The sequence below is a fragment of the Geodermatophilus sp. SYSU D00758 genome (assembly GCF_054049955.1).
This window is the reverse complement of record NZ_JBJGYK010000024.1, coordinates 1-56,515: the sequence shown is the minus strand read 5'-3', so window position 1 is coordinate 56,515 and position 56,515 is coordinate 1. Positions and strand designations below refer to the sequence as shown.

The 56,515-nt window shown below is 75.0% G+C and carries 51 protein-coding genes, 1 tRNA gene, 1 other RNA gene, 1 pseudogene and 1 riboswitch (1 of these 55 cut by a window edge); of the genes and pseudogenes, 30 read left to right on the top strand and 24 right to left on the bottom strand.

Annotation, left to right across the window (positions count from 1 at the left end; genetic code table 11):
- On the bottom strand, window positions 1-921 hold the 5' portion of the coding sequence (locus ACI8AC_RS17340) for an acyltransferase domain-containing protein (protein WP_456899071.1). Its footprint begins 282 nt before the window's first position; only the first 921 of its 1,203 coding nucleotides appear in the window; the start codon lies at window positions 919-921; its stop codon lies beyond the left edge, outside the window.
- Window positions 922-1,089: 168 nt separating this feature from the next.
- Window positions 1,090-2,268 carry a PucR family transcriptional regulator gene (locus ACI8AC_RS17335; protein WP_456899070.1) on the bottom strand — a complete coding sequence of 393 codons (1,179 nt, stop codon included), beginning with the start codon at window positions 2,266-2,268 and terminating at the stop codon, window positions 1,090-1,092.
- A 60-nt stretch (window positions 2,269-2,328) separates the two neighbouring features.
- Between ACI8AC_RS17335 and ACI8AC_RS17330 the strand changes: the two genes are divergently transcribed.
- From ACI8AC_RS17330 to ACI8AC_RS17320, 3 genes are all read left to right on the top strand, one after another.
- Window positions 2,329-3,018, top strand: a complete 690-nt coding sequence (locus ACI8AC_RS17330; RefSeq protein ID WP_456899069.1) for a phosphatase PAP2 family protein — start codon at window positions 2,329-2,331, stop codon at window positions 3,016-3,018.
- The gene (locus ACI8AC_RS17325; RefSeq protein WP_456899068.1) at window positions 3,015-3,563 is read left to right on the top strand and encodes a pirin family protein; all 549 of its coding nucleotides are present in this window, start codon (window positions 3,015-3,017) and stop codon (window positions 3,561-3,563) included. Before ACI8AC_RS17330 ends, ACI8AC_RS17325 begins: the two co-directional genes overlap by 4 nt.
- Window positions 3,564-3,677: 114 nt before the next feature.
- Window positions 3,678-4,886, top strand: coding sequence for a M20 metallopeptidase family protein (locus tag ACI8AC_RS17320; RefSeq protein WP_456899067.1), 1,209 nt, complete (start codon window positions 3,678-3,680; stop codon window positions 4,884-4,886).
- Between the two features lie 10 nt (window positions 4,887-4,896).
- On the opposite strand, the gene ACI8AC_RS17315 is transcribed toward ACI8AC_RS17320, so the two are convergent.
- Window positions 4,897-5,916 (bottom strand): LacI family DNA-binding transcriptional regulator, encoded by a 1,020-nt coding sequence (locus ACI8AC_RS17315; RefSeq protein WP_456899066.1) that lies wholly within the window; start codon window positions 5,914-5,916, stop codon window positions 4,897-4,899.
- Window positions 5,917-6,069: 153 nt separating this feature from the next.
- On the opposite strand from ACI8AC_RS17315, the gene ACI8AC_RS17310 reads away from it, so the two are divergent.
- A complete protein-coding gene (locus ACI8AC_RS17310; protein WP_456899065.1) occupies window positions 6,070-7,470 on the top strand; it encodes a GH1 family beta-glucosidase in 1,401 nt (466 codons plus the stop codon).
- A 52-nt stretch (window positions 7,471-7,522) separates the two neighbouring features.
- Here ACI8AC_RS17310 and ACI8AC_RS17305 read toward each other — a convergent pair whose 3' ends face one another.
- Window positions 7,523-8,443 (bottom strand): FAD-dependent oxidoreductase, encoded by a 921-nt coding sequence (locus ACI8AC_RS17305; protein ID WP_456899064.1) that lies wholly within the window; start codon window positions 8,441-8,443, stop codon window positions 7,523-7,525.
- A gap of 149 nt (window positions 8,444-8,592) precedes the next feature.
- Entirely contained in the window at window positions 8,593-11,400 is a 2,808-nt protein-coding gene (gene aceE / locus ACI8AC_RS17300) for a pyruvate dehydrogenase (acetyl-transferring), homodimeric type (protein ID WP_456899063.1), read from the bottom strand.
- A gap of 317 nt (window positions 11,401-11,717) precedes the next feature.
- Between aceE and ACI8AC_RS17295 the strand changes: the two genes are divergently transcribed.
- The 3 genes from ACI8AC_RS17295 to ACI8AC_RS17285 all read left to right on the top strand — a co-directional run bounded on the left by ACI8AC_RS17295 (window position 11,718) and on the right by ACI8AC_RS17285 (window position 12,816).
- Window positions 11,718-12,143, top strand: a complete 426-nt coding sequence (locus ACI8AC_RS17295) for a DUF3052 domain-containing protein (protein ID WP_456899062.1) — start codon at window positions 11,718-11,720, stop codon at window positions 12,141-12,143.
- Between the two features lie 50 nt (window positions 12,144-12,193).
- Window positions 12,194-12,655 (top strand): peroxiredoxin, encoded by a 462-nt coding sequence (locus tag ACI8AC_RS17290; protein ID WP_456899061.1) that lies wholly within the window; start codon window positions 12,194-12,196, stop codon window positions 12,653-12,655.
- Window positions 12,656-12,744: 89 nt separating this feature from the next.
- Window positions 12,745-12,816: transfer RNA gene (locus ACI8AC_RS17285), tRNA-Val, on the top strand.
- A gap of 86 nt (window positions 12,817-12,902) precedes the next feature.
- Here the strand turns inward: ACI8AC_RS17285 and ACI8AC_RS17280 are convergent.
- The gene (locus tag ACI8AC_RS17280; RefSeq protein WP_456899060.1) at window positions 12,903-13,694 is read right to left on the bottom strand and encodes a lipase family alpha/beta hydrolase; all 792 of its coding nucleotides are present in this window, start codon (window positions 13,692-13,694) and stop codon (window positions 12,903-12,905) included.
- A 173-nt stretch (window positions 13,695-13,867) separates the two neighbouring features.
- Here ACI8AC_RS17280 and ACI8AC_RS17275 point away from each other — a divergent pair, with 173 nt between their 5' ends.
- Window positions 13,868-14,782 (top strand): alpha/beta fold hydrolase, encoded by a 915-nt coding sequence (locus tag ACI8AC_RS17275; protein ID WP_456899059.1) that lies wholly within the window; start codon window positions 13,868-13,870, stop codon window positions 14,780-14,782.
- A 7-nt stretch (window positions 14,783-14,789) separates the two neighbouring features.
- Here the strand turns inward: ACI8AC_RS17275 and ACI8AC_RS17270 are convergent, their stop codons facing one another.
- The 4 genes from ACI8AC_RS17270 to ACI8AC_RS17255 all read right to left on the bottom strand — a co-directional run bounded on the left by ACI8AC_RS17270 (window position 14,790) and on the right by ACI8AC_RS17255 (window position 20,254).
- Window positions 14,790-15,794 (bottom strand): NAD-dependent epimerase/dehydratase family protein, encoded by a 1,005-nt coding sequence (locus ACI8AC_RS17270; protein ID WP_456899058.1) that lies wholly within the window; start codon window positions 15,792-15,794, stop codon window positions 14,790-14,792.
- A 37-nt stretch (window positions 15,795-15,831) separates the two neighbouring features.
- Window positions 15,832-17,232 (bottom strand): WS/DGAT/MGAT family O-acyltransferase, encoded by a 1,401-nt coding sequence (locus ACI8AC_RS17265; RefSeq protein ID WP_456899057.1) that lies wholly within the window; start codon window positions 17,230-17,232, stop codon window positions 15,832-15,834.
- A 115-nt stretch (window positions 17,233-17,347) separates the two neighbouring features.
- Entirely contained in the window at window positions 17,348-18,265 is a 918-nt protein-coding gene (locus ACI8AC_RS17260; RefSeq protein WP_456899056.1) for an alpha/beta fold hydrolase, read from the bottom strand.
- A 33-nt stretch (window positions 18,266-18,298) separates the two neighbouring features.
- The gene (locus ACI8AC_RS17255; protein WP_456899055.1) at window positions 18,299-20,254 is read right to left on the bottom strand and encodes an FUSC family protein; all 1,956 of its coding nucleotides are present in this window, start codon (window positions 20,252-20,254) and stop codon (window positions 18,299-18,301) included.
- 186 nt (window positions 20,255-20,440) lie between these two features.
- Here ACI8AC_RS17255 and ACI8AC_RS17250 point away from each other — a divergent pair, with 186 nt between their 5' ends.
- The 4 genes from ACI8AC_RS17250 (at window position 20,441) to nadA (ending at window position 24,307) form a co-directional block, all read left to right on the top strand.
- Window positions 20,441-21,313: a Nif3-like dinuclear metal center hexameric protein gene (locus ACI8AC_RS17250; RefSeq protein WP_456899054.1), complete on the top strand. Its 873-nt coding sequence runs from the start codon at window positions 20,441-20,443 to the stop codon at window positions 21,311-21,313.
- 9 nt (window positions 21,314-21,322) lie between these two features.
- Complete coding sequence (locus ACI8AC_RS17245) at window positions 21,323-22,063, top strand: zinc ribbon domain-containing protein (protein WP_456899053.1); 741 nt, start codon at window positions 21,323-21,325, stop codon at window positions 22,061-22,063.
- Complete coding sequence (locus tag ACI8AC_RS17240; RefSeq protein ID WP_456899052.1) at window positions 22,060-23,154, top strand: bifunctional RNase H/acid phosphatase; 1,095 nt, start codon at window positions 22,060-22,062, stop codon at window positions 23,152-23,154. The genes ACI8AC_RS17245 and ACI8AC_RS17240 overlap by 4 nt, the downstream gene beginning before the upstream one ends.
- A gap of 121 nt (window positions 23,155-23,275) precedes the next feature.
- Window positions 23,276-24,307, top strand: coding sequence for a quinolinate synthase NadA (nadA, locus tag ACI8AC_RS17235; protein WP_456899051.1), 1,032 nt, complete (start codon window positions 23,276-23,278; stop codon window positions 24,305-24,307).
- A 52-nt stretch (window positions 24,308-24,359) separates the two neighbouring features.
- On the opposite strand, the gene ACI8AC_RS17230 is transcribed toward nadA, so the two are convergent.
- From ACI8AC_RS17230 to ACI8AC_RS17210, 5 genes are all read right to left on the bottom strand, one after another.
- Entirely contained in the window at window positions 24,360-25,100 is a 741-nt protein-coding gene (locus tag ACI8AC_RS17230; protein ID WP_456899050.1) for a DivIVA domain-containing protein, read from the bottom strand.
- Window positions 25,097-26,236, bottom strand: coding sequence for a globin domain-containing protein (locus ACI8AC_RS17225; RefSeq protein ID WP_456899049.1), 1,140 nt, complete (start codon window positions 26,234-26,236; stop codon window positions 25,097-25,099). The genes ACI8AC_RS17230 and ACI8AC_RS17225 overlap by 4 nt, the downstream gene beginning before the upstream one ends.
- A 40-nt stretch (window positions 26,237-26,276) precedes the next feature.
- The gene (locus tag ACI8AC_RS17220) at window positions 26,277-26,648 is read right to left on the bottom strand and encodes a group I truncated hemoglobin (RefSeq protein ID WP_456899048.1); all 372 of its coding nucleotides are present in this window, start codon (window positions 26,646-26,648) and stop codon (window positions 26,277-26,279) included.
- Window positions 26,649-27,386: 738 nt separating this feature from the next.
- A complete protein-coding gene (locus ACI8AC_RS17215; RefSeq protein WP_456899047.1) occupies window positions 27,387-27,602 on the bottom strand; it encodes a hypothetical protein in 216 nt (71 codons plus the stop codon).
- Between the two features lie 110 nt (window positions 27,603-27,712).
- Window positions 27,713-28,468 carry a sulfite exporter TauE/SafE family protein gene (locus tag ACI8AC_RS17210; protein WP_456899046.1) on the bottom strand — a complete coding sequence of 252 codons (756 nt, stop codon included), beginning with the start codon at window positions 28,466-28,468 and terminating at the stop codon, window positions 27,713-27,715.
- A 24-nt stretch (window positions 28,469-28,492) separates the two neighbouring features.
- Between ACI8AC_RS17210 and ACI8AC_RS17205 the strand changes: the two genes are divergently transcribed.
- Window positions 28,493-28,852 carry a DoxX family protein gene (locus ACI8AC_RS17205; protein ID WP_456899045.1) on the top strand — a complete coding sequence of 120 codons (360 nt, stop codon included), beginning with the start codon at window positions 28,493-28,495 and terminating at the stop codon, window positions 28,850-28,852.
- A 2-nt stretch (window positions 28,853-28,854) separates the two neighbouring features.
- Entirely contained in the window at window positions 28,855-29,559 is a 705-nt protein-coding gene (locus tag ACI8AC_RS17200; RefSeq protein WP_456899044.1) for an alpha/beta fold hydrolase, read from the top strand.
- A 104-nt stretch (window positions 29,560-29,663) separates the two neighbouring features.
- Here ACI8AC_RS17200 and ACI8AC_RS17195 read toward each other — a convergent pair whose 3' ends face one another.
- Window positions 29,664-30,143, bottom strand: coding sequence for a nucleoside deaminase (locus tag ACI8AC_RS17195; RefSeq protein WP_456899043.1), 480 nt, complete (start codon window positions 30,141-30,143; stop codon window positions 29,664-29,666).
- Window positions 30,144-30,176: 33 nt separating this feature from the next.
- Between ACI8AC_RS17195 and ACI8AC_RS17190 the strand changes: the two genes are divergently transcribed.
- The 3 genes from ACI8AC_RS17190 (at window position 30,177) to rnpB (ending at window position 31,954) form a co-directional block, all read left to right on the top strand.
- Window positions 30,177-30,743 carry a nucleotidyltransferase family protein gene (locus ACI8AC_RS17190; protein WP_456899042.1) on the top strand — a complete coding sequence of 189 codons (567 nt, stop codon included), beginning with the start codon at window positions 30,177-30,179 and terminating at the stop codon, window positions 30,741-30,743.
- Window positions 30,744-30,785: 42 nt separating this feature from the next.
- Window positions 30,786-31,505, top strand: a complete 720-nt coding sequence (locus ACI8AC_RS17185) for a PIG-L deacetylase family protein (RefSeq protein WP_456899041.1) — start codon at window positions 30,786-30,788, stop codon at window positions 31,503-31,505.
- 37 nt (window positions 31,506-31,542) lie between these two features.
- Window positions 31,543-31,954, top strand: an RNA gene (gene rnpB, locus ACI8AC_RS17180) — RNase P RNA component class A.
- A gap of 79 nt (window positions 31,955-32,033) precedes the next feature.
- On the opposite strand, the gene ACI8AC_RS17175 is transcribed toward rnpB, so the two are convergent.
- Window positions 32,034-32,780 carry a maleylpyruvate isomerase family mycothiol-dependent enzyme gene (locus ACI8AC_RS17175; RefSeq protein WP_456899040.1) on the bottom strand — a complete coding sequence of 249 codons (747 nt, stop codon included), beginning with the start codon at window positions 32,778-32,780 and terminating at the stop codon, window positions 32,034-32,036.
- A gap of 126 nt (window positions 32,781-32,906) precedes the next feature.
- On the bottom strand, window positions 32,907-33,536 hold the full coding sequence (locus ACI8AC_RS17170) for a TetR/AcrR family transcriptional regulator (RefSeq protein WP_456899039.1): 630 nt from the start codon (window positions 33,534-33,536) through the stop codon (window positions 32,907-32,909).
- 976 nt (window positions 33,537-34,512) lie between these two features.
- On the opposite strand from ACI8AC_RS17170, the gene ACI8AC_RS17165 reads away from it, so the two are divergent.
- From ACI8AC_RS17165 to ACI8AC_RS17140, 6 genes and pseudogenes are all read left to right on the top strand, one after another.
- A complete protein-coding gene (locus ACI8AC_RS17165) occupies window positions 34,513-34,746 on the top strand; it encodes a hypothetical protein (protein WP_456899038.1) in 234 nt (77 codons plus the stop codon).
- A 66-nt stretch (window positions 34,747-34,812) separates the two neighbouring features.
- Window positions 34,813-36,570, top strand: a complete 1,758-nt coding sequence (locus ACI8AC_RS17160) for a hypothetical protein (protein WP_456899037.1) — start codon at window positions 34,813-34,815, stop codon at window positions 36,568-36,570.
- A gap of 8 nt (window positions 36,571-36,578) precedes the next feature.
- Window positions 36,579-37,763, top strand: a complete 1,185-nt coding sequence (locus tag ACI8AC_RS17155) for a hypothetical protein (RefSeq protein ID WP_456899036.1) — start codon at window positions 36,579-36,581, stop codon at window positions 37,761-37,763.
- A gap of 52 nt (window positions 37,764-37,815) precedes the next feature.
- Window positions 37,816-39,945, top strand: coding sequence for a hypothetical protein (locus ACI8AC_RS17150; protein ID WP_456899035.1), 2,130 nt, complete (start codon window positions 37,816-37,818; stop codon window positions 39,943-39,945).
- A 224-nt stretch (window positions 39,946-40,169) separates the two neighbouring features.
- Window positions 40,170-40,412, top strand: a pseudogene (locus tag ACI8AC_RS17145) (GPP34 family phosphoprotein); the annotation flags it as partial.
- A gap of 31 nt (window positions 40,413-40,443) precedes the next feature.
- Complete coding sequence (locus tag ACI8AC_RS17140) at window positions 40,444-40,782, top strand: GPP34 family phosphoprotein (protein ID WP_456899034.1); 339 nt, start codon at window positions 40,444-40,446, stop codon at window positions 40,780-40,782.
- A 27-nt stretch (window positions 40,783-40,809) separates the two neighbouring features.
- Here the strand turns inward: ACI8AC_RS17140 and ACI8AC_RS17135 are convergent, their stop codons facing one another.
- From ACI8AC_RS17135 to ACI8AC_RS17125, 3 genes are all read right to left on the bottom strand, one after another.
- Window positions 40,810-41,076, bottom strand: a complete 267-nt coding sequence (locus ACI8AC_RS17135; protein WP_456899033.1) for a DUF1905 domain-containing protein — start codon at window positions 41,074-41,076, stop codon at window positions 40,810-40,812.
- Between the two features lie 55 nt (window positions 41,077-41,131).
- Entirely contained in the window at window positions 41,132-43,348 is a 2,217-nt protein-coding gene (gene helR / locus ACI8AC_RS17130) for an RNA polymerase recycling motor ATPase HelR (protein WP_456899032.1), read from the bottom strand.
- A gap of 267 nt (window positions 43,349-43,615) precedes the next feature.
- A complete protein-coding gene (locus tag ACI8AC_RS17125; protein WP_456899031.1) occupies window positions 43,616-44,263 on the bottom strand; it encodes a hypothetical protein in 648 nt (215 codons plus the stop codon).
- A 328-nt stretch (window positions 44,264-44,591) separates the two neighbouring features.
- Window positions 44,592-44,741: riboswitch (cyclic di-AMP (ydaO/yuaA leader) on the bottom strand.
- Between the two features lie 204 nt (window positions 44,742-44,945).
- On the opposite strand from ACI8AC_RS17125, the gene ACI8AC_RS17120 reads away from it, so the two are divergent.
- Both ACI8AC_RS17120 and ACI8AC_RS17115 read left to right on the top strand, forming a co-directional pair.
- Window positions 44,946-46,409 (top strand): protein adenylyltransferase SelO, encoded by a 1,464-nt coding sequence (locus tag ACI8AC_RS17120; protein ID WP_456899030.1) that lies wholly within the window; start codon window positions 44,946-44,948, stop codon window positions 46,407-46,409.
- A 67-nt stretch (window positions 46,410-46,476) separates the two neighbouring features.
- Entirely contained in the window at window positions 46,477-47,067 is a 591-nt protein-coding gene (locus ACI8AC_RS17115; protein ID WP_456899029.1) for a hypothetical protein, read from the top strand.
- Between the two features lie 256 nt (window positions 47,068-47,323).
- Here ACI8AC_RS17115 and ACI8AC_RS17110 read toward each other — a convergent pair whose 3' ends face one another.
- The gene (locus ACI8AC_RS17110) at window positions 47,324-49,846 is read right to left on the bottom strand and encodes an ExeM/NucH family extracellular endonuclease (protein WP_456899028.1); all 2,523 of its coding nucleotides are present in this window, start codon (window positions 49,844-49,846) and stop codon (window positions 47,324-47,326) included.
- Between the two features lie 471 nt (window positions 49,847-50,317).
- Complete coding sequence (locus ACI8AC_RS17105) at window positions 50,318-50,488, bottom strand: DUF1059 domain-containing protein (protein WP_456899027.1); 171 nt, start codon at window positions 50,486-50,488, stop codon at window positions 50,318-50,320.
- 118 nt (window positions 50,489-50,606) lie between these two features.
- Here ACI8AC_RS17105 and ACI8AC_RS17100 point away from each other — a divergent pair, with 118 nt between their 5' ends.
- Window positions 50,607-51,221 carry a hypothetical protein gene (locus ACI8AC_RS17100; RefSeq protein WP_456899026.1) on the top strand — a complete coding sequence of 205 codons (615 nt, stop codon included), beginning with the start codon at window positions 50,607-50,609 and terminating at the stop codon, window positions 51,219-51,221.
- A gap of 185 nt (window positions 51,222-51,406) precedes the next feature.
- Here the strand turns inward: ACI8AC_RS17100 and ACI8AC_RS17095 are convergent, their stop codons facing one another.
- The gene (locus tag ACI8AC_RS17095) at window positions 51,407-52,861 is read right to left on the bottom strand and encodes an AAA-type ATPase lid domain-containing protein (RefSeq protein ID WP_456899025.1); all 1,455 of its coding nucleotides are present in this window, start codon (window positions 52,859-52,861) and stop codon (window positions 51,407-51,409) included.
- Window positions 52,862-53,070: 209 nt separating this feature from the next.
- On the opposite strand from ACI8AC_RS17095, the gene ACI8AC_RS17090 reads away from it, so the two are divergent.
- The 4 genes from ACI8AC_RS17090 to ACI8AC_RS17075 all read left to right on the top strand — a co-directional run bounded on the left by ACI8AC_RS17090 (window position 53,071) and on the right by ACI8AC_RS17075 (window position 56,338).
- A complete protein-coding gene (locus tag ACI8AC_RS17090; RefSeq protein ID WP_456899024.1) occupies window positions 53,071-54,117 on the top strand; it encodes an amidohydrolase family protein in 1,047 nt (348 codons plus the stop codon).
- 12 nt (window positions 54,118-54,129) lie between these two features.
- On the top strand, window positions 54,130-54,903 hold the full coding sequence (locus ACI8AC_RS17085; protein WP_456899023.1) for an iron-sulfur cluster assembly protein: 774 nt from the start codon (window positions 54,130-54,132) through the stop codon (window positions 54,901-54,903).
- On the top strand, window positions 54,900-55,925 hold the full coding sequence (locus tag ACI8AC_RS17080; RefSeq protein ID WP_456899022.1) for an NAD(P)-dependent alcohol dehydrogenase: 1,026 nt from the start codon (window positions 54,900-54,902) through the stop codon (window positions 55,923-55,925). Before ACI8AC_RS17085 ends, ACI8AC_RS17080 begins: the two co-directional genes overlap by 4 nt.
- A gap of 86 nt (window positions 55,926-56,011) precedes the next feature.
- Window positions 56,012-56,338: a putative quinol monooxygenase gene (locus ACI8AC_RS17075; protein ID WP_456899021.1), complete on the top strand. Its 327-nt coding sequence runs from the start codon at window positions 56,012-56,014 to the stop codon at window positions 56,336-56,338.
- Window positions 56,339-56,515 lie beyond the last annotated feature (177 nt).

The window sequence follows — 56,515 nt, the reverse complement described above, 5'->3', positions numbered from 1 at the left end:
GGCGCGGTCGAGGTCGGCCGGGCTGCCCACCGCGAGGACGTCGATGCCCGCCCCCTTCCACTCCCGCTTGGCCAGGCCGGCCAGCGCGCCGGCCGGCGGCAGCTCGATGGCGGCGGTGACGCCGAGCTCGCGCAGCGTGGCCAGGCAGGCGTCGAACCGCACCGGGCTGGTGACCTGGCTGACCAGCCGGGAGACCACCTCGGCCCCCGAGGGGACGGCGGCGCCGTCGGCGTTGGAGAGCAGCAGCCGGCTGGGCTCGGCCGGGCGCAGCCCGCCGACCAGCGCCTCGAGCTGCTCGCGGGCCGGGGCCATGTACGCGGTGTGGAAGGCGCCGGCGACCGAGAGCGGGACGACGCGGGCCTTGGCGGGCGGGTCGTCCTTGAGCGCGGCCAGCCCGTCGACCGGGCCCGCGGCCACGACCTGCCCGCCGCCGTTGACGTTGGCGGGGGTGAGCCCGTGCTCGGCCAGCTTCGCGGCGACCTCGTCGGGGTCCCCGCCCATGACGGCGGACATCCCGGTGGGGGTCTGCGCGCAGGCCGCGGCCATCGCCCGGCCCCGGACGGCGGTCAGCGCGATGGCCGCCTCGACCGACAGCACGCCGGCCAGCGCGGCCGCGGTCAGCTCGCCGACGCTGTGCCCGGTGATGACGACGTCGCGGCCGGTGGAGGGGGTGTGCGCCACCGGGCCGGGGAGGCCGCCGAGCTCCCGGGCGACGAAGAGGCTCATCGCGACGACCAGCGGCTGGGTGACCGCGGTGTCGCGGATCGCCTCGGCGTCTCCGGTGGTCCCGAGGGTCAGCAGGTCGGCACCGGCGATGGCACCGGCCCACCGGAAGAACGGCTCGGCGCCGGGGAGCTCGAGCCAGTCGGTGAGCATCCCGGGCTTCTGGGCACCCTGTCCGGGGGCGAGAACGGCCAGCACCTCCTCACCGTGCCAGGCGTCGCGCCCGCGCGTCGGTGGGGAGCGCGACGAAGTCCCACCGGTCGAACTTGGAGGGTTCCTACAAAAGAACGGCCCGCAGGGGTCCTGGGAGCGCGTTCCTGTGGTGGGAACCGCACTGACGCGGGCACGCGCGTGCGCCCCCGCGCATCAGTGCCAGAGGGAGCTGTCGTCGCCGAGCGCGCCGAGGGCGAGGGCGACCTGGAGGGTCCAGCTACCCCGGGGGTCGGCCGCGGACACCCCGGTCAGCTCGGCGGCGCGGCGCAGCCGGTAGCGGACCGTGTTGGGGTGCACGAACAGCGCGCGGGCACTGGCCTCCAGGTTCCCGCCGCTGGCCAGCACCGCGCGGACGGTCTCGAGCACCTCGCCGCCGGCGCCCTGCAGCGGCCGGGTGACCTGCTCCTGGAGGGCCGCCCGCGCGACGGGGTCGCCGTCCAGGGCGCGTTCGGGGAGCAGGGCCTCGGCGGCCACCGGTCGCGGCGCGGCCGGCCACGCGGGCGCGGCGTGCAGGCCGGCCAGCGCCGCGGCGGCCGACTCGCCGGCGCGGCCCAGGCCGTCGACGACCGGTCCGACGACCACCGGGCCGGGACCGAACTCGTCGCTGACCCGCTCGGCGACCGCGTCGAGGTCCTCACTGCCCCCGAGCACGACCACCAGCTGGTCGGCGTGCACGCCCACGAGCACCTCGCTGCGCATCTGCCGCGCGGCCCGCCGGGCGGAGGTGTGGGCGTCGCGGTCGGCCGGGGCGGCGCCGACGACGACCGCGACCGGGCTGGTGGCCGCCCAGCCCAGCGCCGAGGCCCGCCCGGAGAGCTCCTCGGAGCGCTCGCCGCGGACCAGCGCGTCGACGACCAGGGCCTCCAGCCGGGCGTCCCAGGCCCCGCGGCTCTCGGCGAAGGTGGCGTAGACGTGCGCGGTGGCGAAGGCGACCTCCCGGCTGAACTGGAGCACCGCCACCCGCAGCGCGCCGGCGTCCCCGGGCTCGGCGACCGTGTCGACGAAGTCGTCCATGACCTCGACGGTGACCTGGACCAGGACGACGGTGTGCTTGAGCGGCACGACCCGGGCCAGCTCGCGCGGGGCGGCACCGAACACCTCGCCGGTCAGCCGCGGCGGGCGGTCGGGGGAGCGGCACCACTCGACCAGGGAGGCGATCCCGGCCTGCGCGACGAGCATGACCCAGGAGCGCTGGTCGGCCGGCATGGTGCGGAACCACGGCAGCTGGTCGTCCATCCGCGCGACCGCCCGGGTGGCCAGCGCCCCGGAGGCGCGCTCGAGCCGGCGCAGGGTCGCCTCGGAGGGCGGGCGGCGGCTTCCCCGGTCGGGCACGGCGTCAGCGTGTCACGGGCCGGCTCGCCCGCGCAGCGGAGCGTCGGGGAGAGTGGGCCGGTGGCCGTGCTGTCCCGGGGGACCCCGCCGTCGGTTCGGCACCGCGCGCTGGCCGGCGTCGCGGCCGGCCTCGGCGTCCTCACCGCGCTCGGCGCGGGCGTGCTCGCCGGGTTCGCGCCCCAGGTGCGGCTGGACGCGGCGGTCAGCGACGCGCTCTACGTCGGCGACGACCGCCCGGCCGCCCTCGGGGCGCTGCTCGAGGTGCTGACCACTCCCGGGGTCACCTGGTTCCGGGTGCTGGTGTCCCTGCCGGTGCTCTTCTGGCTGGGCGCCCGGCGGGCCTACCGGACGGCGGCGTGGCTGACCGCGGCCCTGGTCGGCGTGGCGCCCCTGACCGAGCTGCTCAAGGAGGCGGTGGGCCGGGTGCGGCCGGCGTTCGAGGGCGGCGGCCTGCACTACGAGGGGCTGAGCTGGCCCAGCGGCCACTCCTCGGGGATCGCGACCCTGGTGACCGCGGCGCTGGTGCTGGCCTGGCCGCGGCTGGGCAGCCGCGGGCGGCGGGCCGCGCTCGCTGCCGGGGCGGCCCTCGTGCTCCTCGTCGGGCTGACCCGGGTGTGGCTCGGGGTGCACTTCCCCTCGGACGTCCTCGGCGGCTGGTCGCTGGGGGTGGTCTGGACGCTCCTCACGGCCCTGGCGTTCGGCGCGCTGCCGGGCGGGCCGGCCGCCCTGCCGCCCCGGGAGCCGGCGTGACGGGGCTGCGCTCGGCCGTGCTGGCCGACCCCGACGACGGCTCCCTCGGCCCGCTGCTGCGGCTGGCCGACGACGTCCTGGCGCCCGGGGCCGGCTACGGCCGGCACGCCCACCGGGCGGTGGACGTGGTGGCGGTGGTGCTGGCCGGTGCGGTCCGGCACGCGTGGGGTGACCGCGCCGAGGTCGGGGCGGGGGACGTCGCGGTGCTGCGCGCGGGCACCGGCCTGGAGCACGACGAGGTGGCGGGGGACGCCGGCGCCCGCGTGCTGCAGACCTACCTGCGCAGCGCCGACCCCGCCGCGGCGCCCGCGCACCGGGTGCACCGCGCCGCCCGGGGCTGGGTGGACCTCGGCCGGCCCGACGCCCGGCTGTGGGTGGCGGCGCTCGCCCCGGGCGAGCGGGTCGCGGCGCCCGCCGGGTTGCTCGTGCTGGCGCGGGCGGAGGGCACCACCCTGACCCGGCAGGACGGGGGGCCGGTCGAGGGGCCGGCCACGGCGCTGGTGTGGGCGCTCGACACCGGCCGCCCCGACTGGGCCCGCGGCTGAAGGACCCCGGGAGGACTCCCTGCCCCCGACCCCTCGCACGCTCGCGGCGGGGCCCTGCAGGGCTGATCGTGGTGGTCCCGGCGGGGTCGGGGGCGGGCATGTGAGAGTGGCGGCATGCCGACGCCCGTCCCGGACCTGCTCGCCGCCGCCCGTGCCGACGCCGACCGCACCGTCGGCCTGCGCCGCAGGCTGCACCGGCACCCCGAGGTGGGCCTGCACCTGCCGCGCACGCTCGAGACGGTCCTGGGCGAGCTCGGCGAGCTGCCGGTCGAGGTGACCACCGGGCGCAGCACCACGTCGGCGGTCGCCGTCCTGCGCGGTGCCCGGCCGGGGCCGAGCTACCTGCTGCGCGCCGACATGGACGGGTTGCCGGTGCACGAGGACACCGGGCTGCCGTTCGCCTCGGAGGTCCCCGGCGCCATGCACGCCTGCGGCCACGACCTGCACACCGCGATGCTGCTCGGCGCCGCGCGGCTGCTGGCCGAGCGGCGCGACGAGCTCGCCGGCCAGGTCGTGCTCATGCTCCAGCCGGGGGAGGAGGGCTTCCACGGCGCCCGGTACATGCTCGAGGAGGGCGTGCTGGACGCCGTGCCCGGAGCGCCGGTCTCCGGAGCCTTCGCCCTGCACGTGTTCACCTCGCTGCCCAGCGGCACGGTGAGCGTGCGGCCCGGCCCGATGATGGCCGCCGCCGACCACTGGTCGGTGACCGTCCGCGGCCGCGGGGGCCACGCCTCGATGCCGCACTGCGCGGCCGACCCGGTGCCGGTCGCGGCGGAGATCGTGCTCGCGCTGCAGGCCATGGTGACCCGGCGGGTGGACGTGTTCGACCCCGCCGTGGTGACCGTCGCCCAGCTGACCGCCGGCTCCACCGACAACGTCATCGCGGACACCGCGTTCCTCCAGGGCACCATCCGCTCGCTGTCCCCCCGGCGGCGCGCCGACACGGTGGCCTCGGTGCGCCGGGTGGCCACGCACGTGGCGGCCGCGCACGACCTCGAGGTGGAGTTCGACCACCAGGAGGGCTACCCGGTGACGGTCAACGACCTGGGCGCCGCGGACCGGGTGCGGACGGCGGCGGCCGCGCTGCTGGGCGCCGACCGGAGCGTGCCGACGCCCGACCCGCTCATGGGTGCCGAGGACTTCTCCTACGTCCTGCAGCGCGTCCCCGGTGCGATGGCGTTCCTCGGCGCCTGCCCGCCCGGCGAGGAGCCGGGGACCGCACCCGGCAACCACTCCAACCTGGTGGTCTTCGACGAGGACGCGCTGCCGGTCGGGGCGGCCCTGTACGCCACCATGGCGCGGGAGGCCCTGGCGCGCGGCTGACCGCCGGCCGTCAGGCCGAGGCCCGCCGCACCAGCCGGGTGGCGCAGACCCGCGCCTCCACCTGCTCGTCGCCGTCGATGCGGCGCCGCAGCAGCTCGACCATGAGCCGGCACATCTCGTCCAGCGGCTGCGCGACGGTGCTGAGGGGCGGGTCGGCGGTGGCCGCCACCGGTGCGTCGTCGAACCCGACCACGGCCACGTCGCCGGGCACCGAGCGCCCGGCCCGCCGCAGCGCGCGCAGGGCGCCCACGGCCATCGGGTCGGAGGCGACGAAGACGGCGTCGAGGTCGGGCGCCCGGGCCAGCAGCTCGTCCATCGCCCGGCTGCCGCCGGCCTCGGTGAAGTCGCCCTCGGCCACCAGCAGCGGGTCGACCGGCCGGCCTGCCGCGACGAGGGCGGTGCGGTAGCCGGCGAGCCGGTCCAGGCCGGCGATCATGTCCCCGGGCCCGGTGACCGTGGCGATCCGGCGCCGTCCCCCGGTGAGCAGCAGCTCGGTGGCCGCCCGGGCGCCGCCGACGTTGTCGGCGTCGACGTAGCAGACCGCGCGCCCGTCCAGCGGTCGGCCGGAGAGGACGAGCGGCACGCCGGCCGCGGCGAGCGTGCCCGGCAGCGAGTCGTCGCGGTGCAGCGACATGAGGATCACGCCGTCGACGTGGCCCTGGCGGGCGTAGCGGCCGACCTTCTCCTGCTCCCGCTCGTCGCGGGCGGTGAGCAGCACGAGGTTGAGCTCGGTGTCGGCCAGCGCGGCCGACAGCTCCCGGACCGTGCGGGCGAAGAACGGGTCGCTGAACACCTGGGTGTCGGACTCCGACAGCACCAGGGCGATCGTGTCGGTCCGCCGGGTGACGAGGCTGCGGGCCGCGCGGTTGGGGACGTAGCGCAGCTGCTCGATCGCCGCGAGGACCGCCGCCCGCGCCTCGGGGCTGACCCGCGGCGAGTCGTTGACCACGCGGGACACGGTGGCGCGGGACACCCCGGCCAGCCCGGCGACCTCCTCGAGCGTGGCGGGTCGCGCTCCTCCTCCGGCCACCGGCGCCCACCTCCCGCCGGGGTCGCCCCGACCCCTGCGCTCCTGACCCGCCTCGACCCCGCACCGACCTCCGACGGCGTTCGGGACCGGCACGTGAGAGCGTTGCCACAGATCGTATCCCGGCCCGCCCCTCGATCCTGGAGAGCCGCTGACATGGCCACCCCCGTCGTCCCTGCGGACGCCCTCGCCGACCGGGCCTTCCCGCCCGGCTTCGTCTTCGGCGCGGCCACCGCCGCCTACCAGATCGAGGGGTCGGTCGACGCCGACGGCCGCGGGCCCTCCATCTGGGACACCTTCAGCCACACCCCGGGCCGCACCTTCCGCGGCGACACCGGGGACGTGGCCACCGACCACTACCGCCGCTACCGCGAGGACGTCGCGCTGATGGCCGACCTCGGCCTGTCGGCCTACCGGTTCTCGGTGGCCTGGCCGCGGGTGCTGCCCTCCGGCGCCGGGCGGGTCGAGCAGCGCGGCCTGGACTTCTACCGGCGCCTGGTCGACGAGCTGCTCGGCGCGGGCGTCGAGCCGTGGCTGACGCTCTACCACTGGGACCTGCCGCAGGGGCTGCAGGACCGCGGCGGCTGGGCCGACCGGGACACCGCGCAGCGCTTCGCCGACTACGCGGCGGTGGTCGTCGAGGCCCTCGGTGACCGCGTGCGGCACTGGTCCACGCTCAACGAGCCGATGGTCAGCGCGCTGCTCGGGCACCGGTCAGGGCAGCACGCACCCGGCCTGCAGGACCCGGTCGCGGCGTCCCGCGCCATCCACCACCTGATGCTCGGGCACGGCCTGGCGGCGGGCAGGCTGCGCGAGGCCGGGGTCGGGTCGCTGGGGATCACGCTGAACTTCACCCCGACGCACCCGGCCACCGACGCCCCGGCCGACCGCGAGGCCGCCCGGCTCCTGGACGGCCAGCAGAACCGGGTCTTCCTCGACGCCGTGGTGCGCGGCGCCTACCCCGAGGACGTCGTCGCCGACCTCGCCGCCGCCGGTGCGCCGCTGCCCGTGCAGGACGGCGACCTCGAGGTCATCGCCGCCCCGCTGGACTGGCTGGGCGTCAACTACTACTTCGAGCAGACGGTGCGGGCCGGCACCCGGCCGCCGGAGAAGGGGGAGACCTCCTTCATCGGCGGGGAGGGGGTCGTCGAGCTCGACCCCGAGGGGCCGACCACGACCATGGGCTGGGGGATCAGCCCGGGGGCCTTCACCCGGCTGCTGGAGTGGCTGGGGGAGCGGGCCCCCGGCCTGCCGCTGGTGATCACCGAGAACGGGTCGGCCTGGCCGGACGAGGTGGACGGCGAGGGGCACGTGCACGACCCCGAGCGCGTCGACTTCCTGGTCCGCCACCTCGCGGCCGTGGCCGACGCGATCGACGCCGGTGTCGACGTGCGCGGCTACTTCGCCTGGTCGTTCATGGACAACTACGAGTGGGCCCGCGGCTACGCCCAGCGCTTCGGCCTGGTGCACGTGGACTACCCCACCCAGCGCCGCACGGTGAAGGACAGCGGGCACACCTACGCCGCGATCCTGCGGCAGCACCGCGAGCGCGGCTGAGCAGCGGTGAGCGGGGCGGGCGGGCGCGGGAGCCGCGTCCCTCCCGCCCCGCTCACCGCAGCAGCGCGGCGACGTCGGCGGCGCAGCCCCAGGAGAGGGTGACCCCGGCGCCGCCGTGCCCGTAGCAGGCGACCACCGGCCGGCCGCCGCCGTCGACCCGCTCGAGGCGGACGGCCGGCCGGCCCGGCCGCAGGCCCACGGCCCGGGACAGCACGGGGGCGTCCCGCAGCGCCGGCACCAGCGCCCGGGCCCGGGCCAGGACGGCGGCCTCGACCTCCGGGTCGGGCTCGGTGCCGGTGGCGCCCTCGACCGCGGTGCCGCCGCACACCACGTCCGACCCGCGGGGGACGACGTAGGTCAGCCCGTCGGGGTGGTCCTCGTCGAGCAGCCACTCGGTGAGCCCCGGGTCGGCCACCCGCACCACCTGGCCCTGGATCGGCACCCCGCTGGCGTCCCCGAGCAGGGGCCCGGAGGCCAGGCCGGCGGTGACGACCACGGCGTCCCCGGTCACCTCGTCGAGCCGGCCGACCCGGCCCCGCTCGACGCGCACGCCGTCGGCCCGGCAGGTGGCGAGCAGCCACGGCAGGTAGCGGCCCATGGCCACGACCGGCAGCGTGCAGCGCGTGCCCGCCGGCGCCCCGGGCGGCAGCTCCGCCGCGCCGGCCGGCCGGCGTCCGGGGACGGCGTCCCACCGGTCGTCGGGCCCGTCCCCGCGGTGGACGACGGTGCCCGGGCGCCGGGTGACGCCGGTGCCCTGGTGCCCGGCGAGGCCGGCGAGCACCTGCAGGGACACCGCGGCCCAGCGCTGCACGGCCTGTGCCGGGAAGGCCCGGTAGGGCGACCAGATCGCGGCGGCCACCGCGGAGGTGGTCCGCTCGGGCGGGTCGGCGGCGAGCACCCGCACCCGGTGCCCGGCCCGGGCCAGCTCCAGGGCGCAGGTCAGCCCGACCACCCCGCCCCCGACGACGGTCACCTCGCGGTGACCGCCACCGGCGGTCGGCCCCCCTGCCGGCCCCGTCCCGGGCCCCGCCCCGAGCGTCGACCGGCCCTCCTGCGGGGTCCCGCCGCGAGCCTGCCAGTGACGGGGGGCAGGAGGGTCCTCCCCGGGGAGGACGGGGTCTGTCATGCCTCGGGCTGCTGCTCCGGGTCGGTGGTGGTGTCCTCGGGCGCGGCCTGCACGTCGCGCACCTGGTACTTCTCCACCGCCTGGCGGACGACGTCGCGGTCGACCTCGCCGCGCTGGGCCAGCGAGGCCAGCACGCGGACGACGACCGACTCGGCGTCGACGTGGAAGTGCCGCCGCAGCGCCGGCCGGGTGTCGGACAGGCCGAACCCGTCGGTGCCCAGGGTGGCCATGCCGCCCGGGACGTAGGGCGCGATGAGGTCGGGCACCGACTTCATCCAGTCCGACACGGCCACGACCGGGCCGGGCGCGTCGCCCAGGCGCTGGGTGACGTACGGGACCTGCGGCTCCTCCTCCGGGTGCAGGAGGTTGTGCTCCTCGGCCTGGTCGGCCTGCCGGCGCAGCTCGCTCCACGAGGTCACCGACCACACGTCGGCCGACACGCCCCAGTCGTTCGCCAGCAGCTCCTGCGCGCGCAGCGCCCAGGGCACCGCGACGCCGGAGGCCAGCACCTGCGCCTTCGGCCCGTCCCCGGACCCCGGCTGGTACAGGTACATGCCGGCCAGCAGACCCCGGACGTCGAGGTCCTCCGGCTCGGCCGGCTGGTGGAACGGCTCGTTGTAGACCGTCAGGTAGTACATGACGTCGGGGGAGCGGGAACCGCCGAGCGGGGCGCCGGGGTCCTCGCCGTACATCCGGCGCAGCGCGTCCCCGGTGATGTGCCCGACCTCGAAGGCGAAGGCCGGGTCGTAGGACACGACCGCCGGGTTGGTGTGCGCCAGCAGCAGCGAGTGGCCGTCCTCGTGCTGCAGGCCCTCGCCGTTGAGCGTCGTCCGCCCCGCGGTGGCGCCGAGCAGGAAGCCGCGGCTCATCTGGTCGGCCGCCGCCCAGAAGGCGTCGCCGGTCCGCTGGAACCCGAACATCGAGTAGAAGATGTAGATCGGGATCATCGCCTCGCCGTGCGTGGCGTAGGAGCTCCCGACGGCGGTGAACGACGCCGCGGACCCGGCCTCGTTGATGCCCTCGTGCAGGATCTGGCCCTGCTCGGACTCCTTGTAGGCCAGCATCAGCTCGCGGTCGACCGAGGTGTAGCGCTGACCGTGCGGCGAGTAGATCTTCTGCGTCGGGAACAGGGAGTCCATCCCGAAGGTGCGGGCCTCGTCCGGGATGATCGGCACGAACCGCGGGCCGAGCTCCTTGTCCTTGAGCATCTCCTTGAGCAGCCGGACGAAGGCCATCGTGGTGGCCACCTCCTGCTTGCCCGAGCCCCGGCGCAGGACGTCGAAGGCCTTGTCCTCGGGTGCCTTGAGGGCCTTGAACTCCGTCCGCCGCCGCGGGACCGCCCCGCCCAGGGCCCGGCGCCGCTCGAGCATGTACTGCATCTCGTCGGAGTCGGGGTCGGGCTTGTAGTAGGGCGGCAGCGTCTTGTCCAGCGCCTCGTCGGGGATGTCGAGGTAGAGCCGGTCGCGGAAGGCGGCGAGGTCCTCGGCGGTCAGCTTCTTCATCTGGTGGGTGGAGTTGCGGCCCTCGAAGTGGCTGCCCAGCGTCCAGCCCTTGATGGTCTTGGCGAGGATGACCGTCGGCTGGCCCTTGTGCTCGACCGCGGCCTTGAACGCCGCGTAGACCTTGCGGTAGTCGTGCCCGCCGCGGGAGAGGTTCCAGACCTCCTGGTCGCTCATCTTCTCGACCAGCTTGCGGGTGCGCGGGTCGCGGCCGAAGAAGTGCTCGCGGACGAAGGCGCCGTCCTCGGCCTTGTAGGTCTGGTAGTCGCCGTCCGGCGTGTCGTTCATGAGGTTGACCAGCGCGCCGTCGCGGTCGGCGGCCAGCAGCGGGTCCCACTCCCGGCCCCAGATCACCTTGACGACGTTCCAGCCGGCGCCGCGGAAGAACGACTCGAGCTCCTGGATCACCTTGCCGTTGCCGCGCACCGGGCCGTCGAGCCGCTGCAGGTTGCAGTTGACGACGAACGTGAGGTTGTCCAGCTCCTCGCGGGCGGCCAGGTGGATGGCGCCGAGGGACTCGGGCTCGTCCATCTCGCCGTCGCCGAGGAAGGCCCACACGTGCTGGTCGGAGGTGTCCTTGATGCCGCGGGAGTGCAGGTAGCGGTTGAACCGCGCCTGGTAGATCGCGCTGATCGGGCCGAGGCCCATCGAGACGGTCGGGAACTCCCAGAAGTCGGGCATGAGCCGCGGGTGCGGGTAGGAGGACAGCCCGCCGCCGGGGTGGCTGACCTCCTGCCGGAAGCCGTCGAGCTGCGCCTCGGTGAGCCGGCCCTCGAGGAAGGCGCGGGCGTAGATGCCGGGGGAGGCGTGCCCCTGGAACCAGATCTGGTCGCCGCCGCCGGGGTGGTCCTTGCCGCGGAAGAAGTGGTTGAAGCCCACCTCGTACAGCGAGGCGGAGCTCGCGTAGGAGGAGATGTGCCCGCCGACGGCGATCCCCGGGCGCTGGGCCCGGTGCACCATGATCGCGGCGTTCCAGCGGATGTAGGCGCGGATCCGCCGCTCGACGTGCTCGTCGCCGGGGAACCAGGGCTCGCGCTCCGGCGGGATGGTGTTGATGTAGTCGGTGCTGCGCAGCGCCGGGACGCCGACCTGCTGCTCCCGGCTGCGCTGCAGCATGCGGAGCATGAGGTACCGGGCCCGGCCGCGCCCGGCGTGGTCGACGACCGCGTCGAGCGACTCCAGCCACTCCTGGGTCTCGTCGGGGTCGGTGTCGACCAGTTGGCTGGGGAGCCCGTCGGTGATGACCGCGCGGGTGGTACCTGCATCGCGGGCGGGGTCGCCGCCCGACTGCTGCGGTGCGCTCATGGCCCCATCGTCCCCCGCCGGTCATCCCGGCGTCACCCCACGCCCACGTGTCGGGACGGCGGCGTCCCGGGCGACCTGTCTTCGAGCGCTTGCACCTGACCAGGCATGCCCTACGCTTCCGCCCAAGCCGGGCCGCGGGAGCGGGCCGGCGCGCCGCCGGTCGGAGTCGCCGGGCGCGGCGCGGACGAGAGGGGTGGCATGGCCAGGCTGCGGGGACCTCGCCCGCCGGTCGTGTCCGGGCCCCTCGCCCCCACCCACCCCCGGAGCCGGCCCCGCCGCGCCCGGGCCGCAGACGGACCCACGGAGGACGAGCAGGGATGAGCGTCGACTCGGGCAGCGCCGGCATGGCGGCCCGGCTGGGCATCAAGCCGGGCATGGTCGTGCAGGAGCTCGGCTGGGACGAGGACGCCGACGAGGACCTGCGCGACTCGATCGTCGAGGTCTCCGGCAGCGAGATGGTCGACGAGGACACCGACGAGGTGGCCGACGTGGTCCTGCTCTGGTGGCGGGAGGACGACGGCGACCTGTTCGACGCGCTGACCGACGCGCTGACCTCGCTGGCCGACGACGGCGTCGTGTGGCTGCTGGTGCCCAAGTCCGGGCGTCCGGGCCACGTCGAGCCCAGCGACGTCACCGAGGTGGCCCCCACCGCCGGGCTGTCCCAGACCAGCAGCGTCTCGGCGGCCAAGGACTGGTCGGGCATCCGGCTGGTCACCCCGAAGGCCGCCCGCTCCCGGCGCTGAACGCCGACCCGGCGTACGGACCCGGGGGCAGGTGGGCCACGATGCGCGCCATGACCCTCTCCGTCGGCGACGCCGCGCCCGAGTTCAGCCTCCCCGACCAGGACCGGCAGGTCGTCTCCCTGGCCGACCTGCGCGGGACCCCCGTCCTGCTGGTCTTCTACCCCTTCGCGTTCTCCGGCATCTGCACCGGCGAGCTGTGCCAGCTGCGCGACGAGCTGGCCACCTACACCGGCGCCGGCGTGCGGGTGCTCGCGATCAGCACCGACCCGGTCTTCGCCCTCAAGGCCTGGCGGGAGCAGCAGGGCTTCGACTTCCCGCTGCTGTCGGACTTCTGGCCGCACGGCACCGTCGCGCAGGCCTACGGCGTCTTCAACGAGAAGGCCGGCATGGCGGTGCGGGGCACGTTCCTGGTCGACGCCGAGGGCCGGATCGCCTTCGCCGAGGTCAACGGGCCCGGTGACGCCCGCGAGCAGAGCGGCTGGAAGGACGCCGTCGCCGAGCTCGCCGCCTGAGGGGTGACCGCCGGAGTGCCAGGGCGCGGAGGACGCGTCCCTGGCACTCCGCTCGGACCCGGTGCCCGGCCGCCTAGGCTGGGCGCGCGGGGCGCGTAGCTCAGCGGGAGAGCTCTCGCCTTACAAGCGAGCGGTCGCAGGTTCGATCCCTGCCGCGCCCACCCTGCCCGCGGCCGCGCTGCCCTCCTCGCGGCCGCATGCCGCGCCCAGGCCGGTCCCAGGCCGGTCCCGCCGCCGCGGGCCCCGGTCAGGCCGCGGCGGCCCGGCGCGCGGCCGGCGGGACGTCGGGCTTCGGGAACGCGGGGCGCAGCCAGAGCGGCGCGCGGAACGGCCGCCAGGTGCCCTCGGGCTGGGCCAGCCGGTCGGCCACCGCGTACAGCGCCGCCGGGTGGTGCCCCAGGCCCAGGTGGCTGGCCGTGACGGCGATGTTCTCGCAGCGTTCGCCGGGGGTGTTCAGGCAGGTCGACCAGTGCACGATGCCGTCGAGGTGGCTGTAGACCGAGGTGGCCGGCACCGGCAGCGGGCAGCCGTCGGGCTCGACGGGCAGCGAGCGGCGCTCGGCGTGCAGGTGCGCGAAGCGGTCGAAGGCCCGGGAGGCGCGGCTCTGGCTGTGCCGGGTCATGCCGAAGGGGCTGCCGAGGGTGATCACCTGGCGGACGGCGTCCGGCGTGCGGCGGGCCAGGTCGCGGGCGTAGATGCCGCCCAGGCTCCAGCCCACCAGCGAGATCGGCCGGCCGTAGCGGTCGGCGAGGTCGTCGACCCGGGCCCGCATGCCCTCGACGCAGGCCGCGGTCGGGCCGATGTTGCGGCCCAGCCGCCAGCCGTGCACCCGGTAGCCCAGCCGGCGCAGCACCGAGCGCAGCGCGTGGGTCGACCCGTCGTCGGCCAGCAGGCCCGGCAGGACGAGCACCGGGTGCCCGTCGCCGGTAGGCAGCCGGGGGATCAGGGGGCGGGCCGCGAGGTACAGGCCGAAGTCCGCCACCGCCCGTGTCGGCTCGCTCAGGTAGAGCGGGAGCGCCGGCCCGTCACCAAGATCCACGTCGTCCTCCTCGTCCGGCCGGCGGCCGTCGGGCCGCCGGGTACCCACGGGGGTGCCTGTTCGACACCCCGTCGACTCCTCTCGTCATCTATCGGCAATGTGAGTGTGATCCGGAACACGTCACCGTGGCGTCGTCGCGCGCGTCCCACCGGCCCCGTGGCACGGTGCCCTCCGTGGCAGACGGGACGGCGCACGGGGATGGCGGCACTCGGGGGACCAGCGGCACGGTGGACCTCGGCGGGCCGGTGCACCACGTCGACTACGGCGGCCGGGACGACGGGCCGGTCGTCGTCCTGGTGCACGGGCTCGGCGGCTCGCACCTCAACTGGGACCTGCTGGCCCCCCTGCTGACCCCGCACGCCCGCGTGCACGCCCTCGACCTGCCCGGCTTCGGCCTCAGCGAGCCCGGGCGCCGGATGACCGGGGTGCGGGACAACGTGGCCGTCCTCGACCGGTTCGTCCGGGAGGTCGCCGGGGCGCCGGCCGTGCTGGTCGGCAACTCGATGGGCGGGATGATCTCGGTGCTCGAGGCGGCGCGCTCGCCGGCGAAGGTCAGCGGGCTGGTGCTGGTCGACCCGGCGCTGCCCGGGCCGCGCGGGCGCCCGGACCCGCGGGTGGCCGCCAACTTCGCCCTCTACGCGGTCCCGGGGGTGGGGGAGCGCCGGATCGCCCGCCGGCGGGCGCAGCTGGGGGCGCGGGGCACCGTCCTGGAGACGATGCGGCTGTGCGGCGTCGACCCGGACCGGCTACCGCCTGAGCTCCTCGACCGCTCGGTGGCGCTGGTGGACCAGCGGCAGGACGTCGGGGGCATGGACCGCGCGTTCCTCACCGCCACCCGGTCCCTGCTGCTCCTGCTGGCCGACCCGCGGCTGCTGCGCCGGGCGCTGGCGGGCGTCGACGTCCCCGTGCTCCTGCTGCACGGCGACCGCGACCGGCTCGTGCCGGTCTCCGTCGCCCGCGACCTGGCCCGCCGGTACCCGGCGTGGCGCTACGAGGAGCTGCGGGGCGTCGGGCACGTGCCGCAGCTGCAGGTGCCCGAGCGGGTCGCGGAGCTGATCCTGGACTGGCTGCCGGCGACCCGGCGCTGACCGGCCGTCAGCCCTCGGGGCGCAGGGTGGCCCGCAGCGCCTCCAGGCCGCTGTAGCGGGGCCGCCAGCCGAGCTCCTCGCGCGCCTTGCCGGTGTCCATGACGACGGGGGCGCCGGCCGCCTCCACCCACTCGGCGACCGGCGGCAGGAACGGCAGCCGCGCGGCCGCGCGCGCCGCGAGCTGCACCGGCCCGGCCGGCACCGGCAGCGGCAGCGCGCCGAACTCGCGGGCGACGTCGGCGCCGGTGAGCACGCCGTCCCCGGCGATGTTGTAGGCCCCGGGCGGCCCGGCGCCCAGGACGCAGAGCAGCAGCGCCTGGCCCACGTCGTCCTCGTGCACGAACTGCAGGGGGAGGTCCGGGGCCAGCACCGGCAGGGGCAGCGGCAGCCGCCGGGGGCGCCCCAGCAGCCGGCGGCCCAGCGGGGCCAGCGGGCCGGGCAGCACGTCCTTGGCGCCGACCGCGTGCGGGCCGAGCACCACGGGCGGCCGCAGCAGGTAGAGGTCCAGGCCGGGGGCGGCGGCCGACTCCGCCTCCAGCAGGTGCTCGAGCTCGGCCTTCTCCCGGGCGTAGAACAGCCGGTCGGCCGGGCGCACCGGCCAGTCCTCGCGGATCGGCTGCGGGTTGTCGCGGTGGAAGCCGTAGGCGGCGACGGAGGAGGCGTAGACGAAGCGCCGGGCGCCGGCGTCCGCGGCGGCCCGGAAGGTCGCCAGCGTGCCGTCGACGTTGACCGCCCGGACGGTGGCGCGCGGCGCGTTCCCGGTGATGAGGAAGGCCAGGTGGACGACGACGTCGGCGCCCTCCAGCGCCGCCCGCAGCGCCGCGGGGTCGCGGACGTCGCCGCGCCGGTACTCCATCTTCGTCCAGCCCCGCGCGGCCGGGTCGAACGGCCGGCGGGCGATCCCGACGACGCGGGCGACGCGGTCGTCGGCCTGCAGCAGGGGCACCAGGCCCTCGCCGAAGGTCCCGGTCGGCCCGGTGACGGCGACGGTCAGCGCTTGATCGGCAGCCACCGGCACCGCCTACCCGGGTGCCCGGCCGGCCAACCGGTCACGTCCCGGCCGCCTGCTGCCCCGACCGGGCCGCGGCCAGCAGCTCGTCGACCCCGCGGCGGATGCCGGAGGAGAGCACGTCGACGTCGGGGAAGGCGTCGAAGTCGGCGTTCACCCCGAAGGTCACCGAGTCCAGGTAGGAGAAGATCCCGATCGACACCCGGGTGCCGCCGGCGATCGGCACGTAGGCGTGCGCCGAGCACATCCGCCGGCCGAGGAAGTACAGCGGCACGCGCGGTCCGGGCACGTTCGTGGTCACCGCCTGGCACCACATCTGCCCGGCCGCCATCGCCGCCCGCACCCCGAGGGAGAGCAGGGTGGGCGCCACGAAGTCGCCCATCGCGATGATCGAGCGGGCGTCGACGGCCTTGAGCAGCCGCTTGTGCGCGTCCATCTGCTCGCGGATCGACGCCAGCCGGGCCAGCGGGTCGCGCTCGCCCACGGGCAGGTCCACGAAGACGGCGGTCACCCGGTTGTCGAGGTTGTTGCGCTCGTCGGCCTGCCGCACCGACACCGGCACCATCGAGCGGACCACCAGCCCGTCCCGCAGCGACCCCCGCCGCTCCAGCAGGTCGCGGAAGCCGCGGGTGATCGCGGCGAGCACCACGTCGTTGAAGCTCCCGCCCAGCGCGGCCCGGGCGGCCTTGAACTCCCCGAGCTCGGCGTCGGCCCAGGACCACCGGCGGTGCGGGCCGATCGGGCCGTTGAGCGAGCGGGCGACCGGTGTGGTCGCCTGCCGCGCCAGCGTGGGCATCCCCCCGGCGACCGACCGGCCGGTGGCCAGCGCGCCGCGGGCGGTGCGGGCCAGGTCGCGGGCGCCGGGCACGCGGGTCAGCCGGCGCAGCGGGTGGGTGACGGTGTCGGCCACCGCGCCCGCGACGACCTCGGCCGACGACGGGCTGCGCTGCGGCGTCCAGTCCTGCGGCTCGGGGTGGGAGACGTCGGGCGAGAGGTCGAACATGACCTGCATCAGGTCGGTGCCGGCGATGCCGTCGACCATGCAGTGGTGGACCTTGGAGATCAGCGCCCAGCGGTCGTCCTCCAGGCCCTCGACCAGCCACAGCTCCCACAGCGGCTTGGCGAGGTCCAGCCGCTGGCCCAGCACGCGGCCGGCGAGGTTGCGCAGCTGCTCCTCGCCGCCGGGGCTGGGGACGGCGGTGTGCCGCACGTGGTAGAGGATCTGGAAGTGCGGGTCGTCCACCCACAGCGGCCGGCCCAGCCCCAGCGGGACGGTGCGCACCCGCTGCCGGTAGCGGGGCACCAGCGGCAGCTTGGCCAGCAGCAGGCGGACGACGTCCCCGTAGGACGGCGCCGGGCCCTCGAACACCGCCACCGACCCCACGTGCAGCGGGGTGTTCTCGCTCTCGGCGAAGTAGAAGCCGGCGTCGGTCGGGCTCATGCGGTCCACGGTCGGTCCCTCGCTCCTCGTCGTGGGTCTGGTGGGCCCGGGTCGTCCTGACCCGGCGAGGGCCCTACCCGACCACGTGGCGACGGTCACGTCCACCGGAGCCCGGTCAGCCGGCCCGGCGCCGCTCCCAGCCTGCTGCGGCGCGGTCCAGCAGTTCCAGCAGCGCGTCGTCCACCTCAGCCCGGCGGGTGAGGTTCACGGCGTGCCCGGCGCCCTCCACCACGACGGCCCGGGCCGAGGGCCCGATCTCCTCCGCCAGCCGCAGCCCGTGCGCGAGCGGGGTCAGCCGGTCGTGCGTGGCGGCCACGACGGTCACCGGCACCCGGCCGAGCACGGGGAGGGCCGCGCTCTCGTCGTGCCGGAGGAACGTCGCCCAGAAGGCCACGGTGACCGGGTAGGGGGTCTCCTCCAGCAGGTCCTGCACCCGGCGCACCGAGGCGGGGTCGGCGTCCCGGCCGAAGAGCAGGCGCCGGGTGACCCAGCGGCCCAGCCGGGTCCCGCGCCGGCGGAACCGCTCCAGCAGCGGGGCCAGCGCCTGCACCAGCCGCAGGTAGAGGCCCAGCAGCCGCAGCCGGCGCAGCACCGCCAGGCCCCAGGCGACCGGCCCCGTGGTGGCCAGGCCGCCGGCGGAGGTGGCCAGGAGGAAGACCCCCACCACCCGGTCGCCGAACAGCTCCGGCCGCTGCCGGGCCAGGGCCAGCACGCTCATCCCGCCCATCGAGTGCCCGGCCAGCACCACCGGGCCCTCGGGGACGACCGCGTCGAGCACCGCGCCGAGGTCGCGGCCGGTGCGGTCGATGGTGGCCGCGGTCAGCGGCGTCCACCCGGACCGGCCGTGGCCCCGCTGGTCCCACAGCACCAGCCGGGCGCGGCCCCGCAGGGTCTCCCGCTGCAGGTCCCACTCGGCCAGGCGGGCGGTGAAGCCGTGGCTGAGGACGACGGTCGGCGCGCCGGGCCGGTCGGCGTCCTCCACCTCCACGTGCAGGTCGATCCCGTCGTCGGTCCGGACCGTCGTCGTGCGCACGGGCCCATCCTCACCGCCGCCGGGCCGGCCCGCTCAGCCCTCGCCGGGGCGCGCCCGCCCCGGCGCGGCGTCGCCGACCAGCCGGCGGGCGGTGTCGACCTCGCGGGCGACCGGGGCGAGGACGCCCTCGGCGAGGATCTCCGCGTCGTCGGGGGCCCGGTGCGCCCGCACGTCCTCCGCCAGCTGGCGGATCGCCTTGCGCAGCACCGCGACCTGGGCGGGGTCCGGCGCCGGGTCGCCGTGCCGGACGGCGATGACCGCCTCGGTGACGGCGTCCGACGTCCGCTCCAGCTGGACGACGACCGGCCAGAAGGCCGCCGCCCGGGTGCTGACCGGCGGCGGCTCGGCCAGCCGGCGCTGCAGCTGGGTGTGCAGCTCGGTGAGCGCCCGGTAGCTGCGCCGCCGGGCCCGGCGGCGCTCGGTGGCACTGCCGGTGAACGCCGCCTCGACGAAGGCGTCGAGGGCCAGCGCGGCGGAGCGCAGCGCGTCGTCCAGCGGGGCCCGCCAGGTCTGCGGCCACAGCAGGTAGCCGAAGACCAGGACGATCGCGCAGCCGATGAGGGTGTCCAGCAGCCGGGCGCCCACCAGGCCCGGACCGCCGGGCAGCGCGAGGTCGAGCAGCAGGATGATCACCGGGGTCTGGAACACCGAGAACAACCCGAAGTTGGCGCTGCGGCCCCAGGGCATGAGCCCGGCTGCCACCGCCATGGCGACCAGCACCCACCCGTCGCGGGGCAGGGCGGCGAGCAGCAGCGTGCCGATCAGCACCCCGAGCAGCGTGCCCGCCCCGCGCTGGACCGCGCGGGTGAACACCGAGCCGAAGTCGGGCTTGAGCACGATGGCCACGGTGAGCAGCACCCAGTACGCCCGCTCGATCGGCAGGACCTGGCGGGCGACCTCGGCGATCGTCATGCAGAGCACCAGCCGCACGGCGAAGGCGCGGGTGTCCCGGCTGCCGAGGGTGCTGTCGAGGAGGTCGCGCGCCCTGGTCCGGAGGTCCTCGCGCGGCGGCCGGACCGCGGCGCCCGCCCGTTCCTCGGGGTCGCCCACGACGTTCCACACCAGGCGCAGCCCGTGGCGCACCGCGCGGCGGGTGGGCTCCCCGGACTCCAGGGCCGGGGGGCGGCCCGCCGGCAGCTCCCGGGTGCCCGCGACCGCCGCGGCCAGCGCGTGCGCGGCGGTGATGTCGTGCGGGTCGGCCGGGACCCCCGCGCGCGCCGCGGCGACCGCCCCCTCGACAAGCGGGGCGGCGGCGTTGAGCACCCCCGCCAGCTCGGAGAGCTCCCGGCTGCGGCCGGGGCTGCGGGAGCGGCTGCGGATGACCCGGTCGTAAGCGGCGTTGAGCGCCTCGGTGAGCCCCCGCCGGGCGTCCCCGGTGCCCGCCGTGCCGACGGCGGCCAGCAGCCGGCCGATCGCGGTGAACACCGCCGCGGCCGCCGTCCGGTCGGGGTCGGCGGACTCGGTGCGGTACTGCACGAGCGTGGTCAGGGCCGCCCAGCCCGCGCCGGCCAGGAAGAACGCGACCTCGGCGGCGGGCGGCAGCGGGGTGACCAGCCCGGAGGCCAGCGCCGTGTACACCAGCAGCTGCAGCGCCCCGAGCGACAAGGCGGCGTTGACCCCGCTGAGGACGGCGGCGACCGCGGCCACCAGCGCCACCACGAGCACCGGCCCGAGGCCCTCGCCCGCGGCGAACCGGCCGACCACCAGGCCGGCGCCCCCGGCGACCGTGGCCGCGGCGGTGCGCCGCAGCCGGTCCCGCAGCGGCCCGCCCTGCGGCGCCAGGCTGCCGGCGAGCGCGCCGGTCGTGGCGAACACCCCCGCACCCAGCGCCGGGCCGGCGGAGAAGCCCCCGCCGGCGACGGCCGCGACCGCCAGCGGCGCCGGCACGGTGACGGCGAAGCGGGCCACGTCGCCCCAGGGCACCGGCGGCGTGCGGGTGCGCAGCAGCTCCTCCAGCCACGCCGGTGCCCGCACCCCCCGCTCCGCCACGGCTGCCGAGCCTCCCACCCCACGGGGCCCGGGTCCCCGCCTGCCGTGATCACGGGGTTCTGGCCGACGAAGGCGGCGTGTCGGCCCCGTGCCGCGTGCCGGGAGCCCGTGATCACGACCGGAGGGGAGCTGTGCGGGGCTCGGGACGACGACGCCGCGCCCCCGGGCGCCCTCTAGGGTCGCGGGATGGCCGTGACCCTGGGCGAGGTCGTCGCCGCGCTCGAGGCCCGCTACGACCCGGCGCTGGCCGAGGAGTGGGACGCCGTCGGGCTGGTCTGCGGCGACCCCGCCGAGCCGGTGACCCGCGTGCTGCTCGCCGTCGACCCGGTCGCGACCGTGGTCGACGAAGTGGTCACCACCGGCGCGCAGCTGCTGGTCACCCACCACCCGCTGCTGCTCACGCCCGTGCACGGCGTCCCCGCCGACGACCCCAAGGGGCGGCTGGTGCACCGGCTGGTCCGGGCGGGGGCGGGTCTGTTCGTCGCGCACACCAACGCCGACCGGGCCGCCGAGCACGGGGTGAACGGGGCGCTGGCCGCGGCGCTGGGCCTGCGCGACGCCGTCCCGCTGCAGCCGCACCCGGCCGACCCCCGCGCCGGCCTGGGCCGGGTGGGCCGGCTGCCCGCGCCGACCACGCTCCGGGGGTTCGCCGACCTGGTGGCCGCGGCGCTGCCGGCCACGGTGGGCGGCGTGCGGGCGGCCGGCGACCCGGAGCGTCGGGTGGAGACGGTCGCGGTCTGCGGCGGGAGCGGGGGCTCGCTGCTGCCGGCCGCCGCGGCCGCGGGCGCCGACGTCCTGCTCACCAGCGACCTGCGGCACCACCCGGTCTCCGAGGCGCTCGAGTCGGCCTCGCCCGCCCTGTGCGACGTGGCGCACTTCGCCTCCGAGTGGCCGTGGTTGCCGGTCGCGGCCGAGGTGCTCCGCCGCGACCTCGGCGGGCGCGTGGAGGTCGCGGTGTCCCACCGGCGCACCGATCCCTGGACCTGGCGTGCCGGGTCCCCGGGCGGACCCGGCCGCGTCGCCGCCGGGAGGGCCGGGGCCGGGGCGGCGCCCCGGTAGGTTGGACGGGTGAAGGCCGACCACTTCGACCAGCAGAAGCTCCTGGCCCTCGCCGCCGAGGACGTGGCGCTCGCCCAGCTGGCCCACCGCCGGCGCACCCTGCCGGAGCTGGCGGCCGTCGAGGCGGCCACCGCCGCGGAGCGGGAGCTGGCCGACGCGGCGGTGCGGGCCGAGACCGGGGTCCGCGACCTGCAGCGGGAGGTCGCCCGGCTGGAGGCGGACGTGGAGACGGTCCGCGCCCGCGCCCGGCGCGACCAGGGCCTGCTGGACTCCGGGAGCGTGTCGGCCAAGCAGATGACCGACCTGCAGCACGAGCTGCAGTCGCTGGCGCGCCGGCAGTCCGACCTCGAGGACACCGAGCTCGAGCTCATGGAGCAGCTGGAGGCGGCGGAGAAGGCGCTGGCCGAGGTGCAGGAGGGCCGGGAGGCGGCCCGCGCCGAGCTCGAGCGCGCCGAGCAGCGGCGCGACGACGCCCTCGCCGACATCGCCGACGGCACCGCCCGGCACGAGCAGGCCCGCGCCGACGCCGCGGCGACGATCCCGCCCGACCTGCTGGCCCTCTACGAGCGGATCCGCACCCAGACCGGGGGCACCGGGGCGGCGGTGCTGAAGGCCCGCCAGTGCCAGGGCTGCCGGATCGAGCTGTTCGGCAAGGAGCTGGCCGCCGTCCGCAACGCCGACCCGCACGAGGTGCTGCGCTGCGACAACTGCGGCCGGATCCTGGTCCGGACGGCGGAGAGCGGGCTGTGAGCCGCCGGTTCGTCGTGGAGGCCGACGGCGGGTCGCGGGGCAACCCCGGCCCGGCCGGTTACGGCGCCCTGGTCCGGGACGCCGACACCGGCCGGGTGCTGGCCGAGCGGGCGGCCTCGGTGGGCCGGGCCACCAACAACGTCGCCGAGTACGGCGGCCTGGTCGCCGGGCTGCAGGCCGCGCTCGACCTCGACCCTCAGGCTGAGGTCGAGGTCCGGATGGACTCCAAGCTGGTCGTCGAGCAGATGTCCGGGCGCTGGAAGGTCAAGCACCCGGACATGCAGAAGCTCGCGCTGCAGGCCCGCGCGCTGGCCCGGCAGCTCGGCGGCGTCCGCTACACCTGGGTGCCGCGGGCGCAGAACGCCGCCGCCGACGCGCTGGCCAACAGCGCCATGGACGGCCGGCCGGTGCACCGGGACGCCGCGGCCGAGCCGAGCACCGTGGAGGACGACGTCCAGCCGGTCGCCGAGCCCGCCCCGGCGGTCACCACCGTCCTGCACCTGCTGCGGCACGGGCGCACCGAGCACACCCCCGAGCGCCGTTACAGCGGCCGCAACGACCTGCCGCTGTCGGCCACCGGCCGGGCCGAGGCCGAGGCCGCGGCCAAGCGGGCCGAGGAGCTCGGCATCGAGGTGGTGGTGGCCTCGCCGCTGCGCCGCACCCGGGAGACCGCCGAGGTGGTGGCGGCCGCGCTGGGCCTGCCCGTGCAGCTCGACGACGACCTGGTGGAGCTGGACTTCGGCGACCTGGAAGGGCTGACCGCCGAGGAGGCCCGCACCCGGCACCCGCTGGCCGCCCGTCGCTTCGCCGGCGACGTCACGGTGCCCGCACCCGGCGGGGAGTCGGTCGCCGACGTCGCCGCCCGGGTGCAGCGCGCCCGCGAGCGGCTGCTGCGGCAGCACGCCGGGCGCACGGTGCTCGTGGTCAGCCACGTCACCCCGATCAAGCTGCTGCTCGCCGCCGGCCTCGGGGTCGGGCCCGAGGTGGTGCACCGGGTGTTCCTCGAGGCCGCCTCGCTGTGCACCGTCGCGTGGTCCTCCGACGGGCGCTCCGCCGTCCGCCTGGTCAACGACACCGCGCACCTGCGCTGACGGGTGCCGCCCCGGGGGGAAGCGGGCGGGGGCACCCGGCGTTGCACCAGGTGCCCCTCGTCCGCGCCCGGTCGGCGGGGGAGGGGATCATGAGGCCGACCGCCCGAACCCTGGAGACCGAGTGACCTCGACCATCGCGCCCGCCACGTCCGCCGTCGTCGGCGACGAGCGCACCCTCTCTGCCGCCGAGTTCGACAGCTGGGCGGCCGAGGTGCGCCGGCTCGCCGACGAGCGCGGTGCCGTCGTCCTCGCGCACAACTACCAGGTCCCCGAGATCCAGGACGTCGCCCACTTCACCGGGGACTCGCTGCACCTCTCCCGGGTCGCCGCCCAGACCGACGCCCGCGAGATCGTCTTCTGCGGCGTCCACTTCATGGCCGAGACGGCGAAGATCCTCTCGCCGGACAAGACCGTGCTGCTGCCCGACCACGCCGCCGGGTGCTCGCTGGCCGACTCGATCACCGCCGAGCAGCTGCGCGAGTGGAAGGCCGAGCACCCGGGCGCCGTCGTCGTCAGCTACGTGAACACCACCGCCGCGGTGAAGGCCGAGACCGACATCTGCTGCACGTCGTCCAACGCCGCCGACGTCATCCGGTCGATCCCCGAGGACCGCGAGATCCTGTTCTGCCCCGACCAGTTCCTCGGCGCGCACGTCAAGCGGGTCACCGGGCGCGAGAACATCCACGTCTGGGCCGGGGAGTGCCACGTGCACGCCGGGATCAGCCCCGCCGACGTGCGGGCCCAGGTCGCCGCGCACCCCGACGCCGAGATCCTCGTGCACCCCGAGTGCGGCTGCACCACCTCGGTGCTCGACCTGGTCAGCCACGGCGACCTGCCCGCCGACCGCACCCGGGTGCTGTCGACCGGCGGCATGGTGGAGGAGGCGGCTCGGACGTCGGCCGGCCAGGTGCTGGTCGCCACCGAGGTGGGCATCCTGCACCAGCTCCGGGCGCTCAACAGCGGCACGGCGTTCATCCCGATGAACGAGCGGGCGGCCTGCCGCTACATGAAGATGATCACCCCGGCCAAGCTGATGCACACCCTGCGCACCGGTGAGGGGGCCGTCGACGTCGACCCGGGGACCGCGGCGCGGGCCCGCCGGGCCGTCGAGGCGATGATCGCGATCGGGGAGCCGGGCCGCGGGGGCGAGTAGGAGGACCCCTCCGCCCCCTCTGCCCCGTGCGCCTCGCAGGCCGGCCCGGCCATCACCGCGACGGGGCGGCGACCACCATCCGGTCGGCGTCCGCGCCGTCGCGCTGCAGCCCGTTCCCCACGGCGTCCAGTTCGGCTCCCTCGGTGGCCTCGCGGGGCCACCGCTGGGCCGGGGTCCGGAGCGGCGCGTCGGGCAGGACGGCCGGATCGGCGCGGCCCCACTCGGTCTCGACGTCGCTCAGCAGCGCCTCGAGGTAGGACCTGAGCTGCACGCGGCAGGCCTGTCCGAACGCCCGGAGGTAGGCCACCTGCTCCTGCAACTCCTCGGCGGTGCGCTGCACGCCGCCGTTCCCCCTCCCCACGGCCAGCGAGGCGGCCGCCTCCTGTGCCGCCTGGATGATCGCGGCGGCGTTCTCCCGGGCTTGCCGGAGCTGCTCCTCGTACTGCTCCCGGGCCTCGGTGGTGATCTGGCGGCTGAACTCCTCGGCCTCCGCGACGTAGTTGTCCGCCGTCTGCTGGGCGACCGAGAGGATCCGTACCGCCTGGTCGCTGGGCGCTTCCTGCGCGGTCACGCCGTCGAGCTGGGCCTCGAGGGCGTGCACCCGGTCGCGCAGCTCCGCCTTCTCGGCGGTCAAGCGGGCCAGTTCCTCGGCCAACCGGGCCAGGAAGTAGTCCACCTCGGCGTGGCTGTACCCGGGGCGCATCACGGTCGCCCGCGAGAACCGCACGCCGTGCACGTCGGCCGGCGTCAGGCGTCGTCCGCCGTTCGGGGGCCCGGAGGCGTCGGTCGTCATTCGGTCACCTTCCCGTCAACACTGGGCCCCGGCCGGCTGGGGGCGAATACCTCTGTGCGGATGCGTTCCCTCGGCAGCCCGTGACCGACGAGCCGGGCGACCGTGTCGTCGACCATCCCGGCGCCCCCGGCCACGTAGGCGTCCCGGCTCGTCCACGGCCCCTGGCGGAGCACCACGTCGTCCACGGTCCCGTGCTCGAGGTCCGCGCCCTTGTCCTCGGACACGGCGAGCGTCACCGTCAGCCAGTGGTGTTCCTGCTCCAGCCGTCTCAGGTCGGCGCGGTCGTGGAACGCGTCCTCGGTCCGCGCACCGACGAACAGGTCGACCCGCCGGGCCGGCCCGTGGCGGGCGACCTGGTCGACCAGTGCCTTCACGGGCGCCAGTCCCGTCCCGCCGGCCACCAGCAGCAGGTCGCGGTCGGAGCCGGCGTCCAGCACCAGGCCACCCACCGGGGGGCCGAGGCGCAGGACGTCACCGACGCCGACGCGGCGCACCAGCGCCGAGCTGACCGGGCCCCCGGCCCGGGCCTTGACGTGGAGTTCCAGGGTGCCGTCGGGTCGCGGGGCGGTGGCCGGCGAGTAGTACCGCCACAGCCGCGGCCGCAGCTCCGTCTCCACGGAGATCGACTGACCGGGCAGGTAGTCCAGCGGCTGCTGCGGCCGCAGCCGGAGCACCGCGACGTCGACGGTGCGGCGCTCGTGGGAGACGACCTCGGCCTCCCACCAGGCCGGCTGTTCGGAGGCGGCCTCGGCCGCTCCGATCATGACCTCGGCGACCAGCTCGTAGGCGGCGGCCCAGCTCGCGGCGAGCTCGGCGTCCCACTCGTCGTCGAAGTGCTCCAGGGTGGCCAGCAGGCTCGCGCCGACCGCCGGGTAGTGAGCGGGGAGGGCGCCGAACTTCCGGTGATCGCGGCCCAGCTGCTCGAGGACGGGCACCAGGGAGTCGAGGTCGTCGACCTGCGCCATCACGGTCCCCAGCGCCTCGAACAGCCGGTCGCGCTGGTGCGCCATCGAGACGGGGAACATCTGCCGGGTCTCGGGGTGGCTCAGGAAGAGGTGGGAGTAGAAGTACAGGGGAGCCTCGTCGCCGGCAGCAGCCGCCTTCCCGAAGCTGGCCCGCATCGCGGGGATGTCCACGCGTTCCTCCTCTGGGCGGGTGGCCGTCCGGAGCCCCGGATCAGCGGGCGGCGGCGCCGGTCGGGGCGACGATGGCCTCCCTGTGCGCGGCCAGTGCGGTGCTGACCTCGGTGACGGTCGGGTCGTCCACGCCCAGGTCGGTGAGCGTCGACGTCAGGTGGTCGACCACGCGGTCGAAGTCCTCCGACGTGATGCCGCGCCGCCGGTGGGCCGCGGCGAGGTCGCGGCCGCCGTACGCGGCGGGACCGCCGGTGACCTGGGACAGCAGCTGCGTCTGGTGCACCCGGAGCCGGTCCATGTCGATCCCCTCGAAGTACGGCTCCAGCCGGGGGTCGGCGAGGACGCGCCGGTAGAAGTCGTCGACCGCGGTGCGGATGCCGTGTTCCCGTCCGAGTCGTTCGTAGATCGACATGGGGTCTCCTCTGCTCGGATGCCGGCGCAACGTACGTTGTCATCGGCCGCCGTGCGCAAGGTGTTCGCCTTCGGCGGGTGGTCGGGAATGGCTTCCCTCGGCCAGGCGCGGGCGTTTTGCACCGAGGTGCGACGGATTCCTGACAGAACGTCGACATGTCGTCCGCTCGTCGATCACGGCCGGCCGTCACCGGGCCGTGCGACCCCGAACCGGATGATCACACCGCTGACGATCGCGTCAGGCAGGAGCCATCACCCCGGAGGGCACCAGCGGCCCGCGGGGTTCCCGACCGGCCGGACGGAGCGGTGGGAAGGCGGGATACGGGGACCGGCAGGGGCCACCGGCCGCCTGCGCGGGGCGACCGGTGGCCCTTCACCGTCCCGTTGGAAGGGGTGCCACGCGCTCGTGGCGCCATTTCCCTGCCGAGAGCGGAACGGCGAACGCAGGGCATCCAGGCCGACCCGTGGACCCGCCCGGGATGTGCGTTATCCCCCCGACCGGCTCACGACGGACGCGCAGCTGAGCGTGCAATTCGCGCCGTGCCCGGGGGGCCGGGGGTGGCAGGAGAATCGTCGATCGTGACTCGGTCCCGTCGGGTCTCGGGCACCATTACCGGGCGCCGCGGGAAAGGGAGGGCCGAGCCTCACGAAATGGTCGGCCCTCCCTCCCCGGGGCGGCGAGGGCCTGCCCGGTGCGGGTCTCCCGCTCGGCAACGGGCGGCGTGGCCCGTCGGCGAGCTCAGGGCCGCCCGGTGTCGCGGTGCAGGTCGGCGACGATCGCCTTGAAGGTGCGGGTGTCGACCTCGTCGTCGACGGTGACGCGGACGATGTCGGTCACCTGCTGCTCGGACGCCGGGCGCACGGCCTCGACGCGGGCGGCGGCGATGAGGTGCAGCCGGCGGATCCGTCCGGTGGGGGTGTCACCGGCGACCGGGGAGGGTCGGTTGTGTGCCATGGGGGGACGGTAGGCAGCCCTCCGACGGGGCCGCGGGCGCGAGGGCGCGTGTCCCCCGGAGCACCGCCCCGCCCGCCCCGCGCGCCCCGCGCCGTTCCGCCCGTCACACCTCAGATGCGCGTGAACAGGTAGGCGGAGACGGCGACCCCGAACACGACGATGCCGATGCGCAGCGGGTCGGCCGGGATGCGGGTGGCGATCCGCGCGCCGAGGAAGCCGCCGATCAGGCTGGCGGGCGCGGCGACGGCGACGACCGCCCAGTCGACCGGGCCGAAGAGGCCGAAGACGACCAGGGTGACGGTGGCGGTGACCGCCGACAGCGCCGACTTCAGCGCGTTGGCGAGCTTGATGCGGTGCAGGCCGAGGCCGAGCACGCCGACCAGGATGACGCCGAGCGCACCCCCGAAGTAGCCGCCGTAGACGGTGGCCAGGAAGAGGGCCACGTACAGCCAGGCGGGATCGGGCCGGGGCCGCGACTCCTGCTCCCCGCGCAGCCGGCGGGTCAGCAGGGGTTGGATCGCGATCAGGGCGCTGGCCAGCAGCACCAGCACGGGCACGACCACGTCGAAGGCCTCGGTGGGCGTGGTGAGCAGCAGGACGCTGCCCGCCGTCCCGCCGGCGAGGGCCACCGCCCCGAGGCGGAGCAGCCGGGCCCGCTGCCCGCGGTACTCGCGCCGGAACCCGGCCACGCCCCCGAGGTAGCCGGGCCACTGGGCGATCGAGTTGGTCACGTTCGCGGCCACGGTGCCCAGGCCGAGCCCCACCAGCGTGGGGAACAGGATCAGCGAGCCGCCGCCGGCGATCGAGTTGACCGCACCGGCGAGCAGGGCCACCCCCGCGGCGACGACCAGGTCGAGGGCGGACACGGCCGCCGAGCCTACGGTGGGGCCATGGGTCTCCCGCTGCCGGCGAAGGCGCTGGCCGGCGCGCTGGGCGGGTCCGGCGTGCTGCACCTGGTCCGCCCGCGCACCTACGAGTGGCTCGTCCCCCCGGAGCTGGGCGACCGGCGGGCCTGGGTGCTCGCCTCCGGCGTCGCCGAGATCCTCACCGCCGGGCTCATGGCGGTGCCCGCGACCCGCCGGGCCGGTGGCCGGGCCGCGGCCGCGCTGCTGGTGGTGTTCGTCCCTGCCCACCTGCACACGTTCCGGGTCGTGCCGCGGCGGCCGCTGCCGCTGGCGCTGGCGACCCTCCGGCTGCCCCTGCAGGCCCCGCTGGTCGGGATCGCCCTGCGCGTCGCGCGGGGGCGCTGACCGTGGCCGACGTCGTCCTGGTCGCCGGCGCCTGGCACGGGGCCTGGTGCTGGCGGCGGGTGCTGCCGGCCCTGTGGGCGGCCGGGCACACGGCGCTGACCGTCCCGCTCACCGGCGTGGGCGAGCGGGCGCACCAGATGGCCCCCGGCATCACGCTGGGCACGCACGTGGCCGACGTCGTCACGGCGGTGCGGGCGGCCGAGTGCCGAGGGGCGGTGCTGGTCGGGCACAGCTACGCCGGGGTGGTGGTCACCGGGGCGGCCGACGTCCTGGGGGACGCCGTCGGCCCGCTGGTGTACGTCGACGCCGTCGTCCCGGAGCCCGGGGAGGCGTGGTCGTCGCTCAACCCGCCGGCGGCGGCCGCGGCCCGGCGGGCCGACATCGCCCGCTCCGGCGCGATCCCGCCGCCACCGGTGTCGGTGTACGGCCTGGGCGGGGACGACGCGGCGTGGGTGGAGCGGCGCCAGACCCCGCAGCCCGGCGGGGTGTACGACGACCCGCTGCACTTCGACGCCGCCCGCTGGGCGGCGCGCCCCCGCACCTACGTCGACTGCACCAGCCCGCCGCTGCCGACCATCGACCCCTCGCGGGCGCGGGTGCGCGCCGGCTCGGGGTGGGAGGTCGTGGAGCTGGCCACCGGCCACGACCCGATGATCAGCGCGCCGCGGGAGCTCGCGGAGGTCCTCCTGGCGGTCGCCGCCCGGTAGCGGCACGGCAGGAACCCGCCGAGCCCGTCGCCGAGCCCGGTGTCGACCGCGCCCGGCCCGCGTCCGCCGGGCCGGGCGCGCGGCAACGACCCGGCCCCGCCGGATCAGCCGCCCCGGTGGTACCGGCGGTGCAGGCCGCGGACCTCCTCGTCCAGGCCGGGGACCGGGCCCTCGACGGGAACCCCCGGGGCCACGTCCTGCACGGGCAGCGGGCGCACCGGCGCCGGCGGGACGCCGAGCTCGGCCAGCCACCCGTCCAGCTGCGCCGCCGAGGCGACGTACACGATGCGGCCCAGCCCCACCCAGCCGTGCGCGGCGGCGCACATCGGGCAGTGCTCCCCGCTGGTGTAGACGGTCGCGGCGGCCCGCTCGGCCGGGGTCAGGTGCTCCGCCGCCCAGCGGGCGATGGCGAGCTCGGGGTGCCGGGTGGCGTCGCCGCCGGCCACGTGGTTGGTGTCCTCGACCAGCGCGGTGCCGTCGGCGGCGACCAGCACGGAGCCGAAGGGCTCGTCCCCGGCGTCGAGCGCGGCGCGGGCGAGCGCCACGCAGCGGCGCAGGTGGGTCAGGTCCGTGTCATCGACCACGCGGCCATCCTGGCCCGACGGAGGATGGCACGCGTGGAGGAGGACTTCCTGGCCGTCGTGCTGGCCGACCCGGTGGTGGCCGCGGTGCTCGGCCGCGCGCCGCGGCTGGGGCTGCCGGACTGGTGGCTGGCCGGCGGCGCGCTGGCCCAGGCCGTGTGGAACGCCCTCGACGGGCGGCCGCCGGGCGCGGGGGTCGCCGACTACGACCTGTTCTACTTCGACGCCGCGGACACCTCCTGGGCGGCCGAGGACCGGGTCATCCGTGCGGCGGCGGCGCTGTTCGCCGATCTGGACGCCGTCGTCGAGGTGCGCAACGAGGCCCGCGTCCACCTCTGGTACGAGGCCCGCTTCGGCGTCCCGGCCCGGCCCTTCACCAGCAGCCGGGACGCCGTCGACCACTTCGCCAGCACCACCTGCTGCCTGGCGTTGACCAGCGCCGCCGGTGTGCCCGAGCTGTATGCGCCGCACGGCCTGGCCGACGTGTTCGCCCGGCGGGTGCGGCCCAACCCGGTGCTCGCGCCGCGGCAGGTGTACGAGAGCAAGGCGCGGCGGTGGGCCGGGGAGTGGCCGACTTTGGTCGTGGAGCCCTGGCCGGGCTGACACCGGTCGCCGACCGTCGTCCCCCGGGAGCAGACTGCCGCCATGCCACCTGCACCGATGCCCGACGACTGGCAGCGCGCCCTCGTCGTGGCCGCGCACCCCGACGACATCGAGTACGGGATCGCGGCGGCCGTCGCCGTGTGGACCGCGGCCGGCAAGGAGGTCCACTACCTGCTGGCGACGCGGGGGGAGGCGGGGATGGCCGGCGTCCCGCCGGAGCAGGCCGGGCCGCTGCGCGAGGACGAGGAGCGCCGGTCGGCCGCCGTGGTCGGCGTGACCGAGGTGGAGTTCCTCGACCACCGAGACGGCGTGCTGGTCGCCGGGCCGGAGCTGCGGCGGGACCTCGCCGGGGCCGTCCGCCGGCACCGGCCGGAGCTGGTCGTCACCGGCTACTTCGGCCCGACGTGGACCCCGCCGGGCGTCTCCCCGGCCCACGCGAACTCGGCCGACCACCGCGCGCTGGGGCAGTGCGTGATCGACGCGGTGGCCGACGCCGCGAACGAGTGGATCTTCCCGGAGCTGACCGAGCCGCCGTGGACGGGCGTGCAGTACATCGCGGTCGGGGAACTGGTGGACCCGCCGCACGAGGTGGACGTCGGCGCGGCGGCCGAGCAGGCGGTCGCCTCGCTGTCCGAGCACCGCCGGTACCTGGAGCTGCTGTCCGACGCCCCCGTCGAGGAGCAGGCCCGGCAGGTCGTCGACATGTCCACGATGACCGAGGACGGGCGGCGGCGGGTCGGCTTCCGCCTCTTCTGGGGCTGAGCCGGGAGGGGCCCTCTAGACTGGGCGGCACGACGGACGAGTCGGCCGGGCGGTCGCGTCGGCGGGGGAGACCCCGCCGCCGAGGAACGTCCGGGCTCCACAGGGCAGGGTGGTCGTTAACGGCGACCCGGGGTGACCCGCGGGACAGTGCCACAGAGAACAGACCGCCAGCGGTGCTGCTCCGGCAGCACGGCTGGTAAGGGTGAAACGGCGGTGTAAGAGACCACCGCACACCGGGTGACCGGTGTGGCTCGGTAAACCCCACCCGGAGCAAGGTCGAGAGGGACGGCGGCGACGTCGTCCTGCGCAGGCGTTCGAGGGCTGCCCGCCCGAGCCTGCGGGTGGACCGCTCGAGCCTGCCGGCAACGGCAGGCCTAGATGGATGGCCGCCCACCGGGGTGCCGCGAGGCCCCCGGGGACAGAACCCGGCGTACAGGCCGACTCGTCCGTCGCTCGCCGCTGGCCTGCTTTCGGCGCGGCCACCGGACGCCTTCACCCACCCGAGCAGCTGCGTGCCCGGACCGGTTCCTAGAAGGTGACCGTCATGGACAGCATCCTGTCGGCTTCGGCCTCTTCCCCGTCGATCTGCGCATCGAGGATGCGGCCTCGGCGGCCGGAGAGATGGCGCATGAGCGCGACCGCGTCGACCGTGAGTGTGGCGCGCGGTGTGGTGCAGCCGATGAGCCAGGAGCCGCCCGCGGGACCCGTCAGCGTCAGGTGAAGTGCTGCCCCGGTCCAGGAGGTCCCGACGTCCGCGATGACCTGCTCGACGATGAGCCGGTCGTGTTGATCGATGGCGAGCGGCATCCCTGTTGCGTCCGCGATCTCCAGACGATGCATCCAGAGGTCCCGCACGGCAAGTATTCGCAGCAGGTAGTCGATCCGGTCATCGGGCAGGCTCCGCGCCTCAGGGAACAACAGGCTCAGCCGCAGTTGCCGGAGCGGCCCGGGCACCGCGCGGACCACGCGGACCGCGCGAGCGGCGTGCAGAGCCAGCAGGTCGACCAATGCGCCAGGTCGCAGATGGCGACGTTCATCGACTTGGCATTGGTTGTGGCCATCGAGGGTGCCGAGGCCGGGATGGATCCGCCGGGCACGGTGGATTCTCCGCCACGTGACCCAGGGCCGTGCGAGTTCCTCCAGCTGGCCGACGACGTGAGCGGCCACGTCGTGCACCGTCCATCCCGCACTGGCGGTTGGCGACGTCCATCGCTCGACGGGAAGGCTCTCGAGCAGGGAGCCCATCAGCGTGGCCTCGGTGGCGAGGAGCCCCACCGCGCAGTCTGACGAGGTCCGCGGGATGCCCCGCGCGCGACGGACAGACGTGTTGGGCATGCGCCACGCTCCCACCCCCGGTGCCTGTGGTGGGAGGTGTCCCGCGTGCCCGCGCGGGGGGATGCATCACTTCGTCCGGCGCTTGGGACGGGGTGGGTAGGCGTGGGGGAGGAGCCGTACCAGTCGGGGCAGCAGTGGGACGAACATGCCCTCGCCCCAGCCCATCTCGGGTTCATTGGCCAGGTGCTGACTCATCACGCCGGCGATCATGGTCGAGAGCATCGCGACGCCCTCGGAGCCGGCGGCTTCCGCGCCCAACTCCCCGGCTTCGACGGCGCAGGCAAGGGCTGACGCGTAGAGCTGCACCATCTCGACACTGGGTGCCATGGCCTCCGCGGAGGGCGTAAATCCGGGGACTGGCCGCCAGAACATCAACTGCGTGAGCATCGGATGGGCCACCGCCCAGTGTCCGGTGGCCTCCGCGGCTGCGATCACCGTCGCCATGCCTGGTGGAGCGGCATCCATGGCCGCCTTGACCGCGTCCCGGTGCTCGGCATGCCCCCGTTGGAAGAGGGTGTCGTACAGGCTCATCAGGGAGGGGAAGTACTTGTACAGCGAGGGCGGTTGCACACCCAGTCGGCGCGCAACCTCCGCCATGGTCACGCCGGTGACGCCCTGCTCGGCCATGATGTCGACTGCCAGCTCGAGAATCTCGTCGATGGTCTCCCGGCGTCTGCGTGCGCGCCGGTCCGGCAAGCGGCCGGCGTCCTCGCCGCGGGACCCTTCGGCACCTCCCAATGGCTCTCCACCTCCGCCGCTACCCTAGCATTCGCCACTCTTGACAGCTCTAGCTAAGGGCCGTAGCCTTAGCGAGTCCCTGATCGGGCTGCCGCCCGGGCGGAGGGATGTCGAGCCGGGAGCACGACCATGACCCGCTTGCCCCAGGTCACCGAAGTCAGGACGCCGGCGATCACCGCGGTTCTGCGGAGCCCGGCGGCCGCCGCTCCCGCACCGGACCGGGACTGCACCGCAGTTCGCAACGCCACCTGGCCCTCCCGCGCTGCCGGTCGCGCTCGCGCGCGCCGGAAGGGGATCGCAGCGGTGCGTGGCGCCCCACTGCACCCGCCGAACGCGGGACGCTGGCAACGTCCCGTGCCGCGGGTGAGCCCTGGACCCGGTGCGGTGCGGCGCCCCGACCCTCGGTGCACCGTTCACGACGCCCCGAATCTGCCGCATGGCCCTCGTCGACGGACGCGTGGGGATCCAGATCGCGAAGCCCCCGCGCCGTGCCTCCCCCCAGGGGAAGTCATTCCCTCCAGCCGGGATCCGGCTTCGGGCTGCGGGGCGGACGTGCCACGGCGGCGGGCGACAGATCGCTGCCGCGCACGATGCCCTTCGTCGCTCGGCACGCCCGCTGCCGATCCGAATGTCACTACGCGTGAACCGGAGCGCCACCTGTCGTCGGCCGTCCCTCCCCGCGCGACCGGCGCCCGACACGGAGACCGTGCCCACGGGGGTTCGTGGTCGTCGCCATCCCCGGCATCTCGAGGGCGGGACGGCTCGGACCGGCGGCCGGCCGGCCACTCGACTGCAACAGGAGAGCTTCCAGGAACTGTCCGACCTCCCGGAGAGGGGAAGCGCTGAACGCCCGCTGGAGCGGTTCAGGAGCACTGCGGGCGACCTGCCAGTACACACAGCCCCAACGAACGACTCGACCTGAGGCAGGGAAACCATGACGACCGACGCCCTGATCGGCCTTTTCATCCTGGGGTTTATCGTGATTGGACTCGGCATCGTCCTTTACAGGGCGCACGTCGCGGCGCACGACCGGGCAGATCGGGCGGCCAGTGCGGGCAAGAACCACAAGTTTGCGGTCTATACGCTGGCCGGAATCCTGATCTCCGGACTGGTCTCGCTGTTGTCGAGCTATTGGGGTGACGCCGTCCGATCGGCATATCTGCCATGATCGGACGGGCCGCCGGTATGGCACAGAAACATACCCGCAGACCCGCACCGTTCAGGAGGTCACCCGATGGGTGCCATCGACGAAACCACAGGTCAATGGATCTCGATCAGCGAGAAGCGGCGGCAGTCGAACCGCGAGCGCAAGGACATCGAGGAGGACGCTCCTCCGGCACCGCAGGAGGAGCCGAAGCCCCCAGCCAATACAGATCCCGGACCAGACCCGGGAGCGTTGCTGGTTGATGAGTACTACGTCGAGCAAGTCGGACGGGAAAGCCTTCCCACGCAGGCCGATCTGGAGGACTACCGAACCAACGCTGCAGAGGGCGTGTTCCATCGTCTCGCAGATTCCGTGATCGAGCAGAGCGGCATAGTGCTCGACACCTGGACCGCCGGCCTGACGGAGGCCCTGACGGCGATTCGCGATGCCGAGGCCGAGCTGAACGCCAAGGAGGTGCCCGAGCCGCCGCCAGCGCAGCTCAACGAATCCGAACCGCTCCCAGGTGTCTCGACGGATCCGACTTGCACGTCCCTGTTCGACGTTGACGACCTTGCGCTGCGCGGCCGTCGATCTGTCGCCTCGCGCCGATACGATCAGCCGCTCGTGCTTCTTGATCTGGTCATTCCGCAAGCGGCACGGCCGTGGATCTTCGGTCAGAAGTTGGAGTACCAGCAGGAGTGGCGGCACGAGGGATTCACCCTGGGTGAGCTCGCATCGAGCACCTCCCTGCTTCCCGGTGAAGAGATCACGATCGAGATCAGCTCGTTCCAGCGCACCCGGCAGGAGATCAGTCAGGAGTCGGACGAGGCGAAGCGCAACCAGTATTCGGTCGAGCAGAAGAACACGGATGAGCGCACATGCACGAATGCCGTGGCTTCGGACAGCGGCTGGTCGGTGTCCGCCTCGGCGAGTGTCAGTTTCCCGATGGCGTCGGCCTCCGTCGCGGCTTCCGCCTACGGGAATTCGAGCGAGCGTGCCGAGCAGTCGGGCAGAACGTTGCGTGAGGCGACGACCCGCGCGACGACGGATCTGTCCAGCCGGCGCGCCGTCAAGATCTCGATGACGTCGGAATCGGGCAGCGAGGCAACCACGACACGACGCCTGCGAAACCCCAATCCATGTCAAACGGTCACGTACAACTTCTTCCAGGTTCTGAAGCTCTACGACATTCAGCTCCGAGTCATGGACAACCGTCCGATGCTGCTTCTCCCTTCAGTCTTTCCAAGGTTCTACGGTCCCCAAGAGGTGCGACGGGCCGAAAGGTTGGATTTCCGCCCGACGGAGGTCGAGATCCCGGTCCACCTCATCGAGGGCTGGAACTCTCCTGCGGTGTTCCTCACGCAGTACTTCGAAGTCGACCGTGACCTGTCGAGGCGGGTCAGCGGCTGGGCGCTGCGGCTACGTGCGTCATTCGACGCCGACGCCGGGAATGCGGCCAGGTTGCTGGCAGAGGGGCTCGTCGTGGTCGTGCGGTATCTCTTCGGCCAGAACCCGTCCGACCTGCTGCAGGTGGTTGCCGACGTCTATGCGGGCTACCTCACCAGCGTGGCGCAGATAGCCGACCGAACCCGGGCCACGTATGGGAATGGAAAAGGTCAGACGGAACAGCTCAACACCAATGGCGTCTACGTCGACGCGCTCCGCGGTCGATGCACTTCCTGCACCGATCACGACGAGTCCAGCCACTACGTCCGAACCATGACCGGCTTGGAGGAGCTGCGCAGGGTGAGGAAGGCGAACGAACTCGACGATCAGGAGGTCGAGCGCCGCAAGAAGCTGTTGGCGGCAAACGATCTCGATCCTTTTGAGCCGACGCCGGTCACCTAGGATCCGCGATGCCCACGCCCACCGGCGTACGCGCCTCGATCAGCCAGGTGCAGGTCGACTCGTACGCCGAAGAGGTTTGTCGACACATCGACGAGTGCTCCGCGGTTCAGTTGGCCCAGGTGGAGTGCTATCTGGATGGTGCGACCCTTGCCGGGGAACAGGTGCAGGACGTCCGGATCTCACTGCTCGAACAGCCCGCCGAGTTGTCGGGATGGGACTTCTGGCTCGGACTCGGCATCACTTTCCTCCTCGAGTCCAACTTCGTCGGCGCCGCACTGAGGTCGATCACGACGCGAGTCTTCACGCCGCTCGTGCGTTCCAACGCGGTGTGGCTCCGCATCCCCAAGTCGCCGTCGGGCCACGAGCTCGTAGCGCTGGCAGAGCGGGCGCGATCACTGTCGCTGCCCACCCTGATCGAGCCGGGGCGGGGGCGATTGACGTTCGACAGCGTTCTCGAGGGCGGCGCGGCAGGCATGGGCGGGCGAGCGTCCAGAGAATCCCTGCAGCTCTATCACTCCGCGATCCAGGAGCTGATCAGGGTCGTCGAACCTCTGGACGTGGCGCAAGGGCTCGCTCAAACGGCCAATCAAGCGCGGCAGTCCGGGCGACCTCGATCGAACGATCCGCTGTCCTTCAGCGACTCGCCGGGGTTCGTCGTCCTGGCCGCTGCACAGGAATACGCGCAGATGACGCGGCTGGGGATCGCGGTGCGGTCGGCTCGCTTCCGCTCCTTCGCCCGCGCGAGAGCGTCGATCAAGGACCTGGCCGCGCTGGTCGAGGCCACGCAGGTGGAGCGGCTGGATCATGACGGGCAGGCGGTGTCACTGGGAGCGCTCCGGCGTCGGTGCGCTCTGGATTTCGAGGCTCTCATCTGGTCACGGCTGCATGGGTTCCACCAGGCGACGCCCGGCTTTCGTGGACGGGCGGGACCGGGCCACCCCGCGCTGGGCGCGGACAACGACGAGCCCCTCAAAGGGGTGCGCGTCGAGCTCGTCGATTACTGGCTCAACCGGTTCTCGCCCTCGATCCGCGATTGGGCGACCCGACAAGGGTGGGCCCCCATGCCCGATCAAGGCCGCCTGGCCAGGTCGACGTACCTGCGCGCGTACTTCGCTGCGCTCTCCGCCGACGTGGAGAAGGCCGTGCGACCTGCCTCCACGGAACTCGCCTCCCTTCCTCCATCAGCCACCTGAGTGGAGGAGCCGCGTCTGCAGCCGCGGCAACGAACGAGATAGGGGTACGCCGATGACTCCCAAGCCGTTCGGCATCATTCTCTGCACGTTCTCGGATCGACCAGATGAGCCGAATCCTCCGCAGTTCTACACGGACTACCTGACGCCGGCCGGCGCCAGCCACCCCGAAAGTGCGTTCCGCTTCTGGTCCGACGTCACCTATGGATCGGTAGATCTAACCGGCTCGCGAGTGTTCGGCTGGTTCGGCATGGCTCATAAGTCCCAGGAAGTGGCGAACCTGACGTTTCCCCGCGACCGGGCTCTCCTGGCACAGTGGGGAGTCGATGCGGCGGTGGCCAATCACGTGGATCTCGGTCCGTTCGCCGCGATCATGGTTGTGCTGAACATCCCCACCGACCATGGCTCGGCCGGTGGGAACCGCGTGGTCATCGGCTATGGACCTGACCATTGGGAACCGACGTTCGTGCTCCACGAGATGGGCCATGCCCTGGGGTTGCGGCACTCATGGTCGCCGAATCCGGACATCGAGTACGGTGACCGCTGGGACCTCATGAGCGCCATGAACGTCTGGAGGTTCGCCGGCGCCTTCGACCGTGGTGTGGGCCCCAGTAGCGGGCCGGGGCTCAACGCCCCGAACCTGCTGGCACTCGGGGCTGTTCCGCCAGATCGAATCTGGACGCCGGCCCTGGGTGGCAACCCGACTCTCGCGGCGCTCAACCACCCGGAAGCCGCCGGCTACCTTGCCGCGGTTCTTCGTCCGGGCGATCTCGCGCCGGGCCGGATCACCTCGACATACACCGTCGAGATGCGGCAGAAGGACGGCTGGGACCGGGCTGTTCCCAAGACGACTGTGCTCGTCCACGAAGTGCGGGCTGACGGGCGGTCGTTTCTCTTGTCCACCACGCTGCTGGCCGGCGGTTCGGGGCCGGAGTTGGATTCGGGCGATACCATCCGTCTCGGGGGGGCCGTCGAACTGCAAGTCGTGCTCGGGCCGGCCGGTGGCGGAGCCCCCACCGAATCCAATGCGCTCATCGCTGTCGATCCACTGACCCCGGCCCCCCGCGCCTGGGGTACCCCCGCGGCATACGCGCCGTCTGTGGCCGAGGACACCGCCGCTGTCGTATACCGCGGGCATGACGACCGTATTCATGAATTATGGCGGACGAACACCACGCGTGACCAGTGGCGGCATTCTGAATTGTCGATCCAGGCCGGCGCGCCCCCTGGCGACCATGACTGGCTCGGCTTCTTCAATGCAAACCCTCATGCGTATTACACCTCGGTCCGGGACGCCGCTCGTATCGTCTACCGCGGCGACGATGCGCACATTCACGAGCTGTGGCTCACACCGACGAGTGCAGGCTGGCAGCATGCCGATCTCACCGCAATCGCGGCCGCAGTTCCCGCTTGGGGAGATCCTTTCGGCTACATCACGGCGCTACGCGATACTGCTCGAGTCGTGTACACGGGAGCGAACGACCATGTTCATGAGTTGTGGCTGAACGAGGCCGGGGTGTCCTGGCGGCACGCCGATCTGACGGTTCTTGCGAACGCGCCGGGCGTCTGGGGTGATCCGGTGGGGTACTACACGCCGCTGCGCCAGACCGCTCGCGTCGTGTACCGAGGCCATGACCGACATGTTCATGAGTTGTGGCTGAACGAGGCCGGCGTGTCCTGGCGGCACGCCGATCTGACGGCGATCGCCGATGCGCCGCTGACGGCCGGTGAGCCCATGGGGTACTACACACCGCTCTACGACGCCGCTCGAGTCGTGTACCGGGGGCAGGACGACCATGTTCATGAGTTGTGGCTCAACGAGGCCGGGGTGTCCTGGCGGCACGCCGATCTGACGGTTCTTGCGAACGCGCCGGCCGTCTGGGGTGATCCGGTGGGGTACTACACGCCGCTGCGCCAGACCGCTCGCGTCGTGTACCGAGGCCATGACCGACATGTTCATGAGTTGTGGCTGAACGAGGCCGGCGTGTCCTGGCGGCACGCCGATCTGACGGCGATCGCTGACGCGCCGCTGACAGACAGTGAGCCTACGGGGCACTACACGCCCCTCGACGACGCCGCTCGAGTCGTGTACCGGGGGCAGGACGACCATGTTCATGAGTTGTGGCTCAACGAGGCCGGGGCGACGTGGCGGCACGCCGACCTGACCGCGGCCGCAGCCGACTGACGAACCCGGCCACGAAGGCGTCGGCCGGTCGACGGCGGCCCCGGGGGAACGGGTTCGCGGCGGCCGGGCGGGGGAGCAGGATCTGCGCCCAGCCGGCACCGACGCCGTCCACCCATCGGGAGGTCGCGAGGCCCCCGGGGACAGAACCCGGCGTACAGGCCGACTCGTCCGTCGCGCGCCGTTACCGGTGGCGACCGGCGTGGGGTCGGTTCCGGCCGGGGCCGATGGGCTCGTCCGGCAACGGGCGGAGGACCGTGTCGGCCTCGTCCCGGGGCCCCGACGATCGGCGCGTGCTCATCGCCGAGGACCTGCTGCTCCTCCTGACCGCCGACGACACGGGCAAGTTGACCGCGGGCAGGACGAACACCGACATGGCCCTCGGCGGGGCGCTGCTGGCCGAGCTGGCACAGATGGGGAGCGTCGACCGCGCGGGCTCCGACGAGCGCGTGCGCGAGGGGCCGGCTGGTCGTCCGGGACGCCGCGCCCACCGGGGACAGCGTGCTCGACGACGCCCTGGCCACCGTCGGCCGCGAGGAGGGCGAGAAGCCCCGGAACGTGGTGACCGCACTGGGCAGGCGGACGCGGGTGCGGCTCTACCAGCGTCTCGCCGAGGCCGGCCTGCTGCGCGCGGAGGAGGGTCGGATCCTCGGCGTCTTCCCGACCCGCCGGTGGCCGGCGGAGCACACCGACCACGAGGCGGTGGTCCGAGCCGGCCTCGTCACGGCCGAGCGGATCGCCGAGGGGGACTGGGTGGGGAAGGCCGTCCGGTCGGCCATCGACACGGGGACGGCGATCATCGCGGGCTCGTCGAGCGCGGCCGGAGGCGGCGGCTCCTGACCTCACCCGACACGGGGCCCCGGTCCGCTACAGCCGGGCGGGGTCCACCGCGATCTCCACGGTCACGACGTCGCCGTCGTCCTTGCCGCGGCGGATGCGCGCCGGCACGGGCAGCAGCCAGCCGGCCCGCCGGTCGCGCCACGCGCTGGTCGACCAGGTCCGCCCGTCGACGGTCGCGGTCACCGGCACCCGGCCGAAGGGGCCGGCGACCTCCGGCGCGTGCTCCGCGGGCACCGGGGCGAACACCCAGCCGCCGGCGCCGGGGGTGCGCACGAGCGTCGCGTCGAAGGGCACGGGCGGCAGCGTGCCACGGGGGGACGACGATCCCGGGCGGCCGGCCCGCCCCGGGTCAGGACGTGGTGAGGACGACGAGCTGCTGGGTCGCCCGCGTCATCGCCACGTAGCGGTCGACCGCTCCCGCGACACCCGCGCCGAACGCCTCGGGGTCGACGAGGACGACCAGGTCGAACTCCAGCCCCTTGGCCAGCTCCGGGGGCAGCGACCGGACGCGGTCCCCGGGCAGCGACCCCGCCCGGAACGCGGGGTCGCCGATGACGCAGGCGGTCCCCTCGGCGTGCGCGGCCAGCCAGCTGTGGAGGAGCCGGTCCCGCTCCGACGCCGGGCCGTGGTGCACGGGGACGCCGCCGCGGCGGATGGACGTCGGCACGTTGGCGTCCGGGAGCGCGGCCCGGATGACCGGCTCGGCCTCCGCCATGACCTCGGCCGGCGTGCGGTAGTTCACGGTCAGGGACGCCACGGTGACCTCACCCAGCCCGACCCGGCGCAGCCGCTCCGGCCACGACTCCGGGAACGCCCGCCGGGCCTGGGCGCGGTCCCCGACGACGGTGAGGCTGCGGGACGGGCAGCGGCGCAGCAGCATGTGCCACTCCGCGTCGGTCAGCTCCTGGGCCTCGTCCACGACGACGTGCGCGAACGGGCCGGCGAGCCGGTCCGGGCCGGCGGTGGGCAGCGCGGCCCTGTCGACCAGGGCGTCCCGGAGGTCCTGGTGGCGCAGGCTCGTCATGAGCAGCAGCTCGGAGTCGTCGGCGGCGATCAGCTCGTCGATGACACCGGCCATGCGCTCGCGCTCGACCGCGGAGGCGGCCTCCTGCCGACGCCGGCGCCGCGACGACCCCGGGTCGCCGAGCCGCTGCCTCGCCGCGTCGAGCAGCGGCAGGTCCGACACCGTCCAGGCCCGCGGGTCCGCCCGCTGCAGCGCCCGGACCTCGTAGGCTCCCAGCCACGGGGCGCACCGGCGCAGGTAGGCGGGCACCGACCACAGGTCGGCGACGAGTTCGGGTCCCTCGAGCAGCGGCCACGCGCGGGAGAACGTCGCGCGCAGGTCCTCGTCCTCGCGCAGCGACGCGCGGAGCAGGTCCGCCGGGACGTCGGCGTCGTGCGCGTCGGCGACGATCGCGACCAGGGCCTCCCAGACCTGGTCGCGCGCCTCGTTGTGCGGGGTGCCGGGCTCGGGCGCCTCGAACGCCTCGGCCCAGTCGTCGGGGCCCAGGCGGACGTCGGCCCAGGGGGTGCTCACCGTCGTCCCCCGGGCCGGCGGCTCCTCGTAGAAGCGGACGGCGGTCTCGATCGCCGCGACCAGGTCCGCGGACGACTTCAGCGCGGCCACCCGCGGGTCCGGCTCGACCCCGGCGGCGGCGCCCTCGGGCACGAGGTCGCGCAGGGTCGCCGTCTGCACACCCTCCTCGCCGAGGCTGGGCAGGACGTCGGAGACGTAGGCCAGGTAGGGCTGGTGCGGGCCGACGAACAGGACCCCGCCCCGGTGCTGCCCGAGGCGCGGGTCGGAGTGGAGCAGGTAGGCGGTGCGGTGCAGGGCGACGACGGTCTTCCCCGTGCCGGGGCCGCCGTCGACGACGAGGGCACCGCGGGACCCCGCGCGGATGATGGCGTCCTGGTCGGCCTGGATCGTGGCGAGCACGTCGCGCATCCGGCCCGACCGGTGCCCGCCGAGGCCGGCGATGAACGCGGACTGGTCGTCGAGGGCGGCGTGCCCCTCGAGGCCGTCCGGGGTGAAGACCTCGTCCCAGTAGTCGGTGACCCGGCCGCGGGTCCAGCGGTACCTGCGGCGGCTGGCCAGCCCCATCGGGTCGGCGTGGGTGGCGCCGAAGAACGGCTCGGCCGCGGGGGAGCGCCAGTCCAGCAGCAGCCGGCGGCCCGAGCCGTCGGTGAGGCCGAGCCGCCCGACGTACACGGGAGCGGGCTCGTCGGCGCGGACCATGCGGCCCAGGCACAGGTCCAGGCCGAAGCGGCGCAGGGTGCGCAGACGGGCGGTCAGCCGGTGCACCTCGAGGTCCCGGTCCAGCGCCTCCTGGCCGGTGCCGCCGGGTGCCCGGCGCTCGGCCTCCAGGCGGGCCGAGAGGTCGGCGACCGATCGCTGCAGACCCTCGGCCACGGCCGCGAAGTGCTCCTCGTCGCCGGCGATCAGCGCCGGGTCGGCCTTGGCCGCGAGGCGACCGGGGAGGTCGAACGCACCGGCCGGTGGGGGGTGGACCTCCCCGGCCCCGGTCGACGTCCGGCGCGGTCCACCCGTCGACGACACCTGCTGCATCCCGCGACCCCCTCGGCCCGCACGCCCGCCTCCGGCCGGCGATTCTGCGGGCTCCCCGGGGTCTTGCCGCAAGACCACGGTGGCGCTATACGTTGAGGTGGGAACGAGGGTGGGTCCGCGAGCCCGTCACCCGCCGGGGCCGGAGCGGCCCGTCCCGGGAGCCGCCGGTCGGGCCTCCTCGCGGGTCACCCGGGCAGGACACCCGCCGGCGACGGGGGCGCGGACCCGGTGTCCCGGTACCGCGCCCCCGCCTGCCGACGCGGTCGGTCAGGGGGTGAAGCTCACGTGGACGTGGTCCATGTGGTTGGCGGTCGCGGACCCGCGGTCCTCCATCGCCCGCCAGCCCGAGCCGCCGGCCATGTGGATGCGCTGCTTCCAGATGACGTACTCGACGTTGAACCGGTCGGCGTTGTCCAGGACGTACTGCGCGATGGCGTCGCCGCTCGCCGAGTCGCTGTAGACCATGAAGTCGGCCGCGAGCTCCTGCGTGGGCGAGTGGCCGGGGCGCGTGTAGACGGTCGACACCCCGAAGGTCTGCGCGACCTCGGCGACCACCGGGCGGACGTGCGGGGCCCAGGCGCTGTAGGCGGTCGACGTCGCGGTGGGCGCACCGACGAGGTCGGCGGCGACCGGCGCGACGGCGGGGGCCGCAGCCGGAGCCGCGGCCGGGGCCGGGGCCGGCGCGGGCGCCGGTGCGGCCGCGGCCTGGCCGCTGGACCACGAGCGCCAGTGCCCGTCACCCCGGCCGTCCCGGTGGTCGTCGGCCTGGGCGACCGACTGGCCGCCGAGGGCCAGGGCGACGGAGAAGGCACCCACGGTCACGCCCTGGAGCGCCCGGCGACGGGCGGTCCGGGGACGGGTGACCACGTCGGCGGAGCGGTCGGGCGTGGCGGGGTGCTGGCTGTTTCCGAGCATGGCTGAGGAACTCCTGAGGGGTCGGTCCCCCGGCGACCGTCGTCGGACGGCCGCCTGGGACGGCGGTGCGGGATGGGGTGGCGGCGCGAGGCCGGATCGACAGGCGGGTCGGCAGGCGCGGCCGGCAGCCGCGCGCGGGGTCCCCGGCGGTCCGGCTCGATCAGGCGTGGAGCCCGACCGGCGCCGGGTGACGGCGGGGGTGCGGCGGCTGTGCCGACCTGGCTGCGCGGACCGACCTAGACGCGCAGGGGGAGCGCGCCGCGGTGTCGACTGCGAGTGGTCACGGGCGCTGGACGGGCCCGTCGGCGCACCATTCGGTGGCTCTCCGTTCTTCCCATGGCCGCCTACCGGGTTAGCTGACGGGTTCGGGCGGGGAAACGCCCTACCCGTTCCCGAGCGGAGCTCGGGGAACGGGACTCACCCCACTGGTTCGGTTGGGTCCCCGGCTCGCGTCCGTGCTGGTGGACGCGACTCGGCGGCGCCCGGCGCGGTTCCCCCGGTGGAGGAAGTACGACCGGCCGGACCGCAGTCACGGTAGGGGTGTCGTGGACTCCCGACAACGCTGATGCGTCTCTACTGGCGACTCCGCAGGTAATTCGCGGCGCGTCGCGTGCGGCTCGGCGTGTCGCGGGCGGCGGGTGCCCGGGCCGGCCCGTCCGCCGCCCTCCGTACCCTTGCGGACGTGACCGCCGTCCCCGCCCTGACCGTCGCCCTCGGCGACTCCTTCGCCCGGGAGCTGCCGGAGCTCGCGGTCCCGTGGCGGGCCGTGGAGCCGCCGGAGCCGCGCCTGCTGGTGCTCAACGAGCCGCTGGCCGCCGAGCTCGGCCTGGACCCGGAGGCGCTGCGGGGCCCGGACGGCGTCCGGTTCCTGGCGGGGACAGCCGTGCCCGAGGGCGCGCGGCCTGTCGCGCAGGCCTACGCCGGCCACCAGTTCGGCTCCTTCGTCCCGCGGCTCGGGGACGGTCGGGCGCTGCTGCTCGGCGAGCTGACCGGCGCCGGGGGCCGGCTGCGCGACCTGCACCTCAAGGGGTCCGGGCCGACGCCGTTCTCCCGCGGCGGGGACGGTCTGGCCGCGGTGGGGCCGATGCTGCGCGAGCACGTCGTCGGGGAGGCGATGCACGCGCTCGGCGTCCCGACCACCCGGTCCCTCGCCGTCGTCGCGACCGGGCGCCCGGTGCGGCGCGAGAGGCTGCTGCCCGGCGCCGTGCTCGCGCGGGTGGCCGCGAGCCACCTGCGGGTCGGCACCTTCCAGTACGCCCGCGCCACGGGGGACGTCGACCTGCTGCGCCGCCTCGCCGACGTGGCGATCGCCCGCCACCACCCCGCCGCCGCGGAGGCCGACCACCCCTGCCGGGCGCTGTTCGAGGCGGTGGTCGCGGCGCAGGCCGACCTGGTGGCCCGGTGGATGCTGGTCGGCTTCGTGCACGGGGTCATGAACACCGACAACACGACCGTCTCGGGCGAGACCATCGACTACGGGCCCTGCGCCTTCCTGGACACCTACGACCCGGACGCCTCCTTCAGCTCCGTCGACGTGGGCGGCCGCTACCGGTACCGCAACCAGCCGCCGGCGGCGGAGTGGAACCTGGCCCGGTTCGCCGAGGCCCTCCTGCCGCTCCTGGACGACGACTCGGACCGGGCGGTCGCGGTGGCCACGGAGGCCCTCGGCGGTTTCGGCCCGCGCTACGAGGCGGCGTGGACGGCCGGCATGCGGGCCAAGCTGGGGCTGCCCGACGGCCTGGACGACGCGGTGGCCGGGGCGCTGGCCGACGACCTGCTGGGCCTCCTCCAGCGCAACGGCGTGGACCTCACCACGGCCTTCCGGGCGCTCGGCGCCGCGGCCCGCGGGGACGTCGACCGCGCCCGGGACCTCGTCCTCGACCTCGCCGGATTCGACGCGTGGGCGCAGCGCTGGCTGGCCCTCGCCCCGGACGCCGACCGCATGGACCGGGTCAACCCCGTGTACGTCCCCCGCAACCACCTGGTCGAGGAGGCGCTCACCGCGGCGGAGGGTGGCGACCTGGCGCCGTTCCGGCAGCTGCTGGACGCGGTGACCCGGCCCTTCGACGAGCGGCCGGGGCTGGCGCGGTACGCGGCCCCCGGCCCGGACACCGGCGTCCCCTACCGGACCTTCTGCGGCACCTGATGCCGCCGTTCCGCCGCCTGCCGGCCGGGACCATGATGGGTCGCGGGCACCGTCGGGAGGTGGCGCGGTGGGGGAGGACGAGAACCGGCGCGCTGCCGAGCTGCGCCTCCGAGAGGTCCAGGAGGCGCGCGAGGCGGCCGCGGGGCAGCGGGACGAGGCGGCGCAGCACCGGGACGAGGCCGGCCGGCGGCGCAGCCGCGCCGCCCGCCTGCGCGACGCGGCCGCGGACGAACGGGACGAGGCGGCCCGCCGGCGTGAGCGGCGGGCCGACGACCGCGCCGCGGCCGGGCGCTCGCGGGAGGCAGAGGCGGCCGAGCACGAGGAGCAGGCCGCCCGCTGGGAGAGCGCGCTGGCCGGCCGTGCTCCCGCGTCCTCGGCGGAGGAGGCCGAGGAGCAGGCGCTCATCGACGAGGAGGTCCGGACGAGCCACCGGGCCCGTGCGGAGGGCCTCAGTCAGGCGGCTGCGGCCGACCGCGCCGCCGACGCGCAGGACCGGCTCGCCGCCTCGTGCGACCGGGTGGCGGCCGCGGCCGACCGGGCCGCCGCGGAGGCCGAGCGGGTGGCCGCCGAGGCCGACCGCCTGCACGCCGCCGGCGACCGCATGGCCGCCGAGGCCGACCGGGAGCAGGGCGAGGTGGAGCGGGCGCAGCGGGACTGACCGTGCGGTGGCCGTGGCCGCCCCACCGACGTGTCGTGGCCCCGCCCTGCCGGCTGCAGGGCGGGGCCACGACGCGCGGCGGGGCCGAGCGCGGTGCCCGGGGCGCCGACGGGGGTCAGCGCCGGCCGGGCGGCACCTGGCCGTTCGGCGCCGTGACGGTCACGACCGCCTCGGCCACGGAGCTCTCCGCGCCGTCCGTGACCTGCACCCGCACCGTGCGCCGGCCGGGGGGGCAGGCCGGCGCCGACGGGCACGCTCACCCCGCCGCGTCGTCGAAGACGCCGTCCCCGTCGAGATCCCAGGCGTGGCCGAGGTCGCCGCCGTCGTCGGTCGAGCCCGAGGCGTCGAGCAGGACGTCCCGGCCGACGCGGGTCGAGTACGGGCCGCCGGCGCCGGCCACCGGTGCCGCGTTCAGCTCCAGGCCGACCAGCACCGGGTCGTGGTCGGAGGAGCCGTAGGCGTCCGGCGCGTACAGCGAGGGCTGGTTGACGTCGTCGTAGTCGTAGGCCGGCGCCTCGGCGCTGTTGACGTGCCAGATGTCGACCCCGGTGACGTCCCCGGCGATGCCGGGGGAGGCGAAGACGTAGTCCAGCGTCCCGAACTCGCCGTCGAAGGAGTAGCTGTAGCGGTCCGCCGTCGGCAGCCGCGCCGCGGTGCTGGTGTACCCGGCGTCGGCGAGGACCTCGATCGGGTCCTCGGCCTCGTAGGCGTTGAAGTCACCCAGCAGCAGGACGTCCTCCGCGCCCAGGTCGGCCACCAGGTCGACCAGCGCCGCGGCCTGCCGCTCGCGCAGGTCGTCGCAGTTGCCGCCGAAGGGGTCCGGCGTGCCGCACTGCGGGTTGGACGAGCCCTTGGACTTGAGGTGGTTGACCACGACGGTGAACTCCCGGTCGCTGCCGACCGGCGTGAAGGCCTGCACCGCCGGGGGCCGGTCGAACACCGGCTCGCCGGGGAACCCCGGGTCGGCCGGGTTCAGCAGGGCGGGGTCGGACGGTGGGGGGCCGGCCGGGGTGACCACGGAGGCGCGGTAGACGATCGCCGTCCGGATGGCGTCGGTGCCGTACGTGCCGCCCAGGCCGTTCGCCGGGGTGAGGTCCGGGGCCCGGACCGCGGTGTAGTGGTCCGCGGGGTCGGGCTGGGCGGCGTTGAGCGCCGCCACGAGGGTGTCGAGCGCCGCGCCCCCGTCGTCGGCGATCTCGATGAGCCCGACGACGTCGGCGTCCAGCGCGGTGATCGCGCTGACCAGCTTCGCCTGCTGCCGCTCGAGCTCGGCCGGGTCGTCCGCGCCGCGGTTGGCTCCACCGAACTCGACGAAGTAGTTGAGCACGTTGAACGAGGCGACCTGCACGTCCCCGCCGACGGGGTCGGGCGCGCCGGTGCGCGGGTTGCGCCGCTCGAAGGCGGCGGTGGTGCCGACCGCCGGCTCGACGCGGTAGGCGCCGAAGGCGAAGGACAGGACGCCGGTGACCGGCTCGGCGAGCGCGTCCCCGGCCCGCGGCAGGGTCGCGCCGTCCTCGTCGACGGTCCAGGGCAGCGGCGTGAGGTTCTGCCCGGAGCGGCCGTCGTCGAGCAGCACCCGGTCGGCGTCGTTGGCCGCGTTCCCGGCCGCCGAGGTCGGGATGCGCAGCAGCTCGCCGGTGGTCAGCGCCACCTCGCCGAAGCGGCCGAGGGTGTACAGGTCGGTCGCGATGAGCCCGGCCGGGACGGTGACGAGCATGCCCTCGTAGCGCTCCTGCCCGTCGACGCCGCCGGCGGGCAGCTCGAAGGGCAGCGACAGCTCCACCGGGTCGGGCAGCTCGGCGGTGCCGAGCACCTCGATCGTGCTGCCGCGGCCGAGCCGGGTCTCCGAGCCGGTGTAGAGGTCCGCGCTCTCGAGCTCCTCCACCGTGCCGGTCACCCGGACCCGCTGGCCGACCTCGACGGTGGTGGCGTCCTGGAGGACGCGCAGGCCCTCGCTGGTCCGGGGGTCGTCGTCCGGCTGCGTGCTCTGCACGAAGAAGCCGCCGAACTCACCGGCGCCCTGGAAGTCGCCGACCACGACGCCCTCGACGGTCACCCGGTCGCCCACGAGCGGGCTGGTGGCGCCGGCGCCCTGCACCTCGGCGATGGTGGTCGCGGTCGGGTCGGGCTGCTCGGGCGTGCTGCCGCCGCTGTTCCGGGGCGCCGGCGCGGCGGTGGTGAAGTCGGCCGCGTTGTCGTCGGTGTCCTGCGTCCCCTCCCCGAGCCGGGACAGCGCGGAGGAGGCACTGCCGGTCGGGGCCGGGCGGTCCTCGGCGAAGTTCGCGGAGCCGTAGCCGACGAGGTCGAGGATGCGCTCCAGCTGCGCGTCGGAGCAGGGGACCGACCCGCCGTTGCAGCCCAGGGACGTCGTCCCGTCGGCCAGCGCGACCTTGCCGGAGCTCGCGGAGAGGTTGAGCGGCCCGGTGGCGTCCGGGGTGGGCAGCGGGTCGCCGGTGGACCCGCCGGCGAGCTGGACGAGGAAGCGGCCACCGGGTGCGACGGTCGCCTCGGGGAGGGCCAGCGGAGCGAAGGCGCCGGTGCCGGTCGCGGAGGCGTACTGCAGCGACAGCCCGGTCGTGGAGACCGGCACCGTGCCGCGGTTGTACAGCTCGACGTAGTCGGCGGCCAGGGCCGCGCCGGAGTTGCCGCCGGCCCCGTAGACCTGGCTGATCACCAGGCCGTCCGAGACGGCGGACGCGGGGGCCGGGGGGAGGGAGACGAGGAGGCCGGCGCCCAGCGCGGTGAGCAGTGCCCCGGCGGTGGTGCGGCGGAGGGTCATCGAGGTCCTCGGTCCGGAGGGGAGGGCGTCGGGACGACGCGGGTCGCCCGGGTGGGGCAGGCCCGCAGGACGCCCGGTGGCTCCGGGGAGCCGATCGCGACGCTGTGTATCCCGCAATGACGGTGAGCAACCCCTGGCGGTCATCAGACCCCAGGCCGGGACCCCTCGGTCCAGACACACGACATGACCACGAAGTGGCCTCTCGGTTACCGCAGGTGAGCCCGGACGCCCGTGCCTCCCCGTGGGCGCCCCTCGACCCGGTGTGCCGTCACCCCGAGGTCACGGCGCGGCGTGGCGGCGGGACCGCGGCGGGGCGCCCGGCTCGGAGAGGGCAGCGCTGAGCGGCCGCGGACGCGGCCGGCCCGACCGCCACGGAGCCGCCCGGCACGGAGCCGACCCCGCCCGGTCGTCGTCCACCCGCTGCGACCGTGGACCCCGCAGGTCGGGCGTCGCGGACCAGGGCCTCGTCGGTCAGGCGTCGCGGACCAGGGTGCGGAGCTGCGCCGCCCGCTCCGGGGTCACCTCGATGCCGTGGACCTGCTCCGCGTGCGGCCCGGCCTGGTCGAGCAGGTCGTCCACCGTCTCGCCGCGCAGCACGGTGTCGCAGTCGAAACCGGCGTCCCGGCAGCTGAGCTCCTTCACGGCGACCTCCTCGGTTCGGCCCGGGTGCGAGCCGGGTTCCCGCGCGGGACAGCCTGCCGCAGCCCCGGGCCGGTGCGCCAGGATGGGCCGCACGCAGTGATTTCCTCCTGGAGGTGCGATGAGCGTCCCCGGCCACCCGCCGGCCGCGATGGTGGTGCCCGCCTTCTCCGTGCGGCAGCGGGTCACGGTGATGGTGAACCGGTACGAGATCCGGGCCACCGCCCCCGACGGCAGCGAGGGCCAGCTGCTCGCCTTCGCCGAGCAGAAGCGGATGAAGCTCAAGGAGCAGGTCGACTTCTTCACCGACGAGTCCAAGACCCGTCGGGTGTTCTCCTTCAAGGCCCGGCAACGGCTCGACGTCCGGGCCGAGCACGACGTCCTGGACGAGAACGGGGCCGTGCTGGGCACCTTCCGCAAGGACTTCGGTGCCAGCCTGCTGCGCTCGACGTGGCACCTGTCGGTCCCCGGGCTGGAGGCCACCGGCCGCGAGCGCCGCCAGTCGATCGCCGTCCTGCGGCGGGTGTGGGACGTCCTGCCGGTCGTCGGCGACGTCTGGATCCCGTTCGTCTTCCACTTCGACTTCGTGGACCCCGCCACCGGCGCCACGGTGCTGGTGAGCGAGCGGCGCAAGGCGGTCCGCGATCGCTACCAGGTCACCGTGCCCGACCCCCGGCTCGACTTCCGGGTCGCGGCCAGCATGGCGGTCGCCCTGGACGCCCTGCAGAGCCGCTGACCCCCGGGCGGGGCCGCACCGCCTCCCGGCGTCCGGACGGCCCTGCCGCCGGGCGCATTCGGCAACCCGGCCTCGGGTACGCGAGTGCCCGGCACAGCGCCCCGAAGGTGAGTGAGAGGGCCAGCCGGGCGGAGGCGCGAGGTCAGCGGTCTGCCCGATCGTCAGCCGGGGTGGGGCGCGAGGGGTCAGCTAGCGCCCTCGCGCGGCAGCACGATCCGGTACTGCGCGATCTTCCGGTAGAGCGTCGCGCGGCCGATCCCGAGCTCCTCGGCGGCACGGGTCACCGTCGTCCCCGGGGCGGTGAGGCAGCGGACGATCTCGTCGCGTTCCAGCCGCTCCAGGCGGGTCAGCGGCCGCCCGCCCCCCTCGAACACCTCCGGTGCCAGGTGGTGCAGGTCCACGAGGTCGGTCCGCGCGACGGCGCCGCGCACCACCCGGCGCAGCTGCCGGACGTTGCCCGGCCACCCGTAGCCGGTCAGCACGGTCGCCGCCCGCGGGGTGAACGCCACCTCGCGGCGGCGCTCCTGGGCGGCCAGCGCCCGGGCCAGCGGCAGGACGTCCTCGGCCCGGTTCCGCAGGGCCGGCACCTCGACCACGGTGTCCACCAGCGGGGCGAGCGGCTCCGGCAGCGCGGCGAACTCCGGCGCGGTGAGGACGAGCGGGGCGGGGCCGGGCCGGCGGACGGCGGCCAGGGCGGTCGCCAGCTCACCCGCGGCCCACGCGGGCAGGTGCGCGGTGCCGGAGACGACCACGCAGACGTCGTCGGCCCGGAGTTCCGGTGTCCACAGCTCGAGCCAGGCCGCGACGTCCCCGCCCTCGGGGGCCCGCGCGTGCAGGATCCGGGACCGCGGCCCGGCCCGGAGCCGGCCGCGCGCCGCGAGGGTGGCCTTCCCCGAGCCGTCCTCGCCGAGGACCGCGAGCACCCTCCCGCCGGCCGTCGCCCGGGCCGCCTCGGCGACCGCGGCGCGCCACGCGGCGGAGATGCAGGGGTCGGCGGCCTCGGAGGCCTGGTGCCCGACGACGTGGAAGACCTCCCCGCGCGGCGCCGGCCGCACCGTCCGGCCGGTGGCGCGGACCGCCATCAGCGCGCTGGTGGCGCCCGCCGCCGTCTGCGCCAGGGCCAGCAGCAGTTCCGACGAGCTGTCCGACCAGGTGGTCAGGTTGATCGTGCCGGCGAGGTCGGCGGTGACGGGGTCGAGCACCGGGGCGGCGGCGCAGGTGTAGCCGCGCAGCCCGGTGACGTAGTGCTCGTCGGCCCGCACCAGCGACGGCGCCCGGTCGGCCAGGGAGAGGCCGAGCCCGTTGGTGCCGGCGTTGCGCTCGGCGTAGGAGAACCCGGGCGCGAGGTGCACCCGGTCGAGCGAGCGCTGGATGCCGGCGTCGTTGCACAGCCGGGCCAGCACGACGCCGAAGCGGTCGGCGACCATGAGCGAGACCGGCTCGTTGGGGATGGTGGCCTGCATGCCGGTGAGGACCTCGCGGGCGCACTCGTGCAGCAGCGAGCCGGTGTCGAGCTCGCCGGTGAAGACGGGGGCGACCTCCTCGGGGGAGACCCCGTACCCCTCGCTGCGCCGCCAGGAGGCCCGCAGCCGGGGGGCGGCCAGCCCGGCGCGCGGTGCGGGATCCGGTTCGTCGACCACTGCGGTGCACCTCCGGCTGGGCGCGGCTGCTCACCCGAGGCTACGACGATCGTGAGCCGCGTCACGGCGGCGTGCGTCCCAAAGTGAGACACCGGCCACCTTCTGCCTCGTGCACGACCTACCTAGCGTCGGTGCGCATCAGGGTGACCGCCGCCACGTCGAGCGGCTGCCACCCGAGTCGGCTACCGCTCCAGGACGAGGAGGCCACCGTGTACAGCAAGGACGGCGAGGACTACTACATCGTCGACGCCCACATCGCCCTGTGGGACGCCCGGCCGGAGAACCAGCGCAACGTCCACGGCAAGCAGTTCATCGACTGCTTCTACGACTACCACCGCAACCTCAGCCCGGAGTCCGAGCAGTGGGGGTACGAGGAGTACCTCTACCAGGGCGGCGAGCGGCTGATGCGCGACGTCTTCGTCGACGGCATCGTCGACCACGCGATCTTCCAGCCGGCCCGGCTCGCCGAGTTCTACCACCGCGGCTTCGGGCAGACCGAGGAGGCGTTCGCGCTCGCGCAGGCGCACCCGGACAAGCTGACCTACAACCACTACTGGGACCCGCGCGACGGCGAGAACGGCCTGACCGCGCTGCGCGAGGCCGCGGAGCGGATGAACCTGAAGGGCGTGAAGCTCTACACCGCGGACTGGCACGGCGAGTCCCGCGGCTGGAAGCTCACCGACCCGATGGCCTACCGCTACCTGGAGCTGTCCCAGGAGCTCGGCATCCGCAACATCCACATCCACAAGGGCCCGACGATCCGCCCGCTGGACCGGGACGCCTTCGACGTCGCCGACGTCGACGCCGCCGCCAGCGACTTCACCGAGCTGAACTTCGTCGTGGAGCACTGCGGCCTGCCCCGGCTCGAGGACTTCTGCTGGATCGCCACCCAGGAGCCGAACGTCCACGCGGGCCTGGCCGTGGCGATCCCGTTCATCCACACCCGGCCGCGCTACTTCGCCCAGATCATGGGCGAGCTCACCTACTGGCTCGGGGAGGACCGCATCCTCTTCTCCAGCGACTACGCGCTGTGGACGCCGAAGTGGCTGGTCGAGCGGTTCGTGGACTTCCAGATCCCGGAGGACATGACCCCCGAGTACGCGCCGTTGACCACCGAGCTCAAGAAGAAGGTGCTCGGCCTCACCGCCGCCAAGCTGTACGACCTCGACGTCCCGGCGCACCTCCGGCTGCCCGACGCCGACGAGACCGCCACCGGCCCGCGCCAGCCGGCCGCCGCCGACCTCGCCACCGTCTGAGGAGGGACGCCGATGACCGCGCTGCTCACCGACCGCACCGCCGGGGTCCTCGAGAGCGAGGTCCGGGCCGCGCTGGGCACCGTCGTCGACCCGGAGCTCGACGAGCCCATCACCGACGTCGGCTTCGTCCGCTCCGTGACGGTGGCCGGTTCCACCGTCGAGGTGCACCTGCGGCTGCCCACCTCGTTCTGCGCGCCCAACTTCGCCTGGCTGATGGTCTCCGATGCCCACGACGCGGTGTCCGCCGTCCCGGGGGTGGGGTCGGTGGTGGTCGAGCTCGACGACCACCACGACTCCGACCTCATCAACCGGGGGATGGCAGCCGGGCTGGGGTACCGGGGCACCTTCGGGCACGAGGCCGAGGAGTCGCTCGACGAGCTGCGGGCGACCTTCCGGCGCAAGGCCCACACGGCGGCGATGGAGCGGGCGGTCACCGCCCTGCTCCGCGCCGACCCGGCGGTGGACGTCGCGGCGCTCACGCTCGGCGACCTGCCGGCGGGGGAGCACACCACCGACGCGCTGCTGCGCCGGCGGGCCGCGCTCGGCCTGCCGGTGGACGACGGTGCGCCGGCGCTCCTGCACCCCGACGGCACCCGCCCCACCCCGGCGGAAGCGCCCATGGTGCTGCGCCGGGCCCGGTCCGTGCGCGTCTCCGTCGACGGCAACGCGCACTTCTGCCGCGGGCTGCTCACCACCCGCTACCCCGGGTCGGAGGCCGACCAGACCCCCCGCCCCGAGGACCGTCCCCTCCTCCCGCTCACCGTCTCGAAGGGAACCCACCCGTGAAGGCCGTCCGTGTGCACGAGTACCACGCCGACCCGACGATCGACGACATCCCCGAGCCGCAGCTCCAGGGTCCGCTCGACGTCATCGTCAAGATCGGCGGCGCCGGGGTCTGCCGCACCGACCTGCACATCCTCGAGGGCCAGTGGGCCGAGCTGCAGAACCCCGACCTGCCCTACGTGATCGGGCACGAGAACGCCGGGTGGGTGCACGCGGTCGGGGAGGGCGTCACCAACGTCGCCGTCGGTGACACCGTCATCCTGCACCCGCAGCCCAGCTGCGGCCTGTGCACGGCCTGCCGCGCCGGCCGGGACATGCAGTGCGAGAACGCCTTCTTCCCCGGGCTGTCGAACGACGACGGCGGCATGGCCGAGTACCTGCGCACCACCGCCCGCGCCTGCGTGAAGCTCGACCCGTCCACCAACCCCGCCGACGTCGCCGCGCTCGCGGACGCCGGCATCACCGCCTACCACGCCGTGCGCAAGGCCCTGCCGCTGCTGCACCCGGGCACCACCGCCGTCGTGCAGGGGGCCGGCGGTCTCGGCCACATCGGCGTCCAGTGCCTCGCCGCGCTGTCGGGGACCCGGATCGTCGTCGTCGACCGCAACCCCGACGCCCTGGAGCTCGCCCGGCAGATCGGCGCGGACGAGACCGTGGTCGCCGACGGGAACCAGGTGCAGGCGGTGCACGACCTGACCGGCGGAGGTGCGGACGTCGTGTTCGACTTCGTCGCCGAGCAGGGCGCGGAGATGGACGGCTGGCGCATGACCGGCCCGGCCGGCTCGCTCTACGTCATCGGTTACGGCGGCGAGCTGCGCATCCCGACGCTGGAGTTCGTCGCCGGCGAGAAGAACATCGTCGGCAACATCGTCGGCACCTACACCGACCTCGCCGAGCTGATGGTGCTCGCGCAGGCCGGCAAGGTCACGCTGCACACCCAGCAGTACCCGCTCGACCGGGCCGTGGACGCGATCCGCGACCTCGACGCGGGGAAGGTCCGGGGCCGCGCGATCCTCGTCCCCTAGAAGGACCCCTTCCTCCCCACCCTTCGCAGGCTCAGGGTGGGTCCCTGGAAAGGGGCCGTTCCAGTCCCTCACCTGAGGAGCAGCAGTTGATCTTCATCACCGCGAAGTTCCGCATCAAGCCCGAGGACGCCGACGCCTGGCCGCAGATCAGCAAGGCGTTCACCGAGGCCACCCGGGCCGAGCCGGGCTGCCTGTGGTTCGACTGGTCGCGCAGCCTCGACGACCCGGACGAGTACGTGCTCGTCGAGGCGTTCCGGGACGACGACGCCGCGGGGGCGCACGTCAACAGCGACCACTTCAAGGCCGCCCAGCGCGACCTCCCCCCGCACCTGCAGGAGACCCCGCGGATCGTGAACGTCACGGTCCCGCAGGACGACTGGTCCGAGCTCGGCGAGCTGCGCGTCGAGGCCTGAAGGCCCTGCCGGGGGGGGGGGGGGGGGGGGGGGGGGGGGGGGGGGGGGGGGGGGGGGGGGGGGGGCGGGGGGGGGGGGGGGGGGCCGGGGGGGGGGGGGGGGGGGGGGGGGGGGGGCGGGGGGGCGGGGGGGGGCGGGCGGGCGTCGATCGCGCGCGGGCGGGGGGGCGGGCGGCGG

What these genes read in the sequence shown, in the direction of transcription:
- ACI8AC_RS17320 (WP_456899067.1), top strand. Translation starts at nt 3,678, where the DNA reads ATGCCGACGCCCGTCCCGGACCTGCTCGCCGCCGCCCGTGCCGACGCC.
- ACI8AC_RS17310 (WP_456899065.1), top strand. Translation starts at nt 6,070, where the DNA reads ATGGCCACCCCCGTCGTCCCTGCGGACGCCCTCGCCGACCGGGCCTTC.
- aceE (WP_456899063.1), bottom strand. Translation starts at nt 11,400, where the DNA reads ATGAGCGCACCGCAGCAGTCGGGCGGCGACCCCGCCCGCGATGCAGGT.
- ACI8AC_RS17295 (WP_456899062.1), top strand. Translation starts at nt 11,718, where the DNA reads ATGAGCGTCGACTCGGGCAGCGCCGGCATGGCGGCCCGGCTGGGCATC.
- ACI8AC_RS17290 (WP_456899061.1), top strand. Translation starts at nt 12,194, where the DNA reads ATGACCCTCTCCGTCGGCGACGCCGCGCCCGAGTTCAGCCTCCCCGAC.
- ACI8AC_RS17265 (WP_456899057.1), bottom strand. Translation starts at nt 17,232, where the DNA reads ATGAGCCCGACCGACGCCGGCTTCTACTTCGCCGAGAGCGAGAACACC.
- ACI8AC_RS17250 (WP_456899054.1), top strand. Translation starts at nt 20,441, where the DNA reads ATGGCCGTGACCCTGGGCGAGGTCGTCGCCGCGCTCGAGGCCCGCTAC.
- ACI8AC_RS17230 (WP_456899050.1), bottom strand. Translation starts at nt 25,100, where the DNA reads ATGACGACCGACGCCTCCGGGCCCCCGAACGGCGGACGACGCCTGACG.
- ACI8AC_RS17220 (WP_456899048.1), bottom strand. Translation starts at nt 26,648, where the DNA reads ATGTCGATCTACGAACGACTCGGACGGGAACACGGCATCCGCACCGCG.
- ACI8AC_RS17215 (WP_456899047.1), bottom strand. Translation starts at nt 27,602, where the DNA reads ATGGCACACAACCGACCCTCCCCGGTCGCCGGTGACACCCCCACCGGA.
- ACI8AC_RS17205 (WP_456899045.1), top strand. Translation starts at nt 28,493, where the DNA reads ATGGGTCTCCCGCTGCCGGCGAAGGCGCTGGCCGGCGCGCTGGGCGGG.
- ACI8AC_RS17185 (WP_456899041.1), top strand. Translation starts at nt 30,786, where the DNA reads ATGCCACCTGCACCGATGCCCGACGACTGGCAGCGCGCCCTCGTCGTG.
- ACI8AC_RS17165 (WP_456899038.1), top strand. Translation starts at nt 34,513, where the DNA reads ATGACGACCGACGCCCTGATCGGCCTTTTCATCCTGGGGTTTATCGTG.
- ACI8AC_RS17160 (WP_456899037.1), top strand. Translation starts at nt 34,813, where the DNA reads ATGGGTGCCATCGACGAAACCACAGGTCAATGGATCTCGATCAGCGAG.
- ACI8AC_RS17155 (WP_456899036.1), top strand. Translation starts at nt 36,579, where the DNA reads ATGCCCACGCCCACCGGCGTACGCGCCTCGATCAGCCAGGTGCAGGTC.
- ACI8AC_RS17150 (WP_456899035.1), top strand. Translation starts at nt 37,816, where the DNA reads ATGACTCCCAAGCCGTTCGGCATCATTCTCTGCACGTTCTCGGATCGA.
- helR (WP_456899032.1), bottom strand. Translation starts at nt 43,348, where the DNA reads ATGCAGCAGGTGTCGTCGACGGGTGGACCGCGCCGGACGTCGACCGGG.
- ACI8AC_RS17125 (WP_456899031.1), bottom strand. Translation starts at nt 44,263, where the DNA reads ATGCTCGGAAACAGCCAGCACCCCGCCACGCCCGACCGCTCCGCCGAC.
- ACI8AC_RS17110 (WP_456899028.1), bottom strand. Translation starts at nt 49,846, where the DNA reads ATGACCCTCCGCCGCACCACCGCCGGGGCACTGCTCACCGCGCTGGGC.
- ACI8AC_RS17100 (WP_456899026.1), top strand. Translation starts at nt 50,607, where the DNA reads ATGAGCGTCCCCGGCCACCCGCCGGCCGCGATGGTGGTGCCCGCCTTC.
- ACI8AC_RS17085 (WP_456899023.1), top strand. Translation starts at nt 54,130, where the DNA reads ATGACCGCGCTGCTCACCGACCGCACCGCCGGGGTCCTCGAGAGCGAG.